The organism is Hoeflea sp. YIM 152468 (assembly GCF_029210485.1).
GTDB lineage: Bacteria > Pseudomonadota > Alphaproteobacteria > Rhizobiales > Rhizobiaceae > Hoeflea.
The window spans coordinates 1-57671 of sequence record NZ_JARGET010000028.1 but is presented as its reverse complement, the minus strand read 5'-3'; the positions used below and the strand labels follow the sequence as shown (position 1 = coordinate 57671).

Sequence of the window (57671 nt, the reverse complement as noted above, 5' to 3'; positions counted from 1 at the left end):
GCGATATCGGCGGGCACCACCTTGCCTTTTACGTCGATGACATTGACGCCGCAGCGGCCTATTTCAAGGAACAGGGCATCCGCACGCTGATGGGGCCTTTTCCGGTCACTGAAGGCCCTGCCGCCGGACAGTCGATCCTCTATTTCTTCGCCCCATGGGGCCTTCAGCTGGAGGCAATCTCCTTTCCCAAGGGCATGGCTTACGAACAAGACGGTGGACCAGCGCTCTGGTCCAACACCGAACCTGCCGATTAACCCAGGCCGGCAGACACGCAGTTGGAGGTAGACGATGGCTGAACGTTCTTTCGCCAAGGAAGTCCAGAAACTCAAGATCGGTGAAGGCGAAACCTTCTCGGGCGAGGGTATTCTGGCGCTGACAAAGGCGCTGCTGGAAGCAGGCGTCGGTTACGTCGGCGGCTATCAGGGTGCGCCGATCAGTCACTTGATGGACGTGCTCGCAGACGCCGAGGAAATCCTCACCGAACTTGGCGTGCGCTATGAGGCCAATGCCTCTGAGGCCGCAGCAGCCGCCATGCTTGCGGCCTCGGTGCACTATCCGATCCGCGGCGCCGTCACCTTCAAAGGCCCGGTCGGCGTCAATGTGGCATCGGATGCGCTCGCCAACCTCTCCTCCGCTGGTGTCACCGGCGGCGCGCTGGTCATCATTGGCGAGGACTACGGCGAAGGCTCCTCGATCATGCAGGAGCGCAGCCATGCCTTCGCCATGAAATCACAGATGTGGCTGCTCGATCCGCGGCCCAACCTGCCCTCCATCGTTCAGTCCGTGCATCAGGGTTTCGAGCTCTCGGAAGCCACCAACACGCCGGTCATGCTGATGGTGCGGATCCGCTCCTGCCACGTCACCGGCAGCTTTCAGGCCAAGGACAACAAGCGCCCGCCCTTTACCGTCAAGGACGCGCTGGCCAATCCGCGCAGCGATTACGCCCGCGTCGTGCTGCCGCCGATGTCCTACCTGCAGGAGCACGACAAGATCGACAACCGCTGGCCGGCGGCGCTCAAACACATACGCGACAATGGCCTCAACGAGATGTTCGGGCCGAAACAGGCTCCCATCGGCATCGTCCTTCAGGGCGGCATGTACAATGGTGTGATCCGGGCATTGCAACGCCTCGGCCTGGCCGACATTCACGGCGAGACCGAAATTCCGCTCTATGTCCTCAATGTCACCTATCCGCTGGTTCCTGACGAATTCTCCGAGTTCTGCCAAGGCAAATCCGCAGTCCTGGTGGTCGAGGAAGGCCAGCCGGAATTCATCGAACAGGCACTTGGGTCGGCCTTGTACAAGGCAGGCAGCTCCGTCAAGCTGCATGGCAAGGACATGCTGCCCATGGCCGGCGAGTACACCGGCCAGGTGATGCTCGACGGCCTCGAGGCATTCATCAGGAAAGCCGCGCCGGAAATGCTGCCCGCCCGGCTGCGCGCGCCCAACTCCGACCAGAAACCGGCGCTGCCCGATCTGTCCAAGACCGTCCCGATGCGCCCGCCGGGCTTCTGCACCGGCTGCCCCGAACGGCCGATCTTCGCTGCCATCAAACTGACCGAAATGGAGCACGGCAAGCACCAGATCGCGGCCGATATCGGCTGCCATCTGTTTGCCACCCTGCCGCCTTTCGAAATCGGCGGATCGACCATGGGCTATGGCCTCGGCCCCGCCTCCAATGCCGCCTTTGACGGCGGTGGCGACAAGCGCTCGATCTCCATTCTCGGCGATGGCGGTTTCTGGCACAACGGTCTGTCCTCCTCCATCGGCAACGCCGTCTACAACCAGTCCGATGGCGTGATCGTCATTGTCGACAACTTCTATTCGGCGGCGACCGGCGGACAGGACATTCTGTCTTCACGCGCGACCAACCCCACCAAAACCACCGGTCAACCGATTGCCGATGCGCTGAAGGGCGTCGGCGTCAAATGGGTGCGCCAGATCGACCGCACCTATGACGTGCCGAAGATGCGCCAGATCCTCAACGAGGCGCTGACCACCGACCATGTCGGCCCCAAGGTCATCGTCGCCTCCTCGGAGTGCATGCTCAACAAGCAGCGGCGCGAAAAGCCCCTGGCCAGCAAGGCGATCAAGGAAGGCCGCCGGGTCGAGAAGCCAAGATTCGGCATCGATGAGGATGTCTGCACCGGCGACCATGCCTGCATCCGGCTGTCGGGCTGCCCGTCACTCTCGCTCAAGCGTCTCGACGATCCCCTGCGCGACGATCCTGTCGCCAGCATCGACCAGAGCTGCGTCGGCTGCGGCAATTGCGGCGAAGTCGCCGATGCCGCTGTACTTTGCCCCTCTTTCTACCGCGCTGATGTGGTGTTCAACCCGAACTGGTTCGAACGCAGCCTCGGCGCTTTCACCAGCCGGATCATCACCTGGCTGCAACATCACCGCTCGCGCGGCCGTATCGAATTCGTCCGGACCTGACCCATGCCAAACAACACCCACAGTGCGCTCAAAGCACAGCCGAATGATCCGGCGCTCGATCAGATCATCAAGCTGGCGATCATGGCAGTTGGTGGCCAGGGCGGTGGCGTGCTGACCAACTGGATCGAGGATTGCGCCCATCGCAATGGCTATGTCGTCCAGGCCACGTCGGTGGCTGGTGTCGCCCAACGCACAGGCGCGACCATCTATTACATGGAAATGGCACCGGCCGGAGAACGCCAGCCGGTGTTCTCGCTGATGCCCGCCGCTGGCGATGTCGATATCCTGGTGGCCGCCGAGATGATGGAGGCTGGACGCGCCATCATGCGCGGCTTCGTCACCCCTGACCGCACCACCCTGATTGCCTCCTCGCACCGGGCGCTCGCCGTTTCGGAGAAGACCGTGCCCGGAGACGGTATCGCCGATTCCGACGAGGTGATCGCCGCCGCTGAAATCGCGGCGCAGCGGTTCATTGCCTTCGACATGGAGAAAATGGCTGTCGACGTCGGGTCAATGATTTCCGCGAGCCTGTTTGGCGCTCTGGCCGGTTCGGGGGCGCTGCCCTTCGCGCGGGAGAGTTTTGAAGCCGCGATCAAGGCGTCGGGCCGTGGCGTCGAGGCCAGCCTGCGCGCTTTTGCGGCGGGTTTTGAAGCCGCCGCCGGCGGCAAGGTCGAGGCACAGCAAAAAAGCAGCAGCAGTACCGGCGACACGCCGGCGGGACCGAAAACCCTCATCGAAAAATGGGCCGCACTTGAAGCACGGGCAGCGGCCTTCCCTGCCCCGGTCCGCGACATGGTGCTGACCGGCCTGCGCGCAGTCGTCGACTTTCAGGATCTTGATTATGGCGAAGACTATCTCGGTCGCCTCGACACCGTGTTGTCCTGCGATGATGCGGCCAAGGGGCATGAACTGACACTCGAGGCGGCAAAATACATCGCCAAGGCGATGGCCTATGACGATGTCTTCCGGGTGGCAGATCTGAAAACCCGCGGCAGCCGCTTCGCCCGGGTCCGCGCCGAGATCGCTCCGGCAAAAGGCGCGCAGATGAAACTCACCGAGTTCATGCATCCCCGCGCCGAAGAAATTGTCGGCATGATGCCCGCCGGCCTCGGCCGGCGTCTGTCCGGAAGCGCACGCACGATGCGGCTGATCGACAAGGTGGTCAACCGCGGACGCAGGCTGCGCACCGACAGGCTGTTGCCATTTGCCCAGCTCTACGTTCTCGGCGGCCTGCGCAAATACCGCCGCGGCACCCTGCGCCATGCGATTGAAACAGACCATCTGGAAACCTGGCTCGAACTGGCGCTGAGCTACAGCAGGATTGACTACGCACTGGGCGTTGAAACCCTGCGCAACCGCCGCCTGGTCAAGGGCTACTCCGACACCCATGCCCGGGGTCTGTCGAAATTCGACCGCGTCATGCAGGGCGTGGCCCTGCTGGCCGGCCGCGATGATGCTGCCCACTGGTGCCGCCTGTTGCGTGAAGCAGCCCTGGCCGACGAGAAGGGCGAGCAGCTTGAAGGCGCCCTCAAGACCGTCCGTTCCTTTGCCGAAAAGCCCGCAACCGCACGCCAGAACTGAATCGGATTGACAAACAGCGCCCACAAGCCATTGAATCGGAAGACCTTTTACCAAATGCATGCCGCGTTCTCAAACAGATACAGCTTCCTTTGCGCAGCCTATCGGATGCGCGGCGCTGGAGGGTCCTGCTGAGGGTGATTGGGGGCAAAAGGCTGGTGCTTGCGGCTCAATGCTCCCCTGGCGCGCATGGTTTCCCTGTCCGGCGGCACGGCCGGATCAGCGGCTGCGGGAAAGGCCCGACGAACCGGGGCTTGTGTTTGGCTCGTATCATCATACATAGAATGGGCAAGCGAGGACGACCTCCCCATACGGAAAACATGTTCGGGACGACCCGACAAGAGCGTTTCAAGGTTTGACCAGACCACGAAACCCTCCCAGATCAGGGGCGTTCCATGCGATCCATCAAAGACAGAATTCGCCATGCATTGAGTTTCGAAATCATCGCACTGATGATCGTCATCCCGTTTGGCGCCTGGGCCTTCGGCCTTGGCGTCCGGGACATGGGTCTGGTTGCGCTGGTCAGCGCCACGATCGCCACCGGCTGGAACTATCTCTACAATCTGCTGTTCGACCACGCACTGTTGCGTCTAGCCGGTCATGCCCGCAAGTCGATCACCCTGCGCGTGCTGCACGCGGTTCTCTTCGAGGCCGGCCTGCTACTGGTTCTGCTGCCGTTCATTGCCTGGTATCTTCGCATGAGCCTGATCGAGGCCTTCCTGCTCGACATCTCGTTCGCGGCTTTCTACCTGGTCTACGCATTTGTCTTCAACTGGATCTACGACGTCGTCTTTCCCATCCCGAACCGGCACGGCCCGGAAGACGGCACCCGGGTGGCGCAGCGCTGAAATAGAACGGCCGCGGATTTCTCCGCGGCCGAATGGTTTTCCTTCAAGCCATGGGATCAGGCGAACCACCAGCGCTCGGCGAACTTGGCGCCATCGGCCTGCAGGTTGGCTGCAACATTTTCATCATGGGTCAGTTCCTTGGAATGAGCATGAATAAATGATGCCCACATGCCGACGATGACGCCGCCATCATCCTGCAGCAGCTTCTGCGCTTCCCAGTACTGGTCCTTGCGCTTGTCGTCGTCGGTTTCCGACCGCGCCATGACAACCAGCTCGTTGAACCTGTCGGCGGATTCACCGGTTTTCCAGGCGGTGTCGTTCCACTCGGTGTCATTGGTATAAGCAGATTTGTACATCCAGTCCTGGGTCGGACGACCGTTCCAGTAACAGGCGCACCAGGGCTTCTTGTTCCACACGTTGGACCAGTAACCATCACTGGGTTCGCGCACCAGTTCGATCTCGATTCCGGCCTCCTTGGCAGATGCCGCGATCAACTGAGCCGCATCGACGGCGCCGGGGAAGGCAGCGTCAGAGACAGAGAGCTGGATAGCACCCGAATGGCCGGACTTCTTGTAGTGTTCGGCAGCCTTTTCGGCATCGAATTCATGCACTGGCAATTCGGTATTGAAGTACGGCATCGACGCATTGATCGGCACGTCATTGCCCGCTTCACCATGACCGAGAAGGATCTTGTCCACCAGTTCCTGACGTTTGATGGCAAATTTGAGCGCCATGCGCAGGTCGTAATTGTCGAACGGAGCCGAATTGACCCGCATCGGGAATGTGTAATGCTGGGTGCCGGTCGTCTTGAGGATTTCAAGCGTCGGGACCCGGCCAAGCAGCGCCACGGTTTTGGGATCAACATTGTCGATAAGATCAACATCACCGTTCATGATGGCATTCTGACGCGCGGTCGTGTCGGCGAGCGTGATCAACTCCACTTCGTCGAAATGCGCACGGCCTTCCTTGAAGTAGTTCGGGTTGCGCTTCATCAGAGTGCGCACACCAGCCTCATAGCTCTCGATGATATAGCCGCCGGTGCCGACCGCGCTGTTGGCATCTTCGATCACGCCATCGACCGAGGGCAGGATCATGATGTGATAATCGGAGGCAATGTAGGGGAAGTCGGCATCGCCACTTTCGAGTTCGAAGATGACGCGGCTGTCGCCGTCCTTCTTGATTTCCTTGATCGAGCCGAGAAGGCCCTTGGCAGCGGATTTGGAATTCTCGTCACGGTGATAGTTGAACGTCGCGATCACGTCGTCGGCCGTCAGGCTTTTGCCGTTATGGAATTCCACGCCCTTGCGCAGATCAAACACCCAGGTTTTTGCACCGTTTGACGGCTCAAGCGCTTGGGCAAGTTCAGGGATCAGCTTGCCGTCATTGCCGATTTCGGTGAGATGATTGCCGCGGGCGTAATTGATGGCCTGCGACATTCCGTTTTCAGCCGTCCCCGGGTCCAGCGCATCCGTGGTCGAGCCGTAGGACGAGCCATAGCGCAGCTTGCCACCTTTCTTGGGCGTTGCAGCCAGCACATCCGTTGCCAGCGTCAGCGCCGACGGCACGGCCAGACCTGCCGCGATGGCTGTCTTGATGAACTGCCTGCGGTCGATCTGACCTTCGCTGAGCCAGCGCGCCTGTTTTTTCAAGTAGGTGTCTCTCATGCTATTCTCCATCTGTTCCCGCATTCTTTTGAGTGTCAGGCCACGTAATCCGCGACGATATGCAAGGCTGGGCCCACCCGATTCTCCTGACAGCGTTTGCCACCACCATGGGCCAAAACCCAGTGATCCGGCACGCTTTATGCGGATTTTGCCCAATTGCGCCCGGCCAAACTACAGCGATTTGTCACGCCAACGCAAATCTGAAACAAAATAAACCCTGCGCACAAACAATGCCTTGCCCCACCCGCGGTCTCCAGTTTATTCGGCCCGCCGGTTTACAAGCACCCCGCTACTGGACAACAATGCTGACCAGTACCAGGCCACAGATGGGCATCGATCAACGGGCTTGGAGGATGGCTACAAGGCCAGCAAACAACGGGGAGGAACGCGCATTTGAATGCCGTACTGTCGACCATATTGAAACGCTTGGGGATGGGCGTAGCCACACTTTTTATCGTTTCAGCCATTATCTTCAGTTCCATTTCAATGCTGCCTGGAGACTTCGGTGAAACGGTTCTCGGGCAGGCCGCAACCAAGGAAACCGTCACCGCCTTCCGCAAGGAACTGGGTCTCGATAAGCCCGCGCCAGTGCGCTATTTCGAATGGGTCGGCTCCGTCCTTCAGGGTGATCTCGGAACATCCTTCTCAGGCCGCAATGCGTCGGGCCAGGACCGCTCCCGCCAGGTCAGCGACCTTGTCATGCCCCGACTCTGGAATACCCTGTTTCTCGCAGGTGTGACTGCCGTTATCGCCGTACCGCTGGCGCTGTTTCTGGGGCTGACTGCCGCGCTCTACCGCAACACCGCCTATGACCGGATTGTCAATGCGACGACGCTCACGACAATTTCGACGCCGGAGTTTTTCGTCGCCTACATACTGATCCTGTTCCTGGCCTCGCTGTGGCCGGTGTTTCCTTCACTCGCCAATATCGACGCCTCCACCGCTCTTGGCGAACGGCTTTACCGGGTGGCGCTGCCTTCGCTGACCCTGACCCTGGTGATTGTCGCGCACATGATGCGCATGACCCGCGCCGCCATCATCAACCTTCTTGCCAGCCCCTACATCGAGATGGCGCGGCTCAAGGGCGCGTCGCGCTCCCAGATCATTCTCAAGCACGCCCTTCCCAATGCCTGGGCGCCTATTGCCACAGTCATCGCCTTTAATCTGGCCTATCTGGTTGTGGGCGTGGTCGTGGTTGAAGTGGTGTTTGTCTATCCTGGAATCGGGCAGTTGATGGTTGACGCCGTGACCAGCCGGGACATCCCCGTCGTTCAGGCCTGCGCGCTGATTTTCGCCGCGACCTACATCCTTTTAAACCTGACCGCCGATATCATCGGCATTGTCACCAACCCGCGATTGCTGCACCCCAGATGAGCGAGCAACCCGTCACCTATTCAGCGTCCGCAGAAGTCGGCGCAGTTCGCAAACGCCGAAGCCGCCTCGAGCGGATCGGCCTGTTGCTCAAATCAGCCCCGGCGACCGCCTGGTTTGGCATGATTGTCGTCTTTTTCTATATCTGTGTGGCCATCTTCGCAGATCTCCTTGCTCCTTATGGCGAGGCCGAAATTCATGCTGCTGCCTTCGCGCCATGGGGCGATGAGTTCTTCTTCGGCACCGACCAGATCGGCCGAGACGTGCTCACCCGGCTGATCTACGGCGCCCGCAACACCATGGGCATTGCACTCGCGACGACGATTCTGTCGTTTCTCATCGGCGGTGGGCTGGGCCTGGTGGCGGCGATCAACCGCCGCTGGCTTGACCAGGCGCTGAGCCGGTTTGTCGATGTTTTGATGGCGATTCCAAGCCTGATCTTTGCGCTGATGCTGCTGTCGATTTTCGGATCGACCATCACCAGCCTGATCATCATCATTGCGGTGCTCGATTCCACCCGGGTGTTCCGCCTCACCCGCGCAGTCGCGGTCAATGTGGCCGTGATGGACTATGTCGAGGCGGCAAAATTGCGCGGCGAGGGTCTCGGCTGGATCATGCGGCGGGAGATCCTGCCCAATATCATGCCGCCGCTGGTGGCCGAATTCGGGCTCCGGTTCTGCTTTGTGTTTCTCACCATCGCGGCGCTGTCTTTCCTGGGCGTCGGCATTCAGCCGCCAACCGCTGACTGGGGGTCGATGGTGCGGGCCAATGCCTCGCTGATCCAGTTCGCCAAATACGACATGACAGCCGCGATCACGCCCTTGCTGCCGGCTGCTGCCATTGCCTTGCTGACCGTCGCAGTGAACTTCATTGTCGACTGGTTCTTGCACAAGACAAGCGGACTTCGCGAATGACCGATACCACGCAATCCAGCCCCGATTTCAGCAATGACATCCTGTTGAAGATGCGCGACATCCGCATCGACGGCTATTCCGACGAGCAATGGCACCCCATCATCAAGGGCGTTGATGTAACGCTTCGCCGTGGCGAGATCATGGGGCTGATCGGTGAATCCGGCGCCGGCAAATCGACGCTCGGCAAGGCGGCCATGGGCTACACCCAGCCGGGCTGCAAGCTGACCAGTGGCTCGATCCTGTTTGACGGTGTCGATCTGGCAAAAGCCAGCGACCGGGACAAGCGGATGCTTTGGGGAACCCGCATCGCCTATGTGGCGCAATCGGCCGCCGCCTCCTTCAATCCGGCGCACCGGCTGATCGACCAGACCGTTGAAGCTGCGACCCGGCGCGGCATCCGCCCCGATGCTGACTCACGCACGGATGCGGTGGAGCTGTACAGGGCCCTGCAATTGCCCGATCCCGAAATCATCGGCAACCGCTATCCGCACCAGGTCTCGGGCGGTCAGTTGCAGCGTGTGATGACCGCCATGGCAATGTCGCCGCGCCCGGATCTGATCATCTTCGACGAGCCCACCACGGCGCTTGATGTCACAACCCAGGTTGAGGTCCTGGCGTCGATGCGCAACATCGTCGAGGAATTCAACACCGCGGCGATCTACATCACCCATGATCTGGCCGTGGTTGCCCAGATGGCTGATTTCATCCAGGTTCTTCGCTACGGCGAAGAGGTGGAGGCGGCACCGACCCGGCAAATGCTGACCAAACCGGAAATGCCCTACACCAAATCGCTGTGGTCGGTCCGGGCTCTGGAAAAGCCCGAGGTCAAGGGCGAGGACATTGTCCTGTCCATTGACAATATCGACGCAGCCTATGGGCCGCAGCAGGTTCTGTTCGATGTCTCGATCAAGCTTCCGCGCGGCCGAACGGTCGCGGTTGTCGGCGAATCCGGGTCCGGCAAATCGACCACAGCGCGGGTGATCACCGGTCTGTTGCCACCCCTTGGTGGCACCGTCACCTTCAACGGCGAGGTACTTCCCGCCGCGCTGAAGGATCGCAGCAAGGAACAGTTGCAACAGATCCAGATGATCTACCAGATGGCCGACACCGCAATGAACCCGCGCCAGACAGTTGAGGAAATCATCGGCCGACCGCTCGAGTTTTATATGGGTCTCAAGGGCAAGCAGCGCGAGGAGCGAATCCTTGAGCTGCTGGACATGATCGAGCTCGACGAGAGTTTTATGGACCGGTTGCCGTCCGAACTTTCCGGCGGTCAGAAGCAGCGCATATGCATTGCCCGCGCGCTGGCGGCCAGACCGGACATCATCATCTGCGACGAAGTCACCTCAGCGCTCGACCAGATCGTGCAGGAGGGCATCCTGCAATTGCTGCTGCGGCTGCAGAAGAAGTACGACATCACCTATCTGTTCATCACCCATGACATCGCCACCGTGAAGGCGATTTCGGACGAGATCGTGGTCATGTTGGAGGGCAAGGTTGTCGAACAGGGCCTCAAGAGCGAGATCCTGTCGCCTCCCTACCCCGACTACACAAAGCTGCTTTTGTCGTCAGTTCCGGACATGGATCCCGACTGGCTGACCAATTTCCTGGAACAGCGCAGCGACTGACCGGTGCAAACCGGGCTGAACTATCCCGGCGCGATGAGCCCGGGCAAATCCGCCACCGAATCAATGACCAGATCGGACAGCGCCGCCAGGGTCTGCCGGGTTCCGGTCCCCGACAACACTCCGATTGCAGCGCCCGCTCCAGCGGCGCGAGCCAGTTCCATATCGTGGCCGTTGTCGCCCACCATGGCGACCTCCGAAGGCTTCAGTCCCAGATGTGCGGCAAAGGCCAGCAACATGCCAGGCTCCGGCTTCGGTCCATGGCCGCTGTCATAGCCGGCGATGAAGCCGATATGGGATTCAAGCCCCAGAACCTCGACGGTTCGTAAAATGCTGGCTTCGCCGTCACTGGACGCGATTCCCACCGACAGCCCGGCATCGGCAAGCGTTTGCATCAGGGCCTTGAGATCGCAGATCGGCCACGGCGATTCTGCCCCCTCGACAAAGGTCTGGTCGAGCCGGCGCATCAGCTCTTCGGTTTCGAACGGGCTTCCATGCGCCACCATGTGCGCCGCGATCTCGCGGGCATTGGCCGCTGCAAACATGCTGTCAGCGCGGGTCTTGCCGGTCACCGGGTCCATGCCGCATGCAAGAAGCAGCACATCGGCGAGCGCCGCGTCGCCGTCGGCTGCGATCAGCGCCCCCTTGCGGTTGATCGCCGCCCATGTCCTGTCGAAATCGACCAGTGTGCCATCCTTGTCGAACAGAATTGCCTTGATCTCGTTGCCGAATTTCCATGCCATGATGTTTTCCCATTTGACACAAGCTGTGCCCCGCGATTGCATGGGCGTCAACCTTTCGAGGATGTCCGCTTGCGCCCCTCCCCCTATGACACTCTGCTTGATGATGAAACCTGGGCCTTTGTCGACACATCGGTCGGCTTCTATCCGGCAGATGCCACAGATCTCGATCCGGCGGGGCAGCGGCGCGTCTATGACCAATTGTGCAAGGCGTTCGACAGCGGCAGGCCCGCAGGCGTCCTGGTCCGTGAGTTCTTCCTTCCCGGCCCGGTCACGGCGATCCCGGTCCGCCAATACCTGCCGGCGGCCGCCAACCCGTCAGCGCTGGTGATGTATCTGCATGGCGGCGGCTTCATCCTCGGCGGGCTCGAAAGCCATGACAGCATCTGCGCCGAAATCTGTGATGCAACTGGCTACGCGGTCATCGCCGTGGACTACCGCCTGGCTCCCGAACACCTGCACCCGGCCCCGTTTGACGATGCGCTTTCGGCGTTCAGCCATCTGGCAGCAACCTGCCGGCTCCCCATTCTGCTGTGCGGTGACAGTGCCGGCGGCAATCTGGCCGCGGCTGTGGCCTGGGCGGCCCGAAGCCAAATGCGAAGCCCAGCGGCACAGGTGCTGATCTACCCCGCCCTTGGCGCAGACCGCTCCAAAGGCAGCTTTGCCAGCCACGCCAGGGCGCCGATGCTGACCACTGCCGACCTGATCTACTATGACGGCCTGCGCTCCGGCGGCCGGCCTGCGCATGACGACCCGTCATTCACACCGCTCGCGGCCTCGGAATTCGCAGGCCTGCCGCCGACCCTCGTCCTTACCGCCGAATGCGATCCGTTGTCCGGCGATGGCCCCGACTATTGTGCCCGCCTGGTCCAGGATGGCAGCAAGGCAATCTGCATTGAGGAACAAGGCCTGGTGCATGGCTATCTGCGCGCCCGCCACTCGGTGAGCCGTGCCCGCGACAGCTTTGCCCGTATGGTTTCAGGCATCAAGGCTCTCGGCGCAGGCGATTGGCCCTATTGAACCGCAGCCGCTGGCAAGGACTCAACCGGCCTGCTTCCACACGGCTCAGGCAAGGGTCCCGGCACGGCCCGCCTGACGGCCGGAGAAAATGCACCCCCCGAGGAAGCTGCCCTCAAGCGCATTGTAGCCGTGATAACCGCCACCGCCAAAGCCGCTGACTTCACCCGCTGCAAACAATCCCTCGATCCGATCGCCCTGCCGATTGAGAACCTGTCCGTTCAGATCGGTTTCGAACCCGCCAAGCGTCTTGCGGGTGATGATGTGCAGTTTGACCGCGATCAGCGGACCGTTGTCGGGGTCGAGGAAGCGGTGTGGTTTGGCCGTGCGCATCAATCTGTCACCCCGGTAATTCCGCGCCGCAGACACCGCCATCAGTTGCGCGTCCTTGGTAAACGGATTGTCGATCTGGCTGTCACGGGCGACGATCTGGGCCCGCAGCTTGTCGAGGTCGATCAGCCCACCGCCCTTGATGTTCATGCCGGCGACCAGATCGTCGAGACTGTCAGCGACAACAAAATCCTCGCCGTGCGTCTTGAACGCCTCCACCGCCGGCGTCGCCTGCTTGTTGAGCAGGCGCTGCTGGATCACCTTGAGCCAGCTTTTCGCAGCAAAGTCCGGATTCTGCTCCGAACCGGACAGCGCCACTTCCTTCTTCAGGATCTTCTGGGTCATCACGAACCAGGAATAGTCATGGCCCGTCGACAGGATCTCGCGCAGCGTCGACAATGTATCGAACCCCGGCAGACAGGGTGGCTTGAGCCGTTTTCCTGTCGCATCGAACCACATCGACGAAGGTCCCGGCAGGATGCGGATGCCGTGATTGGGCCAGATCGGGTTCCAGTTCTTCACACCTTCGGTGTAGTGCCACATCCGGTCGGCATTGATCACCCGTCCCCCGGCGGCTTCGGTGATCGCGATCATCCGGCCATCGACATGGGCGGGCACCCCGGCGATCATCCCGGCCGGCGGCTCCCCCAGCCGGTCACGCGGCCAGACCTTGCGGACCAGGTCGAAATTCCCGCCAATGCCGCCCGACGTCACCAGCACGCTTGCCGCGCGCAGTTCGAAATCACCGGCAACCTCGCGGCTGCTGGGCTGGCCGCGCTCCTTGACGTCGTCGGCAAGGATCTCGCCGGAAACCCCTTTGACGGCCTTGTTCTCGGTGATGATGTGCGAGCAGCGATGCCGGAACTTCAGTTCGATGCGGCCTTTTTTGACATGGGCGCGAACCCGCTGTTCAAACGGCTCCACCGTCCCCGGCCCGACCCCCCATGTCAGATGGAACCGTGGCACCGAATTGCCGTGACCATCGGCAAAGGATCCGCCGCGCTCGGCCCAGCCAACAATCGGAAACCAGCGCATGCCCATCTTGTGAAGCCACGGCCGCATCTCGCCTGCGGCGAAATCGACATAGGCCTCGGCCCATTTTCGCGGCCAGTAATCCTCCTTGCGGTCAAACTGCGCCGATCCCATCCAGTCGCTCAGAGCCAGCTCGCGGCTGTCCTTGATCCCCATCCGCCGCTGTTCCGGCGTATCGACAAGGAACAGCCCGCCAAGCGACCAGAATGCCTGCCCGCCGATAAAATTCTCCGGTTCCTGATCAAGAATGATCACCTGCTTGCCACGGTCGGCCAGTTCTGCGGCCGCCACCAGTCCGGCAAGTCCGCAGCCGACAACGATCACATCGCAACGATCCATTCCGTGCTCTCCTAAACCGTTGCGATCTGCGGAGCATCGACCCTGCGAAGCCACAGGATCAGCGGCGCCGAGACCACATACATCAAGATACCGTAGACCGCCGCCGGCAGCGCGTAGGCGGAAAAGCCGGCCTCGTATCCGCTCAGCATGGCGGCAACCGTGATCCCGAGCGTCGAGTTTTGTATCCCGGTTTCGATCGCAATCGTCTTCACCTGTGCCATCGGCACAGCGGCCAGCCGCGCCACGCCATATCCGATCGCCAGCAACAGGAGGATCAGGCTCACCAGCGAGGGTGCCAGCACCGGAAGATTGGCAACAAAGACATCCCAGTTCGCCACCAGCGCCAGCACGACGATGAACACGAACAACCCGTTGGCCACCTGCGCCACCACGGGCGCAATCCGGTCTGTGAAGGCTGGCGCCAGATGGCGAAGCGTCAATCCGAGTAGAATCGGCACGGTCGTCAACAAGAACAGTTGCACCGCGATGCCGCTGATATTGACCGGGGGCGCTTCCGCACCGCTGAAATGACGGATCGCCAGCGCCAGCAACGGCGGCACGGTGATCATGCTGGCGAGACTGATGACGGCGGTCAGCGAGACCGAAAGCGCCACGTCGCCCCGCGCCAGCCGGGTCAGGATGTTGCTGGTGACCCCGCCCGGACAAAACGCCAGGATCATGAACCCGATTGCCAGTTCGGGCCCAAGTCCGAATGCCAGCACCAGCGCGAAGGTGACAACCGGCAAAATCACCACCTGGTTGACTGCGCCGATGACAAACGCAAACGGTTGCTTTGCCACCCGCGCAAAATCCGCAACCGTCAGCCCCAGCCCCAGCGACAACATGATGAAGGCCAGTCCCAGCGGCAGCACCACCCCGACAATTGTTCCCATGGTTCCCTCCCCTTGCCGGCGGACACATCATCGCCGGTCTGCATTCCATCGCCACCTCGCAAGAGCCGGGCGGCGTTTCCGGAACGGGACCACAATTTTTACCAGTTGTCGATGCCAATGACGGCGGGGTGCGGCACGGCAAGCACGGCAGATCCACGCAACCGCCCGGGTCTTAACCGGCGGTGACGTCAAGCTCGGACAGCGAGGATGTCGGGATGACCCTGGTATCTCAATTGCGCGACGCCTCTGATTTGCAGCCCCAGTGCCCGATAGGCTCGACATGCAGAACCCGTTATTATAGCTGCTGGTGTGACACCGGTCTCCGCGGCGGCCGGCGCGGGTGTTGAACCAGGTCGCCAGATCGGTCAATCATGCCCATGCACCCGATCACTGCAGAAACAGGAAACCCCATGGCCCGGACAATCACCCCCGTCGCAGATCTCGTTGCCGCCGCGCGCGCCCGCATCGAAGAAATCGAAACTGCAGCCGCCATCGCCATGGTCGATGATCCCAATGTGGTCCTTGTCGATTTGCGCGATGTGCGCGAGCGCCAGCGCTCCGGCTTTATTCCCGGCAGTTTCCATTGCCCGCGCGGCATGGTGGAATTCTGGGTTGATCCGCAGAGCCCCTATTTCAAGGAGGTGTTTGGTCAGGACAAGAAATTCGTCTTCCACTGCGCCTCCGGCTGGCGCTCGGCGCTGACGACAGCCACGCTCAACGATATGGGGTTTGAGGCGGCCCACCTGAAGGAAGGGTTTTCCACCTGGCAGGCCCAGGGCGGCCCGGTGGAGTTCCCGCCGGAGCGCTGACGCATTTGCTATCAGCCCTCACCCGGCCTTCTGGCGTTAGTGCAGATCAAAGCCATCCTCGATCTTCCATTTGACCTTGTTGGCGTCAAGGAAATCGATCGAGTGCACAACCATGCTGTCGGGACCGACAAAGCACAGATTGTAGTTCGGCGCCAACGCGCCATATCCCATCCGGTTGATCTGTCCGGAGAAATCCGGCCAGCAGGCATGATTGGTCGACCGCGGCGCCGAATAGGGAATGCCGCAGACCGCGCCGCTCAGCGAGTAGTGGCAATGGCCAAAAAACATGTGTGCGATGGTATCGCGATACTGCATCAGCAGCCCCTGCAGCTCTTTTTCATTGAGGATGCCAATGACGTCGGCGTTGGCGACGTGCACCCGCACCGGATTGTGATGCATGAACAGATAGGCCTTTTGCCCGGCAGCGCGCACTTGATCCAGCACCTGGGTGAGCCAGACCATGCGCTTTTCACAATAAAGCCCACTGTGCCGGCCCTGATCCACCGTATCCATGTAGACAAACACGCCTGCCGAGGTCTGTTCCGTCCACTGGATGAAGCCATTGCTGTCACGGCTGGTAGCGGGAAACAGGCGGACGAAGGTTTCGCGGTGGTCGTGATTGCCGATCATCAAACGCGGCGCGAGCTTGTCCTTGAGTGTGCTGGCCGCAAGAATGCCGGCAAGTTCGCGGTAGCTCTCTTCGCGCCCGAAATGGGTCAGGTCGCCGGTGATGACCACCTTGTCGGCATCATGGTCATGCGCCTCGACATAGGCCAGACAGGCGCGGAAGTTTGCAATCGGATCGAGACCAAGGATCGGATCCGGGTGGATATGAATGTCGGAAATATGAACCAGCTTCATCAACGCTTCCTGTGACAATTGCCGTCTGGTTAAACCGAAGATGCTGCCGTCCCATAACAGCCCCCCGCATTTCGATCATGACAAGACCGCAAACGCAATCTGTTCCTGTGCTGGCGCTGGTGTAGTGAACACCGCGGGTCCGGAAAGCCTGAAGACTGACATTCTCAGTTGTCAGGCCAGAAAGCACCGCACATTCGGCCGAGCGCGGCGTAACCAGCACTGATTTCAGTCCTCCGCTTTGACGCTCAAACCAAGGCGATTGAGCGGCGGCCACCTTAAAGTTGATCGAGATTGATCCCGATGGTGATCGCGCCGATGGGCTCGCCGGTTGCCGGATCGGAGATGGTGATGCTGGCCTGCGACTGCAGCGCCTGGCTGGATTCATCCTTTTCGACGCCATCGACGAAAATCACGCCGGAACCGACGCTGAAGGTCTGTTGCCATTTGGCTTCATCTCCCTGCCAATAATCCGACGTGACATCGCTCTGACCGACATTGAGTCCCCGGGCATCCATCACGAACATTTCTGTGATCATGCCCTGGCTGGCGTCTTTCTTGTCCATCAGAAACTTCGACAGGTCGCGAGCCAGAACTTCCTCTACGAAAGGCTGGTTGGAAGCTGTCGCCTGAGCCCGCCAATGCTTGTCCATCTTGTCGATTGCGGCGTCGTCGAGGCCGCTTGTCCTTGTATTCTGCTCCTTGATCGCATCAATGACGATCGGATCGTTCAACCAGCCTTCAACACTGGTGCTGATGAAGTGCTTGACCTGCGCAACATGTGCGGCTTCAGCCGTAGCTGACACGGGCGCGAAAGCGAGCGCGCTGGAAGCAAGCAGAACCGATGCAAAATGCTTCATTTTCATAAGATCGTCTCCCTTTTTAAAGTGGATAGCGAACATTTGCGATCATCCATGGTTGCGATATGCAGGGTTAAGATTCCACCCAATTGTCAGGGCTTCCGACATCTCGGACAGCCGGCAACCCGTTCCCGGCACCGTTCGCCGAGCTGTCCGTCAGCTCAAGTCCGACGTTTTACACCAAAGCTGTTGTCATCCCTGCCAGACATCCGGGACTCGCGAACCGCAAATGGTGGTGCGGGGGAGATCAGCTCCGCGCCAATCAAAAAGCGAAGGGTCGGGAGCCGGGCAATGACCGCATCGGATGCTGACAGAGACATTCCGGCCGACCCATCAACTGGATCGGTTGGCGGCTATTGCCCGTCTCATATAGTCGACCAGTTGCCCGCCCGCTGTTGCCACCGCCCCCGAATTGTCAATGACCATGTCGGCGTCAATTGCTGATTTGAGCCCTTCAGCCCGCTTTATTCGTTCGGCGATCTCGGCCGCAGATTCCCGCCCCCTGGAACGAAGCCGTTGCGCAAGAATGATCGGATCGACCGCAATTTCCACGGCCACCGCACTGGGAAAGACTGTCTTGATGACGCTCCAGGCGCCGCGCGAACCATTGACCACGCCGATTTTGCCCGCGGCCAGATGTGTTTGAAGGGTGCGCGGCAGACCATACCGCAAACCATTTGCCGACCAGGTCAGGCAGAACCGGCTGTCTTCAACGGCTGCATCAAATTCAACCTCCGTCATGGCAACGTGGTCTTCGTTTCCCGCATCCGCAGCGCGGGTGATCGCCCGCCGCACGAACACAATATCGTCCGACCCGGCGAAGGCGCGCCGCGCGAACTCCATCAACGTATCCTTGCCCGCGCCGCTGGGACCCAGCACCACCACAAGCCGGCCCCGTCCCGCCGCAGCCGTATTCGCCAGATCACCTGCCACCGGCATCATGCCACCCGCTCGCCTTGCCGCCAGACGGACCGGACCACCGGAACGCCACTGTCGCGGCGCACCCGCACCAGATCGGCCCGCTTGCCCGTCACCAGACTGCCGCGATCATCAAGTCCGACCGTCTTGGCCGGTGTTGCGGTGACAAGCCGGAAAGCCGCCGCCAGATCCAGATCTTCGATCTCGTCCGCCAGCACGAAGGGCGCATGGATCAGGCTGAGCGGCACGTAGTCCGAAGACAGCACATCCAGAACGCCTGCGCGGGCAAGATCGGTGGCGGCGATATTGCCCGAATGCGATCCGCCCCGCACGACGTTGGGAGCACCCATCATCACGCTCATTCCTGCCCTGTGCGACGCTTTCGCCGCTGCGATACTGGTCGGAAACTCCGCCAGCTTGACGCCAAGATCGATTGCCTCGGCGACATGGTCGAGCGTCGCATCATCATGGCTGGCAACCGTGATGCCGCGGTCCGCGCAAGCCTCGGCAAGCGCCTTGCGATGGACGTCGGAATACCGTGCCGAAGCCGCCTGCCGACGGGCGACAAAACCGGCGAACGCGTCGTCCGTCAAACCGCGTTTGATCTTGAAATAGAGTGTGTACTGCTCCATCGACTGGAACTGGCGCTGTCCCGGTGCATGATCCATCAGCGAGACAATCCGGACCTGGCTGTCGGCCTGGAAATCGGCGAAATGATCAAGCACATCGGACGCCGACACCTCGCAGCGCAGGTGAACATAATGATCGGCGCGCAGCCGGTCCTGCGCCCTTGCTTCAGCCAGGGCGTCTGAGACTGCGCGCATCTCGCCAATCTTGAAACCGTCGTCAGCGTCCGAGCCAAGCCGCAGGCAGTCAAACACTGTGGTGATGCCGGATGCGGCAATCTGCGCGTCATGCGACTGGATCGCGGATATGGCGTTCCAGCGCACGCCCGGGCGCGGTGAATAATGCATTTCGAGGTGATCGGTGTGCAATTCCACCAGGCCAGGGATGATGTAGTCCCCATCCATGTCGATGCCGCGGGATGTATTGCCTTCATCGATGCCGGCTATGATTCCATCCCTCACCACAAGGCTTCCCGACATCACCCGGTCTTCCAGCACCAGCCGGGCATTGGTGAAAACAGTCTCGCTTGTCATTCAGGCAAACTCTCTCTGCTGGCCGGGCGCCAGCGGTATGCGGCTGTGGATTTCAAATGCCGCGCCAGGTTCGGGTTCCACAAACACGGTCAATGCCGACACCGGGATCGGTCTCGACAACACCGGCGCGAAATGCCGGCTGGCAGCGGCGGCGACCCGCGACAGATCCGGCTCGATGAGGCGCGTGCTCAGGGTCATATGGAAGCGAAAATCGTCTGAAACATAAGGATAGCCCCAGCGCATCAGATTGCGCAGCTGCGATGGCGACAGCGCCTCCGGATTGCGCCGCGCCATGTCCTGCTCCGACAGTGCGGCCCGCAGCGGCTCGAAGGCTTCAACGACCGATTGCGCAAAAGTGGCCAGTTCCGGCGCCGGGTGTTCCGGCACCAGCGCCACAAAGCCCTCAAGCCTGCCCACACTCAGCGACGGGATTTCGAACGCTGGGGCAGCAGCCGCGAACGTTGTGACGGCAGCCGTGAGATCCGCTTCTGACACGCCTTGGGCCAGCCGGAATGGCGCCTTCAGTGTCGCATGGAACCCGTAGCGGCGCGCCGGACCCGTGAGCGAGGCAAGTTCGCTTGCACCAAGCTCTTCGAGGTTCGGATGTTCGACCGGCTTGCCGCTTTCCGCATCTCGTCCAATCCAACTGGCACCAAGTTCAGCAAGTGCGTCCCCCGGACCGGGTGAAAAATACAAGGCATACCGGACCACACCTGTCCCTTCCCAATCAGCAACCCGCACAGGCGCGGGGATTCGTTTCCTTGTTCTAGCCCATATTCAGGGCCAGCAGCAGCTTATAGTCGACGTTTTGCAAAACGGCGGCCGTTTCCAAGCGGGCAATCGAAGCCGATGGATACAACGATTGCGTGACAAATACCGGCATGGTTTGCGGTACAGCTGCAACCTATGCGGTGCAAGCCAGCCACGCCAGCAGAGGATGCCCATTCGTTTATCTGACCGGCGCGATCGACACCAGGTGCGCCAGGCGCGAGATTCTGTGTCGAGTTGACCTCAACGACGAACAGTCTTGCCTGTCACGGCGACCGTCACAAAACTGAAAACTGAATCGGGTCTAAGCCTGCCAGCAAGACAATTGTTCAAGGTTCAGGCGGGGCCCGTGACCAAAAAATACCGGACGATATTCCTTTCAGACATCCACCTCGGCACACCTGATTGTCAGGCCGATATCCTCATCGACTTTCTGCGAGAGCATGATGCACCGACGATCTATCTCGTCGGCGATATTGTCGATTGCTGGCGCATGAAGCGCAAAGGCTTCTACTGGCCGCAATCGCACAATGATGTGGTCCAGAAGCTGCTGCGCAAGGCCCGCAAAGGCACCCGCATCATTTATGTGCCGGGCAATCATGACGAGTTGCTGCGCGACTATCAGGGGGTACATTTCGGTGGCATCGAGGTGCGCCAGCGCGACCTCTTCGAGACCGCCGACGGCAAGCGCCTGCTGGTCATCCACGGTGACGAGTTCGACATGGTGGTGATGAACCACCGCTGGCTCGCGCATCTCGGCGACATTGCCTATGGCCTGGCGATGTGGACCAACAAATGGCACAATCGCAGCCGCAGACTGCTCGGCCTTCGCTACTGGTCGTTCTCGCGCTGGGCCAAGCTCAAGGTCAAGGGCGCCGTCAATTTCATCTCCGATTTCGAGGACGTGCTGGCCAATGAAGCCCGCAAGCATGACGCCGACGGCGTCATTTGCGGCCATATCCATCACGCCGCCAACGAGATGCGCGGCGGCATCCACTACATCAACACCGGTGATTGGGTCGAGAGTTGCACCGCTGTCGTCGAGCATTTTGATGGCCGGATGGAGATCATCGACTGGTCGCGACGGATTTCGGCCAAGGCCGGATCGGTCACCAGGGAAAAATCCCGCAAACAAGTCACCACCGTACACGGCGAAGCGGCATGATCGCCGTCCCCTTCCCACCGGAGCACTCCGAATGAGCATGATTGACACCACAGCGATCGGCGCCCGCATTGACGGCGCTGTCGTGCGCGGCACCGCGCTCTCCTCGACCGGCTTGCTGGAGCGAGCGTTCTCGACGGCTTTCCGCGGTCTGGTTTACCCGCAGATCTGGGAGGATCCGCTGGTCGACATGGAAGCCCTGGCGCTCAGACCCACGGATACGCTGGTCACCATCGCCTCGGGCTCCTGCAACGTTCTGTCCTATCTGAGCGCCGATCCGGCCGAGATCATTGCCGTTGACCTGTCGCCGGCGCATGTGGCGCTGGGCAAGCTCAAACTGGCCGCAGCCACACATCTGCCCGACCACACTTCATTTTCCAACCTGTTTCGCCACGCCAATCTGAAATCCAACATTGCGCTCTATGAGCGCCACATTCGCCCGCACCTTGATTCAAAGACACGCGCCTATTGGGACGGGCGGCAAGCCAATGGCCGTCGTCGTATCAGCCGCTTTAGCCGCGGATTCTACACCACCGGACTGCTCGGCCGGTTCATCTCGGCCGCCCATATCATCGGAAAGGTCTATGGTGTTGACCCGCGCGACTTGCTGCGCATGGACAGCATCGAGAAACAACGAGAGTTCTTTCACACCCGCATGGCGCCTGTGTTCGACAGCCGCAGCTTCAAGGCGCTGACATCGCTGCGCGCCTCGCTGTTCGGGCTTGGCATACCGCCGGCGCAATACGCAGCTTTGGCCGGCGATGGGCCGGATGGCATGGCCGGGGCGCTGAAAGCGCGAACCGAACGGCTGGCGTGCGGTTTTCCGTTGAAGGACAATTACTTTGCCTGGCAGGCTTTTGGGCGCGGTTACCAGGCAGGCGAAACTGCCAGTCTGCCGCCCTATCTCGAAGCCCGCAATTTCCAGGCGATCCGCCGCAATGCGAGCCGCGTGAACATCGTCAATGAGAGCATTACCGTGCTCCTCGCCTCCCGGCCCGCTGCTTCCGTGGACGCCTTCGTGCTGCTGGATGCCCAGGACTGGATGACTGACAGCCAGCTCTGCGAACTCTGGGCCGAGATCACCCGCACCGCGCGCCCCGGCGCGCGCGTCATCTACCGCACTGCCGCCGCAGGCTCTCCATTGCCCGGCCACGTTCCTGACGGCATCCTTGACCAATGGGACTACCGCTCTGAGGAAAGCCTTGAGTTGGGCGCCAAAGACCGGTCTGCGATCTATGGCGGCTTTCATCTGCACGTCAAACGTGAGGCCACCGCGTGAGCACCGCTTCCGCCAATGGCTCTGTGATGGACGACATCTATCGCCGCCAACGCTACCTTTATGATCTGACCCGGCGCTATTATCTGCTCGGCCGCAACGAGCTGATTGCCGCCCTCAAGCCACCACCAAATGGCACTGTGCTGGAAATAGGTTGCGGCACGGCCCGCAACCTGATTCTGACGGCAAAACGCTATCCGGATGCCAGACTCTGCGGCCTCGACATCTCGGCTGAAATGCTCAAATCGGCCGGCGCCATGGTGTCAAGAACCGGCACCGGTGACCGCATCAGCCTTGCCCGGGGGGATGCCACAGCTTTCGATGCGGCAACGCTTTTCGGCATATCCGGATTCGACCGGGTGTTTCTCTCCTACAGCCTGTCGATGATACCGGGCTGGGAAGCCGCTCTTCATCAGGCCGTCCTGGCGGTGAAGCCTGGCGGCGAACTGCATGTCGTGGATTTCGGTCAGCAGGACCGGTTGCCGGGCTGGTTTGGCAAGAGTTTGAAAGCCTGGCTTGCACGCTTTCATGTCACCCCGCGCGAAAACCTCGGACCAGCCATGACAGCCTTGTCAGCCGCGCATCAGGCCGAACTGACACTCTCGCCGATCTATCGTGACTATGCCCGCATCGGAGTTATCCGCTTGCCTCAGGGCCATTACCCGGACCGCTAATGCATGTCGCGCAAAAGTGTGCAGCGGTTTTGCGACAACGACATGCATAAACAAAGTGCCTAAAGCGCGTCACCCGGAACCGGTTTGATGCGACGCGCTTTAGGCTGTCCCCCCGCAATGGGCGTCGACAATCCGCTGCACCATTGGCGCATAGTAGGAAAACGGCTGTGTGGTCAGGTCCGCCTGCTTGCCCGCATCGTCATACAACCGCACGCGGACGATCTCTTCGCAATTGCCATTTTTCTCGAATTCCACCACTTCATCGGCGCTCATCGGACCGCCCTGCAGATTGAGCGAGTGGACTGATGCCGCGGACAGCTTGCCCAGATAGGCGGGATCGGTCGCACACAGATACCGCTTGGCGGCGACGTGGTAGCGCACACAATCGGTGACCAGTGTCGGGAAGAATTGCTCCAGTACGCGCGCGCCCGCTTCCTCGTGATGCCTGTCCTCGACATCGTCCATCGAAAACGTGCCGAACTCCGAGGTGAAATGGCCGATATCGTGCAACAGCGCCGCCACAACGATGATCTCTGCCTCGCCTGCCTGCTCGGCGAAATGCGCGCCTTGCAGCATGTGTTCGGCCATGGTCACCGGCTCTCCGAGATACTCCTCGCCGCCACGGCGGTCGAAAATTCCGGCCAGGAAATCCACGATTGTCTCTGGAGACAAGGTTTGGGAACCGGTATCGCTCATTCCGCCGCCTCCAGGGTTTGCGTTTCCAGCGACGCCAGCGTCGACAACAGGCCATCCTTGTCGGCGTAGCATCCCTGCAACCATCGCGATCCGGCGCCGGAATAGCCCTTGCGGGCATGCAAAACCCGGGTGTTGTCCACCAGGAAGCATTCGCCCGGCGTCAGCTTGAAGGTCACTTCCATGGCAGGATCGTCGATGATTTCGCCAAACCGGCGATAGGCGGCATAATAGGTCTCCATCTGGTCGAACGGCACATCGGTGATCGCAGCCGTCGAGCGGTTGTTGAAGCGCACGCCGATCAACTCGCCATCGGCGGAAAGTTCGATCATCGGACGCCGCGCGCGCAGGCAGACGCCCTTTTCACCGGCATATTCGAACCGGGCGCAATGGCTTGAGAGAACCTCGAACCAGGCCGGATTTTCCGCCTTCAGGCGCAAGGCGGCGGCAAAGCCGTCGACCACCATGTTCTCGCCGCCCTCAGCAGAGTTCTCAAGACAATAAAGGATCTGCACGGTGGGCACCGGATCCCGGTAGGGATTGTCGGTGTGGGCCTGCAATCCCAATCCTGTATAGGCAAGATTGGTCGGATTGACCTCGGTTCGCACCTCGAAATATTTGCCGTAATTGGTTTCCCTGACATACCCGAACAGCGCCGCAACCTTCAACAGCGCTTCCGGTTCCACCGGTCCGCCAGCCATCTTGCCAAATCCGTATGTGCGCATCTGAACCAGCCAGTCGCGCAGGGCCTCGCCGTCAGCCTGTGCCTTATTGAAATCGACGAGCGGAATCCCGGTCATCAGGCCGCTGTCCCATGGCGTGATGTCGGGGCTCAACCAGCCGGCTGCCGGTTCTGCGCCGCTGTCGTAACTGTGCGCCATCAGCCATCCAAGATCATACTCGATGCTCTTGGCTTCGGGTTGGAAATGCAGGCGCAGGGCCGCGCCCTCAAGCCGCGCGTTTTCGACCTTCAGGTCAACCGGGATGTCGCGGAGCGCGATCAACCGCTGGCCGTTTCCGGCCGATCGGGTTTCGGCGTCCCAGGCATTGTCGCGCAGCCAGATGGCGTGAAACCGGGTCCGCGCGCCTGCCTCCGAAATCAGGGTGACAATCTGTCCGTCATCACTCAGTTCTACTGCATACATTGTATTTCATCCCTGTAGCCTTGGCGTTGATGACAGTTATCGCGATCTTTGACATAATCACAATTTAGCATTTCCAACAGTTAGACACGGTTTTGATTATGTCTCTTGGCAAGATTGGCCAGCTTCCGCTGGAATGGGTGCGTGTCTTCGAGGCAGCCGGCCGCACCGGCAGCTTCACCGCTGCGGCCGCCGAAATCGGCTTGACCCAGGCGGCGGTAAGCCAGCGCATCAAAAACCTCGAGCAGCTTGTCGGCGTCAGCCTGTTTTCCCGGCAGCCGCGCGGCGTCATCCTGACCGTGGATGGAGAAGCCTGGCTGCCCTATGTCACCCAGGCCCTGCTGGCGCTCAACCGCAGCGCCGACGAATTGTTCGGCAAGGCACCCGACCGGATCACCCTGTCGGCAAGCGCATCGGTTGCACAGATGTGGATCATTCCCCGCCTCGCAGCCCTGGAGAACAGGCCCAGGTTCCAGATATCGCTGACCACCATGACCATCGAACCGGACTTCGCCAAGGCCAATGCAACCCTCGAAATCCGCTATATACGGCATCCCCGCCCCGAGGGACTGGCCACCCGGCTTTACCGGGAGGCTCTCGTTCCCCTGGCTGCTCCGGCGCTCTTGGAGGCAGGGACGCCCTGGTGGAAACTGCCCCGCATCGCGGTGTCCGGTCCGCGCCCCGGCTGGCAGGAATGGACTGTCCAATCCGGCGATGCCGTTACCGCTGTCCCCAACTACCGGTTTGACAGTTACGTCTCGGCCCACGCCGCCGCAAAGGCTGGGCTTGGCGTAATTCTGGGTTCGATGCCGCTCTCCAGCCAGGATCTGGCCAGCGGCAGCCTGGTGCGTCTGTCGGACAAATCATTGACGCCGGACGCGGGCTACTGGATGACGGCAAGTGAGGACATCCTGGCCCGGAGGCACTGGGTGGAACTTGTCAAAATTCTCTGCGAACCGGATGAACAGACATGAAACCCGAACCCGGTTTCCGGGGCCGGAGAGACACGGCCGCGCCTCACCCGGTTCTGCCGACATTTTGCTGTGCAACCGACACGGTCTTCAGGATGGCAAAGCAGTCGGCTCCCGGCGTGAGCTCCAGTGCCATCGCCGAGCGGCGGGTAATCCGCGCCAGCAACAGGTCTTCACCGGCGCGGAGCTGAACAATCGCGCCCGGCCCGTCACCGAGTCGCACCGCCGTGACCGTGGTTGCAAGGATGTTGAGCGCTGACAGCCCCTCTGGCCGGGTCCGCGACAGGATCACGTCATGGGCCAAAATACGGATACTGACCAGCGCCCCGACAGGAGCTTCAACCCGCGGCAGAAACAGCGGACCCGCTGTCGTTTCAAGCCGTGTCAGCCCGTCCTCTTCCTGCGCCGCGACGGTGGCGCGAAGACTGGCTCCAGCGGTTCTGATCCCCAGCGCAGGCACGCTTTCCGGATCGGAAAGCACCTCCGATGCCGGCCCTGACCGGGTCACGATTCCGTCCTCCATCAGCACCAGCGTCGTTGCCAGCCGCGCCACCTCGGCCATCGAATGGCTGACATAGACGATCGGGATCTCGCTGTGCTCGCACAGCCGCTCGAGATAGGGCAGGATTTCGGCCTTGCGCTCCTCATCAAGCGCCGCCAGCGGTTCGTCCATCAGCAGCAATTGCGGGCTGGCCAGCAGCGCCCGGCCGATCGCCACCCGCTGTTTTTCCCCGCCGGACAGGCTGCCGGGCCGCCGCTCGAGCAGGCCCTCGATCCCCAGCATCGCCACAACACGCTCAAACTCCGCTCTGGTTGCGGCTCCGCCTGGTGCAAACCAGCGGCCGTAGCCAAGATTTTGCTGGACGCTGAGATGGGGAAACAGCCGTCCCTCCTGAAACACATAGCCAAGCCGCCGCTGGTGCACCGGAATCGAGGCGCCGCGCTCGGAATCATAGAGAACCCGGCCCCCGACCGAGATCTGGCCGGCTTCAGGCTTGAACAACCCGGCAATGGCGTTGACCACCGAGGTCTTGCCGGAACCGGAGCGGCCGAACAGCGCGGTTACGCCTGCCGGAGCGGTGAAATCCACATCCAGCACAAAATTTCCGAACCTGTGCAGCAGCCGGACCGAGAAACTCATGATCCCGCTATCCTTCGCGCCACGGCACGGCCGAGCCATTCCGACAGGAACAGCGCCAACAGCGCGATCGCGACCGCGATCAGCACCAGTTGCAGCGCCTGTCCATCACCGCCCGGCACCTGCAGAAAACTGTACACCGCCGACGGCAGTGTTTGCGTCTGACCCGGAATGTTGGAGACGAATGTGATGGTGGCGCCAAATTCTCCCATCGCCTTCGCAAAGGCCAAAATCGCTCCGGCTATGACGCCCGGCAGAATCAGCGGCAAGGTGACGGTGGCAAATATCCAGAGCGGCGATGCGCCCAGTGTCGCTGCCGCCTGTTCCAGTTTCGGATCGACCGCCTCGATGGCGAGGCGTATGGCGCGCACCATCAGCGGAAATGCCATCACCGCCGCCGCCAGTGCGGCCCCGGTCCAGCGAAACGCAAACACCAGCCCAAAGCTCTCTTCCAGGAAGCCGCCAATTGCTCCACGGCGTCCGAATGTCAGCAGCAGCAGATACCCGGTCACCACCGGCGGCAGAATCAACGGCAGATGCACCAGCCCGTTAAGCGCCTGCTTGCCCCAGAACTCATGGCGCGCCAGAGCGTAGGCCACGGCGACACCGGCTGGCAGGCTCAGCACGGTCGCCCAGAACGAAACCTTCAATGACAGGAGAACCGCGCTCCATTGATCAGGCGTGAGCCAGTCAGCCATCGCCCTGCCCGTTCAACGGCCTGAAGCCTTGCGCCCTGAACATATCCGCCGCCGCCGGCCCGCTCAGCGCCTCGAGAAACAGGAGCGCGTCCGGTGCGGACGAAGAGGCGGTCAACGCAGCCGGGTAGATGATCGGCACATGGCTGGTTTGGGCAAACACCGCGATCACGCTGACCGTGTCTTCAGCCACCGCATCACTCGCATAGACAATGCCGAACGGCGCCTCGCCCGACGACACCAGAGCCAGCGCTGCACGCACATTGTCGGTCTGGGCGACCTTTTCCTTCACGGCGTCCCACTGCCCCAGACTGGTCAGTGCCGCCTTGCCGTAGATTCCGGCTGGCACGGACTCGACCAGCGCCATGGCCAGCCGTTGATCCCCGAGCAAACCGGCGAGATCGGCTCCCGCCTCCAGGTCGATCCTGCCTGCGTCGCGGCCATGCGCGATCAGCACCAGGCTGTTGCCGAGCAGGTCAATGCGGGTTTCCGGGCGGATCAGTTCGGCCGATTGGAGATAGTCCATCCAGTCGACCGATGCGGAGATGAAAAGATCGGCTGGCGCGCCCTGTTCGATCTGCCGCGCCAGGCTGGAGCTGCCGGCGTAGGAAACGGTCACGGACCTGCCGGTCCGCCCGCCCCATTCCGTCGCAACCTGATCCAGCGCGGTTTTGAGACTGGCGGCAGCAAACACCAGCACATCATCGGCTTGCGCTGCCACAGGCATCAGCAGGCTTGCCAGCAGCAACGCTCCGGCCAGAGGCCGCGCCAGAAACGGGAACGGGATCGAAAAGTCGGCCATCAAGCTGGCTCCAGACGCGTTATGCTTGCACCGAGATACCAGCGCGACCCGGTCCATGGCAATGGCCCGGTCATGTGCAGGCGCGGCCCGTCTTCCGCGCCAGCTTTGGTACGGGCTGAACGCCGGAAGCGGGCTTGCGCACCGGCTTCCGGCCTCCCACCGTCCCCGCTTCGCCTAGCCGAACATGTCAGCAGTGATGCCGGCATACCAGCCCGCTGACTCCTCGTAATTCGTCTTGCGCACCGCATCCGCTTCGTCCATCTGGCTGACAAAGCCGTGCGTCGAGGCAATTTTGCCCTCGCCGGGCTCATACTGCGCGCCCACCTTGATGCTGTCGTCGGTGTCGATCAGTGACCAGCAGGTGTTGGCGTATCGGGCCGGAAACAGCTTGGAGCCGGTCAGATCGCTGCGAATGGCCATCGCCGCCACCTTGGCCTGGCTGTTGGCGGAGAATGCCGATTTCGGCATGTCTCCGGCGATGGAGGCATCCCCGATAACAAAGACCGCGTCATCAAGGGTCGAGCGCATGCTCGCAGCATCGATCGGGCAATAGCCGCTGTCATCGGTCAATCCGGCCGAGACCGCGATCCCGCCTGCCTTCTGCGCCGGAATGATATTGAGCAAGGCCCCCTTGAAGGTGTCCAGATCGGTCTCGACCACTCCGGCACCGACATCAACCGCACCGATGCCGCCGTGCACATCCGGGCCGTACCATTCGATCATGCCCGGATAGTGCTTCTCCCAGCCTTCCTGAAACACGCCCTGCTTGGAAAATTTGTCCTTCGGATCGAGAATGATCACCTTGGAGTCGGTCAGACCTTTGGTCTTGAGGGCATGGGCCATCATCGACGCCCGCTCGTAAGGGCCTGGCGGACAGCGGTAGGGATTGGGTGGCGCCACGATCAGGATCTGCTGACCGTTCTCGATCTCATCCAGCCTGGCCTTGAGAATCTGGGTCTGAGGCCCGGCCTGCCAGGCATGCGGGGCGGCCTCGGACAACTCTTCCGAATAGCCTTCCACCGAATCCCAGATCAGATCGATGCCGGGCGCAACCACCAGACGGTCATAGGCAATGGAAGCCCCGTCCGCCATCGTCACCGTCTTGGCATCACGATCGACACTGACCGCCATCCCGGTCACCTTGGTGATGCCGTAATTCGATTGCAGCCCGTCATAACTGTGGGTGATGGATTCAAATGTCCGGAACCCACCGACATAGAGATTGGAATAAAAGCAGGTGGTGTAGACATCCGAATTCTCGATCAGCGTGACATCAATGGCGCCGTCGGAATCCTTGGCGATGTAGCGCGCCGCAGTGGCGCCGCCGGCACCGCCGCCAATCACCACCACGCGCGGCTTGCCCTGTGCCCGCAGATAAGTCGGAAGCGTCAGAGCCAACGCACTGGCCCCGGTGAAAAGTCCTAATTGGCGTCTGGTCAATCCAGTCATGGTATCCTCCCGATTGACAGTTTTATGATTCATTGCGGATCAAGCGAACTGAAATAGGCCGCCAACGCTGCGATCTCCTCATTGCCGAGATGTTCCACCCGCAGCTTCATGACCTCGTTGGACCGCACATTGGTCTTGTATTCGAACAGCGACCGGACGAAATACTCCTTCGGCAAACCGACTATCGACGGAATCCCGTCAGCGTGGCCGGTCATCTGGTGGCAGGTAACGCATTCGCCGGACAGATACTCGCCATATTCGGGGTCTCCGTCAATCTTCAGCACAATGTCGGCAAATTCCTGATCCGGTCCCGGGGTCTGCCGGTCGCCGGGTACAGGATCTGCCGCAGGCGCCTGCTGCGTGGCGCTAGCAAGCCAAATGATCAGCGCCCGGCGTTCTCCGGCATCGGCCATGCCGCGAAACGACATCCGGTTGCCCTTGATGAAGTCACGCGGTTTCTCGATATATTGGCTGAGAGTATCCGCGCTCCACACCAGCCCGGATTCACCCGCTGCCCGCATGCTGTCGGAATAGCGGAAACCATCGAGGCTACCTGCTGTGCGACCGAAAAGGCCGTCCAGATGCGGTCCGACCTTGTGCTTCGCCCCCGCTCCGATCTCGTGGCAGGCCGCACATGGTTTGAACAGGTCATCCGAGTGGGCAGAGCCCAAGAGCAAGGATAACACTGCAAAAACAATGGCAGGCACCCGGCACCACACCATCAAGATGCTTGCCTGGTACCTGCGGCTATCTGTCATTTCATCTCTCCTCAAGAGCGCCATCAGGCACTCGACAGTCAGTCGATACCCCCTCCGGCATTTGCATCATCGCCTTCAACGTCCGGCGTCACATCGATGATCTGCGCCCGGGCCGTGATCTTGACCGGCCCCGGCTTGCACTCCGACATGCAGGGCTCCAGCCCCTTGGCATAATGCGGCTCGCTCAACCGGTCGTCGGGGATGAAATTGCCTTCATTCGGCAACCGTACCGAGGTAAAGTTTTGCTTGGAAAGCTCGAACGTCTCGTCGTCAACAATGTCGTTAAGATACAACAGATAAGCGGTCAGCGCATAGACGTCATCATCCGACAGTGACCGGGCATCGCCAAACGGCATGGCGCGGCGGACATAATCGAAAACCGTCGACAGGTAAGGCCAGTAGGAGCCGATGGTCTTGACCGGCCGGTCCTTGAGCAACGTGCCCTGACCACCTGCCAGCACTGGCCAGCGTCCGGCGCCTTCGCCGAAATCACCATGGCAGACAGCACAATTCTCGGCATAGATCGGATCGCCTTCAGCCACGGTGCCCTTGCCCTCCGGCAGTCCGGTCCCGTCAGGGCGAATATCGATGTCCCAGGCTACGATCTCGGCCGGCATTGCCACGCGGCCGAGCCCGAACGCGCCCTTGCTGGCCTCCACCACCATTGTCTCGGGCTCTGCCGCGGGTTCGACTGTTTCCGCCGCAGCCGTCTCCACCGGCTGCTCCTCAACCACCGACCCGGCTTCCGCCGCCTGTGCTGCCGAGAAGGTTTTCAGATAGGCCAGAATATTGGCAAGTTCTTCCTGCTTTTTAAGTCCGGCAAAGGCCATTTTGGTGCCTTTGATCATGTCCTTTGGTTTGGTCAGGAATTCGGTCAGGGATTCCGCGTCCCAAACCAGACCGCCGTCTCCCGCCTCGATCATGGCTTTGGAGTACTTGTATCCTTCCGCGGAACCTGCCTCGCGGCCAAACAGCTCATTCAGCTCCGGACCAACCCGATGCCTGGCGCCTTCGCCCACGGTGTGACAGGCGCTGCATTTCTTGAACACCTTTTCGCCAGCGGCAACATCGCCGTCGGCCAGCGCGGGGCTGGCAAAGACTGCGAACGCCAGTGCGGCAAACGCAGCAGACTTAGGAAACTTCAACATTTTCAACCACCCCGTCGTTGTTGACGTGCCATGTCTGGATGCCATTGTTGTGATAAATCGAGTTGCCGCCACGGGCCGCGCGCAATGCGTTCTTGGTCGGCTGGACCAGGCCCTGATCGTCGATGGCGCGGGACTGCAGCAGCATTTCCGACCCGTCCCAGTTGATGTCGAGATAGAACCGGTGCAGCGCCTTGGGCAGGCTCGGCCCGTCAATCCGCGCCGTTTGCCAGGTGCGGCCGCCATCAATCGTCACGTCGACCCGCTTGATCGTGCCGTTGCCTGACCAGGCCAGTCCGGAAATGACCAAGGGGCCCTTGCCATGGGTGACCGGCGCTTGCGGGCTCGGGCTGGTGATCACCGATTTGACATCCATCACGAATGTGTGCCGCCGGGCCTTTCCGTCAGCCAGCAGATCGGTGTATTTCGAGGTTTCCTCGCGCTGCGCCCACGGCTCGTCGCCGACTTCCAGGCGACGCAGCCATTTGACCCACATATTGCCTTCCCAGCCGGGAACGCACAGCCGGAGCGGATAACCCTGTTCGGTGCGCAGCGCCTCACCGTTCATCTTGAACGCCACCAGACAGTCATCAAGTGCCTTTTCCATCGGGATCGAGCGTGTCATCGCCGACGCATCCGCACCTTCGGCCAGCAGCCACTTGCCATTGGTCTTGACGCCAGCCTCTTCGAGCAGGTAGCGCAACGGCACCCCGGTATAGACCACACAATGGATCATGCCGTGGGTGAACTGGCAGCCATTGAGCTGCGAACCCTTCCATTCCATGCCGCCATTGGCAGCGCATTCGAGGAAGTAGAGCCTGTTTTCCCGTGGGAACCGCTTCAAATCCTCCATGGTGAACACCAGCGGCGTGTCCACCAGCCCGTTGATCATCAACCGGTGATCAGCCGGATCGATCACCGCAGCGCCGCCATGATGGCGCTCGAAACACAAACCGTTGGGCGTAATGATACCGTCAAGCTCGTGCAGCGGCGTGAAGTTGATCGAAGACACCGGATCGGCCGTCAGCCAGGGCACGTTGCGGCGCACGACATTGGCTTCGAACTCCGAAGGCGTGCCGTAAGGCGAGACGTCGACGCCGTCGCCAAGATACCGGTTCCAGTCCTGGATTTCGGTGATCAACGGATCGCCTGCCGCGCGCGCCACCCCGGCACTCGCCGCAACCGCCGCACCGCCCATCAGACCAGCCTTGAGAAAGGCGCGCCGTGACGCAGCCGGGTGTGTCGGTTTGGGTTCAGTCCGGTCTACCATGAGAGCCTCCCGTGGCGCATGTCGAGCATCTGCATCAATGTCTCCGTCGTCATCGCCAAGACCACGCGGCCCCGGCCATTCAAGCCAAAGTGGGATCACAGGACCACGCGCACCGCCGCAGCGTCCGGATCAAGCGAAACCACTGATTTTTTCGTGATGTAGTCTTCCATCAGATCGTAGATGGCAGGTCCTTCGACCCCCTCATTGACCGATGCCCAGCCTCCGACCGTGTAGGTCTTGTCGGCTTCGAGCGGCGCGCCACTCCCGCTGAGGCGCATGTCCGAAATCCGCTGGCCTATGCTGGCTTCCGGTGTACAGGTGTAGGTGAAGCCGCCAACGCGGACCATGTCGCCGCCCTGCTGCAGGAACGGATCCTTGTTGAACAGATTGTCGCAGACATCTTCCATGATGTCCTTGATCTGCGCACCGGTGAACTCCAGCCGGTACACCGCGGGATAGCTCATCGAGGTCTCGGTGTAGAGATCTTCAATGCTGATCTCCGATCCCGGAAGCAGCGTCGTGCCCCAGCGGAAGCCAGGTGACAGGGCGATCTCGGTGTCGCGCTCTTCCATGATTCCCTGACAGATCAGATCGTCCCAGGTGCCGTTGAAATTGCCGCGTCTGTACAACAGGCTGTCGGTCCGGCCGATGATGCGCTGCATCTCGTCTTCGTAAGGAGCGCGGACTTCGGCGATCTTTGCGGCCATCTCCGCGTCGGGCGCAATCACATCGGAAAAGATCGGGATCAGGTTCGAGCTGTAGCCGGCAACCTTGCCATCCTTGACCTCGAGATCGATCCGGCCGAGATATTTGCCGTGTGAGCCCGACGACATCAAAAGCGTGCCCTCGACCTCAAGGGCAACCGGAGTGGCGTCATGGGTGTGGCCGGTGACAATCACATCAAGCCCGGACACCACCGAGGCGATCTTGCGATCAACATCGAAGCCGTTATGCGACAGCATCACCACGATTTCGGCCCCTTCGGCCCGTGCCGTGTCGACATTGGCCTGCAACACCTCGGGACGGATGCCGAAGGACCATTTCGGGAACATCCAGCTGGGATTGGCGATCGGGGTATAGGGCATCGCCTGACCGATGACGGCCACCTTGACGCCACCGCGCTCGAAATAGGCAGTATGCTCGAAGGCCGGCTCGTCCCACTCGGCATCGAATATGTTCGACGCCAGGAATGGATAGCCCATCGCATCGACCAGCTCCAGAAACCGGTCCTCGCCGAAGGTGAATTCCCAATGCCCGGTCATGGCGTCTGGCTTGAGCAGCTTCATGCACGCGACCATGTCCATGCCATTGGTTTTCAGCGAGGTGTAGGACCCCTGCCAGGTGTCTCCGCCATCGAGGAACAAGACCTTGTCCTCGCCGCGCTCAGCGCGGATTGCCTTGACCAGGGTCGCGGTCCGGTCAAGTCCGCCAAGCTGGCCGTAGGTCCGGGCCAGGTCGACATAATCCACCATGGTATGGGCATAGGCAGAGGGGCTGCCCTTCTCGATGTTGAAATAATCGAGGAACTCCTCGGCAACCAGATGCGGCGGCACGCCCGCATAGGCGCCGACGCCGATATTGGTGTCGGGGGGGCGGAAGAACACCGGCTTGAGCTGGGCATGGCAATCGGTGAAGTGCAGCAGCGTGACCTGCCCCTTGGACTCGAATTTGAGAAGGTCATCCTGCGTCAGCTTCTGTTGCGCCAGCGCCCGTGTCGGGTTGGCGCCCAATCCGGCCGCACCCAGCACAAAACCGGCATTCAGCGCATATTGCAGAAAATCTCGCCTGGTATGCATCCCATTCTCCATTTGGGGTGAAAAACGGACAAACGATCCCGCTCCAGCAATTGCCAGAATCCGTATTTTCTCAGTATTTCAATTCGTTAACGCACAACTCTTCAAGTCGTCTTGAGGTCAAGACCGGCGAGTGCGCAGCAACAGCGGCCTGCGGATCCGGTTGATGGCGCCCGCCCATTGCCGTGGTGCCGGAGCCGTAAACACGCCTCCGGCAAGTTCAGAGTCTACTGGCGCACCGACGGCGTTTCGACCGAAAGGCCGGTGCCGCGCCATGTCACATAGGTCTCAAGCGCCATCAGATCGTCCGAAAACGCCTTGGGCTGCTCGGCGCGCGTATCGCGGATACAGCCGCGGAAGCGCTGATGCAGCGATGTCAGGCCGCTCTTGAGCCGGTAGGTCGGGAAGCCATTGACTTGCCCCTGGCTCAAATGGTCGGCGCGGATGAACTTGCCCATGGCCGTTTCATGACAGCTGGCGCAGGCCAGATTGAGCTGGCCGGTGCGGGTGTAATAGACATCCTTGCCCTTTTCCCACCACGACTGCATATCGCCTTCCGTCAGATCAAGCTCCACCGGCATGCCAAGCGACTGATGCTTGATGTAGGCCGTCAGTTCCTGCTGTCCGCCCTTGTTGAAGGCAAGCGCTTCCGCCCCCATCTGCTCCGTGCGGCATTTGTTGATCTGCAGCTCGATGTTGATCGGCTTTTTCGAATCCGCATCCCATTTCGGGAATCGTGCACCCACGCCCTTCATGGTTTCCGCTGCATCATTATGGCAGCTGGCGCAGGACTTGCCTTCCGTGCCTTCGACCGTGTTCCACATCGTTTCGCCGTCCTCGACAGCAATCATGCCGGGATTTTCGATCGTTTCACGCTCGACGTCACGGGTTTCAGCCTCGCGAAAAAGCCAGCCCGACAACACCTCGTCAAAGGGATGCCCTTCGGGCGCCTTTGTCCGGGTGATGATCGGCATGCCGTCGATTTCCAGTGTGTCATCAACGGGCTCGGCCAAAACCGGACCAGAGCCCGCAAAGACGCTCGCCACCATGACTCCCGCTACTAAAAGTCTTTTCATAACAGTCTCCGTCCTCCCGGGATGTGCGGTGCGTGAGCCTCCCCTGCACCGCATCCCTCCCAAAGTTATTTGACTTCGATCGGCGCCTCGGCCTCGTAGACCGATCCGTCATCATCAAGCCAGGTGAACTTGAAAGTCCCGCTGGCCGGCACCTTGGCGTTGAACTCGAAATACGGATTGGCGGAGATCGCCGGATCCAGATCGCATTCAAACACCACCTGCTCATCGAAGGTGCAGGTGAACTTGTTGATGATCTGACGCGGAATGGGATTGCCATCCTTGTCCTTGCGCTGACCGGATTCCATTTCGTGGCTGATCAGAGTCTTGATGGTGATGACCTCACCGGCGGAAGCCGATTTGGGCACCTTGATGCGTGGTTTTGAAGCCATTTTCGTTAATCCTGTCCTGCCTCAGCCGCCGCAGCCGCCGATGGTTACCTTGACCTGCTTCTTGTCCATGAAGAAAGAGCCGTCTTTCATTTTCGCAACCGCGATGACGTTCTGGGTCTTGGCAAGACGCATGCGAGTGGTTGCGAGCGCTTCCCCGCTCATTTCAGTGAAATGAAACGTGGCGACCGCCGGATTGGGGTTGCCGTCCGCCAGGATGATGACCGATTCGACCAGATCATCGCCTTCCATGGCGCTATCCACATTCACCGAGACCGGCACGGTGTTGCCGTTTTCGGCAATTTCCGGCGCAGTCAGGGAGATCTTGCCCTCGGCGGCCGTGGCGCCGCCGGTGAAGTCCATGATCAACTTTTCCGCGTCCTCTGCCGAGGCAAAGGCCGGCGTGATCTGTACGCCGGCGACCGCGAATGCGGCGGCTCCCGCCGTCAGTCCTAAGACATGTCGTCTTGTCAGTTGCATTGGTTTCGAGCTCCTTTGCTCCAGATTAGTCCTTGAGAGTTCCGAGATAGGCCACGACATCCTCGACTTGCTGAGCGGTGAGGATGGTTTTGCCGACAAAAGCCTCGGCCAGATGCTCCCCAACATCCAGCGAATAGAAGCCCGGCATGATGGTCTCGTCGGTGAAGATTTTCTTGGAATTCGTCACGATCGCCCGCAATTGCGCTTCATCCCAGCGGGAGGCAACACCATCGAGCGAGGGGCCGACATCGCCGTGAAACAGCTCGCCCGACATGTCGGAATTGGCATGGCAAGCAAGGCAATTGCCATCTTTGCGGTTCTTGAACGCTTCCGCGCCCGCAACGGGATCCCCTGCCGTTCCGGTCAGCGATGCCACCACCCCGTCATCGGTGAACTCCACCGCCTCGGGCGCGACTTCGCTGGCCATCGCCGCAGTCGACAACGCAAACGCTGCCATCGCCCCCAGTGTAAATTTCATTCGCCTTGTCATTTTGGCGTTCCCTCCTCCGATTGACCGGGCACATGCGGCCCGGATCCGCTCCGATTCCAAGATACTCATACTTTCCCGCACAATCAATGCAAAAATATGATTTCTTGCATGTATACGCAATCACACTTCAGTCCGTGCCAGACTGACCCTTGGCGCGCCGCTCGTTGATGCTGCGCGCATGATACTTCTGAAAGTGCTCGTCGCCCTCGTAGCCCTTTTCGAACACCCACTTGAACATATCGAGAAAAGTCCCCTTTCCGAAGGCCCCGGGCATTGTCGAGACCGCAGCCTGGGCGACGGTCATGCCTTCAGGCGCTTGCTCCGGCAAAAACACCAGCGTCGGGGTAAACACATAGCCCCATTTGCGCGCCGCGGTCTTTTCGGTCAGCACCTCGCCGTCGAGATCGGTCACTTCCTCGTCGCCAAACATGTTGTACTGGACGACCTTGTAATTGGCCTTGATGAACTCGGCGACCTCCGGATCCGAAAGCAGATCCTCATGCATTTTGGTGCAATAGATGCAGCCCCGCTGCTCAAAGATCATCACCAGGCGTTTGCCCTCTTCCCTGGCCGCCTCGATGTCTTCGGCGACGTCACGGAAGGTGAGCGCAAACCAGTCCTGTTTGTGCAGACCATCCTCTCCGATCTCGGCAGACCAGGATTGCACCGACATTGCAGCCAAGGCTGTCAACGCAAGAAAAACACGTCTGATCATGATTTAGACTCCTAGCCAATCGTAGCAAAAGCGGGAAACATCTCAAGCAGCCATTGCGCAATCCGTGACATCTGACCGGTCATGAATAGAATGCCGGTGATCACCAGAAGTACGCCCATAGCCTTCTCGATAACAGCCATATGTTTCTTGATTCGGGTCGAAAACCGGATGAAACGGCTCGCAAAGAACCCGGCGACAACAAAAGGGATGCCGATGCCGAGTGCATACAGGCCAAGCAGCATGGCGCCCTGTCCGGCGCTCTCCTTGGCCGCCGCCATGAACAGGATGGCCGCGAGAATCGGTCCGACACAGGGTGTCCAGCCAAAGGCGAAGGCGAGTCCCATCACATAGGCGCCAACCATACCCGCCGGCTTGCGTGCGACGTTGACCCGCGCCTCGCGATACAGCAGCGCGAAGCGGAACACGCCGAGAAAATGCAACCCCATCAGCAGGATCATGATACCGGCAACAATGGCCAGAACATCGAAGTAGCGGGCCAGCGACTGGCCGATCACGCTTGCGGTTGCACCCAGCGCCACGAACACCGTGGCAAACCCCAGCACAAAGGCGATCGACGCAAGCGCAATTCGCCGCGAAGCCACGTCGTCGGCCTTGGCGTTCTGCACTTCGCTGAAACTCAATCCGGCCAGATAGGCCAGATAGGGCGGCACGATCGGCAGCACGCAGGGCGAAAAGAATGACAGCAATCCCGCCAGAAACGCAGCCCCATATCCGACATCGATCATCTGCCCGTCCTCCTCGGCGCCGCAGCACCACCACCCGGCGGGAAAGCCCCCGCTCGCCTGCACGCCATTGGTGCTTGCATCTTCCGCGCGCCAACTGTCAATTGCACAAAACCAATACCGATTGGTTACAGCGCTTACCCCCGCCAGGCTCCAGCCTGACCAGAATAGGATTGCAAGATATGCAAAATCCAATATATATTGCAATGACTATTTTTAACGGACGGACCAGTGCCATGCTCTCAGGTTTCGCCACCGCACTCGCCCTGTTCATCGGCCTCTCGGCGCCCGCCATGGCGGCGGAAATGATCATGTTCGAACAGCCCGGCTGTGTCTGGTGCATGCGCTTCAACGAAGAGATCGCCCCGGCCTGGCCGAAGACCGAACAAGGCCGCCGCGCGCCCTTGCGCCGGGTCGACATTCACCAACCGCTTCCCGCCGATCTGGCCGGCATTGCCATTGAACGGTTCACGCCGACATTTGTCCTCGTCGATCAGGGCCAGGAGATCGCCCGGCTGCGCGGCTATCCCGGCGATCAGTTCTTCTGGGCGCTGGTGGACGACATGCTGGCAAAGCTGGAACCATGAGCGCCGCTCCGCCGCAAGGACAGGATTTCAACGGGCAGGATCTGGTTGCCCTCGCCGGCCACGCCCGCAAGGCAAGCGACATTCTCAAGGCGCTGTCGCATGAAACCAGATTGCTGATCCTGTGGCTGCTGTCGGAAAGCGAAAAATCCGTCTCCGAACTCGAAGACCTCTTGGAACTGCCGCAGGCCGCGGTGTCGCAGCAATTGGCCCGGCTGCGTCTGGACCACCTCGTCAGTGCCCGCCGCGAAGGCCGTGTGATCCATTATTCGATCGCCAGCACCGACGTCTCTGCCATTGTCGCTTCGCTCTACACGCTGCTTTGTGTTCCAGCCGAGGGCAAGGCCTGACAGCAACCCTGCTTGCATTGATCAGAACCGGTCCATAAGCTGAATATCGCCCCGGAGCTCTCTCCGGCGGACGGAGGAGACGGCCACCATGTTTGATTCGGGATGGATATTGGCGCTATCGGGCTGTCTGGTCGGCGCAATCATCGGATTTGCCGCCCGCAAGAGTCATTTCTGCACCATGGCCGCCCTGGAACGCCACTGGTATGCCGGTGACGACCGGCCATTGCGGGCCTGGGCCCTGGCAGCCTTTACCGCGCTGATCGCCACGCAACTGCTCGCCGCCGCCGGTTTTGCCGATCTGGACCGCTCCTTCTACATCACCGAACCGCTGCCGATTGCCGGCGCCATCATCGGCGGGCTGATGTTCGGGCTTGGCATGGCGCTTGTCGGCACCTGCGGCTTTGGCGCGCTGGTGCGGCTTGGCGGCGGCAATCTGCGCGCGCTGGTGGTGCTCACCGGCCTCGGGCTGGCAGCCCTTGCCGCTCAGCGCGGCGTCACCGGCTATATTCGCACAGAGCTGCTTGATCCGCTGGCGCTGGATCTGAGCGGTTTCGGTGGCCAGTCGGCCGGCGCGCTGCTGACACGCGCCACCGGACTGAATCTGCAAGTGCCGCTGGCGCTGCTGATTGGCGCGGCGGGACTGTGGTGGGTGTTCAAATCCGCAAGCTTCCGCGCCGACCGCAACCGGCTGATCGCAGGCCTCGTCATCGGCCTGTGCATTGCCGCGGGCTGGGTCATCACCGGTCTTTACGCAGCCCACGCCCTGCACCCGGTTCAGATCGAGGCCGGCTCCTTTGTCATGCCGGTCGGCGACACCATCCTGCAGATCATCACCGTCACCGGCGAACTGCCCGATTATGGCGTCGGGCTGATCGTCGGCGTGTTTCTGGGCGCCTCGATCTCGGCCTTCCGCTCCGACGACATGCGCTGGGAGGCCTGCGACGATGCAAGGGAACTCAGCCGCCATCTGCTCGGCGCCTTCCTGATGGGAACCGGCGGTGTGTTCGCGCTCGGCTGCACCATCGGTCAGGGCGTCAGCGCCTTTTCCGTAATGGCGATTTCCGCCCCGATCGTGATGATCTCGATTGCGGCAGGCGCCCGCATGGGCCTGGGCCTGTTGATGGAAGGCAACGCCTTCGGCTTTCTCGCCGACTGGCGGGCGCCGAAGGCTCACCCCTCCGCCACAAAGCGATAAGCGGTTCCGTCCCGCTCGACCCTGCCTTCGCCGGGCTTGGGCAGATGATAGGCGGCAAGCACCGCCTTGTCGGCAGCGAGCCGGTCAAGCAGCCTGAGCCGTGTGGCGATGCCCATCTCCGTGTCCTGATCCGAGCCGGTCGGCCAGGCCGGATGCGTGAACGAGATGGCGAAATGGGTGACCGCATCGCCGGCGATGAGCACCGGGTCGGATCCACCATGCAGCATGAACGACATGTGGCCTGGCGTATGCCCTGCCGTATCGACCGCTTCGACGCCCGGCAGCACTTCCGCGCCCGGTTCGAACAGATTGATCATGTCTTCGAGATAGACAAGACGGTTCTGCGCCCCCACGGCAAAGGTCTTGCGGGCTTCCGGCATCGCATCGACAGTCCCCGGGTCACGCCAGAACTCCCACTCCGCCCGGCCCATGTGAAAGCGCGCATTGGGAAACACGATCTCGTCGAAATCGTCGATCAGACCCCAAAGGTGATCCGGATGGCAATGGGTGAAGACCACATCGGTAATCTCGGCCGGATCGAAACCTGCCGCGTCCATGTTGTCGAGCAGCCTGCCGGCCGACGGCATGAAGTTGGCGCCGGAACCGACGTCGAAGATGATCGTCCGGTCGCCGGATTTCAGAATCGGCACATTGCAATCGGGCAACAGACCATCTGTGGGCAGCCCGTTGGCTTCAAGCAGCGCCTTGAGCTCGTCCTGCGACACATCCGGGTAGGAAAAATCGAGTGGCAGAACCAGATTGCCGTCGCTGACGCTGGTCAGAACCGCATCGCCGATCGCAAGAGCGTTGGCCTTGATGATCCCCATCGGCAGCAGCATCGTGGCCGCCGAAGCCACACCTGCTTGCAAGAGAGTCCGTCGCGTCAGATCAAGCGGTGCCATGCATAGTCTCCCATATAGATTTATCTGAATATTTGCCTGTGTCTTCACAGAGGTCAATGCCTGATTGCGCAAATCGATGCTCCTGGCATCAGGAGCAACCTCATCGGCTTTACAATTCTTGCCGATCGCTTTGGTGACAAATGGGCGCTTTTGCATGGCGGCGTCATCATCGGCGCGGTGTTTGGCAGCGTTCGCGCAGCAAAGCCAGGCAACGGTCTTAAACGCGCCACTATTTTGCTTATTTTGTAATCACCGCCTATTTTGTGGGCGACCATCTGGTTTGGGGTTTGGAAAATCCAGGGCAAACCACGCCCGCTGCCTGGACCCCGCCTTCCCAGCCGGGGCTTGCCTATCATAAGAATATCGCTTCTTATGCGCGTAAGCTGAAGCCGCTGGCCCTTCAAGCAACTGGCACACAGGGAGCTCCACAAACAATGAGTACGCCTTTATTCCTGCTGGTCGCTTTGGCGCTCTGGCTGTCGCTTCTGACGCCATCTCATGCGTCCACGTGGTTGAAAACCGGCAAGCAGACCACTCGGCCCTATGGCCATGTCGAATATTGCACCCGCAAGCCGTTCGACTGTCGCAGCCGCCGCGCCAACTCCAAACTTCAGTCCGCGCGGCTGACCGTGCTGAGCAGCGTCAACCAGTCTGTGAACCGGTCAATCAAGCCCACATCGGACAAAATTGCTTTTGGCCGCAAGGAATTCTGGACGTCGAAAGCCAGATCAGGCGATTGCGAGGATTTCGCTCTCGCCAAACGGGCCAAGCTGATGCGCAAGGGCTTCAATGCGTCGCATTTGCTGCTGACCATGGGATACGCCCGTGGCGAGGCCCATACGGTGCTGGTGGTCAGAACCCGGGATGGCGACTATGTGCTCGACAATCTCGAAAATGAGGTTCAGCCGGTCCAGTCTGCGCGTATGAGCTTCCGCAAGATCCAGTCGCCCGACCATGGCGGGCACTGGCTCAAGATCACCGGCAAGACCGGCAAGCAGCCCCGATAAGGTCTGCTCGTGCACGCCCTGGCCCTCGATCCGGCAGGATCGATTGAAACACCATGGATCCGCTGTAATGTGATCAACATCCTGTATCAGTGGCGATGCCCTGTGCTACGGCTCTACCACGACACCCTGAACCGCATGGAACATGCCGGAGGACATTTCGATCGCGGCTTTCCGTTTTATCCACACCGCTGACATCCACCTCGATTCCCCGCTGAAATCGCTGGCCCTGCGCAACCCCGACCTGGCCGGCCTGATTGGCGCCGCGACCCGGGCTGCGTTCAGTGCGATTGTCGATCTGTGCATCGCCGAGCAGGTGGACGCGCTGCTGATCGCCGGCGATCTCTATGATGGCGATCAGACCTCGATGAAGACCGCACGGTTTCTGGCAGACGAGCTTGGCCGCCTGGCCAGCGCGGAGATCCGCACCTTCATCATCCGCGGCAATCATGATGCGCTGTCCAGGGTCAGCAAGGAACTGGTGCTGCCGGATCTGGTCAAACTGTTTGGCGGAAGACCCGACCATGTGCTGATCGACCGGGCGCCGGGCGAAAAGCCGGTGGCCATCCATGGGCTCAGCTTTGCCAATCCCGCAGCGCCCGACAGCCTGCTGCCGAAATACAGGCCCGCCGTCCCCGACGCGATCAACATCGGCATGATGCACACCAGCCTTGGTGGCGCACCGGGGCACGATCCCTACGCGCCCTGCAGCCCTTCAGACTTGCAGGCCACAGGTTACACCTACTGGGCGCTCGGCCACATTCACAAGCGCACAGTCCTCTCCGGACCCACCACCATCGTCATGCCCGGCATGCCGCAGGGCCGCGACATCAACGAGGACGGTCCGAAATCGGTCACGCTGGTCACAATCGATGATCACGGAACAGTCAACCTCGAGGAACGGCACACCGCTCTTGCCGAATTCACCCGCGTGACCATCGACGCCACCGGACTGACCCAATGGAACCAACTGGCCGAGCGTATAAGCAGTGCGCTGACCAGCTCCCGCAGCGGTTCGGCCGCGGCCGAACTGGTCGTGCGGCTTGGCGTTTCCGGCGAGACATCCCTGGCCTGGCGGATGCGCCGTGATGCCGATCTGCTGATGGCGGAGGCCGAGCAACGCGCCGCCCGGATCGGTTCCCTGTGGGTCGAGAAACTCGAGATCCACGCCGAACCGCCGCACTTGGCAGGCAAGCCGGCCAACGATCCGCTGCACGAACTGACGGCATTGATCGACACCACAATCCTGGGCTCGGAGGCATACGGGGCGGCGCTTTCGGGGATCTCGGACAATCTGCTGTCGCAACTGCCGCCTGACCTTCGAAATCTGTTTGGCACCGATGAGGAACAGAGCCTGCAGAGCCGCATGAGGCTCGCCCGCGAAGGCGCGCAAGACGTGCTGGCCCGGTTGCAGTCGGGACACGGGAGCGACACCGCCTGATGCGCCTCAACCGTCTCGACCTGACCCGCTACGGCAAGTTCACCGACCACGTCATCGACTTCGGGTCTGCACCGAAGGACGGCGCAGATCTGCACATCGTCTACGGTCCCAATGAAGCCGGCAAATCCACCCTGTTCAATGCCTGGCTCGACCTTTTGTTCGGCATCGGTGTTCAGAGCAGCTACAATTTCCTGCATCCCTATCCGACCATGCGCATTGGTGCGGCGATCGACATCGGAGGCGAGGTGCGGGAATTCGCCCGCATCAAGCGGACGCAGAACAGCCTGCTCGATGGCCGCGATCAGCCGATCTCCGAGGCCGCTCTTCTGGCAGGCCTCGGCGGGCTCGACCGCGACAGCTACAAGACGATGTTCTCGCTCGATGACGAAACGCTTGAACAGGGTGGCGAAAGCATATTGGCCAGCCGGGGCGATCTTGGCGAATTGCTGTTTTCCGCCAGCGCCGGGCTTGGAGAGCTGTCGCAGCGCCTTGCCGGCATCCGCAGCGAGGCCGAGGAGTTCTACAAATACCGGGCCCGCTCGGGGCGGCTGGCCGACCTGAAATCCGAGCTTGCGGCCCTGAAGGCCGAACGCGACCGGATCGACACCCTGGCCAGCGATTACGCCCGGCTGACCAGGGCGCTTGACGAGGCCAGCGCCAGCCATGCCGCAACCAGCGCAGAGCGCCGAACCGTCACCGCGCGGCTTGGCGCAATCAACCGCTTGTTCGCTGCCCGGCCGCGATTGGCCGAATGCGACCGGCTGCAGGACCAGCTTGCAGCCTGTCTCGACGTGCCCGACGTGGCGCCCGAATGGCGCGCCCAAATTGCCCGGCTGCGCGATGATGACGCGGCGCTGCAAGCCCGCGACAGTGCGTTGAGCGCAGAAATCGAACGTCTGACCGCGGAACAGCAGACAATCCCTATCGACGACGCGATACTGGCGCTGCGCGGCCATCTGGCCGAGCTCGACCGGTTGCGCACCCGCCATGACGCGGCAAGGGAAGATCTGCCGGAACGCCGCGCTGCGCTGACCCGCATAGACGGGGGCATCGAGCAATTGCTGCTTCGCCTCGGCCGCCCCGGCGAGCCCGACGCGAGCCGCCTGCTGCTGACCACCGCCAGAACCGCAACCCTGCGCGATCTCGTCGACGCCCGTGCAAGCCTTGATATCCGCCTGGCGGCGGCGAAAAAGGAAGCTGCGGACGCGCAAGCCAGTCGTGACGAGGCGCAAGCCCGGTTGGGCACGGCCGGCGGTGGTGGTGAAGCTCTGCCAGACCAGCGCCAGGACCAGATTGCGGCCTTGAACGAGACCCTCGCCAGCCTGCGCAATGACGACCACGGTGTCCGGCGGCAGGCTGCGCTTCGCGCGCTGGTGCCAGCCGGAGAAAAAGCCGATCAGCTTCTGAGCACCCTGGCGCCCTGGACCGGCGATGCCGACCAATTGCAGGCGCTCCGGATCCCGTCGCCCGAGGTGATCCAGAAACTGAAGAACCGGACCGAAGACATTGCCCGCAACCAGGCCGGCGTCGCCGAAGAGGTCGGGCGCAGCAGCCGCGCGATCAAGCGCCACCAAGCCGAAGCTGATGCCGTTGCACATTCGCAGGCTCTGGTGTCCGCGGCTGATGCCGCAGCCCTGCGCACAAGCCGCGATCAAGCCTGGCACAAGCACAGGGCCCGGCTGGATGCAGAGACAGCCACAGATTTCGAAGCTGCGATGCAGGCCTATGATGCCGCTGCCGACACCCGGGCCGCCCATCAGGCTGAGGCCGCCAAACTCGGCGAGATCACCGTGCAGATTGCCATCGCCAGGGCCGAACTGGAAGACGCCACCGCCCGCAAACTCGATATCGAAACCGCCCGGACCGGGCTGCAGGCCGAGATCAGCGGCGTGCTGTCGGCCCTGTCTCCCGATCTTCCCGCCGACATGACGCCCGACGCGCTTGAAGGCTGGCTTCATCGCCGGGACATGGCGCTGGAGGCCGCCCGCGAGCTTCGCCGGCTGCAGCGCGACCTCGAGATCGCCGATGAGGACCGGCAAACCGCGCGGACCCGGCTGCTCGCGGCACTTGCGCCGCTAGACCCTGACACCCCCGACAACGCGGACCTTGCCGATCTCCTCAGCCGCGCCCAGACCCTTGTGACCCGCGAGACCCGGCTTGAGGCCCATCGCCAGGCTCTCAACGAACAGCGGCGTCTGCTCCGCCGCCGTGAACTCGATCTGCGGAGCGCCGAGGCGGAATCCCAGGCCTGGCTGCTGGCATGGAAACAGGCCTGCAGCGGTTGCTGGCTCGGCGACGGCCCACATGCCCCGACCGCTGCGGAACTGCGCGAGGCGCTGCCGCTATTGGGCGATCTTGCGACCGCGCTGCATGATCGCGCCGGCCTTGCCGACCGTGTTGCCAAGATGGAGCGCGACCAGGCCGACTATCTCGCAGCCCTTCGCGCCACCGCCATCGACGCCGGACTTGAAGCCGGTGACCCTTTGCCCGCGGGCCTGGCACGCCAGCTTGCCGAGCGCCTCGCCGCAGCCGAACAGGCCCGCACGCGCCACGACGAGCTGGCACGCCAGATCGAAGAGGCCCAGGCCAGGCAACGCCAGCACGTCGAAGACAGCGATGTGCATGCCGGCAAGAAGGCGCAGATGCTTGAGGCGGTGGGCGCCGAGACCCTGACCGAGGCCGCCCTTCACGTCGAACAGGCGCTGGAGCGCAAGCAGCTCGCCGCCCGGATCGAGGCCATCGGGATCGAAATCCGGGAAGCGCTCGGCGTCGGGTCGCTTGCCGCAGCCCGGGCCGAGATCGAGGCTGCGGACGCCGACCAGCTCGGCACGGAAAAGCAGGCGCTCGAGACCTCGCTGGAAACGCTCGACCTCGAGATCCAGCAGCAGTTTGCCGCCAAGACCCGCGCCGTCGACGCCCTCAACGCCGTCGGCGGCGATGATGCCGTCGCCCGCATCGAGCAGCAGCGCCGCACCGTTCTCCTGGCCATTGCCGATGGCGCCGAGCGCTATCTGCGGCTGTCTGCCGGCATCATTGCCATGGAACAGGCGCTCACCCTCTACCGCGAACGCCACCGCTCCTCGATGATGGCGCGCGCCTCCGACGCGGTGCGCACCATCAGCCGCGGGCGCTACACCGGCCTTGCCTCGATGCCCGACAAGGGACGCGAGCTGCTGATCGCGACACAGAATGACGGCTCCTCCAAACAGGCAGCCGAAATGTCCAAGGGGGCGCGGTTCCAGCTCTATCTGGCCTTGCGGGTCGCAGGCTTTCATGAATTCGCCGAAACCCGGCAAACCGTGCCGTTCATCGCCGACGACATCATGGAAACCTTCGATGATTTCCGCGCCGAGGAGACATTCCGTCTGTTCTCCGGCATGGCCGGCACCGGACAGGTGATCTACCTCACGCATCACCGCCATCTCTGCGACATCGCGCAATCGGTCTGTCCCGAGGTCACGATCCATCAATTGACCGCCTGATGTCCTCTGGCAAGCCGGTTTTTTGCACCTGCGAACTGGCTGTACTTGGCATTGGCGGCCAATCCCTGTATCGAAGCGGTAATCTCGATGCGGACAGTCCTCTTCAGGCAGCTTGACTGCGGGCCGCCTATGCGCTCCGCAGGCAGGCGTTAAGTGCGGGCTTCGCATCATCGAACCATCCTTTCAGCGGACAGGAAGCCGACTCTCCATGATTTCACTCACCAGCTACACCTCGCAATGGACCAGCAACATCCGCGGCGACATTCTGTCGGGTCTCGTCGTCGCGCTGGCGCTGATCCCCGAAGCCATCGCCTTCTCGATCATCGCCGGTGTCGACCCCAAGGTCGGCCTCTATGCCTCGTTCTCGATTGCCGTCATCACCGCCATCGTCGGCGGACGTCCGGGCATGATCTCGGCGGCGACGGCTGCAACCGCGGTTCTGATGGTCACGCTGGTCAAGGAACACGGGCTTGAATATCTGCTCGCCGCCACCGTGCTGGCCGGTCTGATCCAGGTTGCCGCCGGTCTGGCCAAGCTTGGTTACGTCATGCGTTTCGTGTCGAAATCGGTGATGACCGGTTTCGTCAATGCCCTGGCGATCCTGATCTTCATCGCGCAATTGCCCGAACTCATCGGCGTGCCCTGGCTCACCTACGTCATGGTCGCAGCGGGACTGGGGATCATCTACCTGTTTCCGCTGATCACCAAGGCGGTTCCCTCGCCGCTGGTCACCATCATCGTGCTCACCGCCGTCACCCTGTTCTTCGGTTTCGATCTGCGCACCGTTGGCGACATGGGCGCGCTGCCCGATACGTTGCCGATCTTCCTCATCCCCGACATCCCGCTGACGCTGGAAACCCTGTGGATCATCCTGCCCTATTCAGTGGCGGTCGCAGCCGTGGGCCTGCTCGAATCGCTGATGACCCAGACCATCGTCGATGATCTGACCGACACCACCTCGAACCGCAACCAGGAATGCATTGGCCAGGGCATCGCCAACACCGCCACCGGCTTCATCGGCGGCATGGCCGGCTGCGCCATGATCGGCCAGTCGATCATCAACATCAAATCCGGCGGCCGCGGACGGCTTTCCACCTTCATGGCCGGCGTCATGCTGTTGTTCTTCATCGTTGTGCTGGGCGACTGGGTGGCGGAAATCCCGATGGCAGCGCTGGTGGCGATCATGATCATGGTCTCGATCGGCACCTTCTCCTGGTCCTCGATCAAGAACCTGCGCAGCCATCCGCGCTCCTCCTCGGTGGTGATGCTGGCGACCGTGCTGTTTGTCGTCTTCACCCACAATCTGGCCATCGGCGTTCTGGTCGGCGTGCTGCTGTCGGGGCTGTTCTTCGCCTGGAAGATCTCGCAGCTCTTCGGCGTCCGCTCCATCCTGTCCGACGACGGCCGGACCCGGACCTACATCGTCGAAGGCCAGCTGTTCTTCGCCTCCGCCGATGATTTCATGCAGAGCTTCGACTTCCGCGAACTGCTCGAAACCGTCATCATCGACGTCTCGCGCGCCCATATCTGGGATATTTCCAGCGTTGCGGCGCTGGACATGGCGGTGCTCAAGTTCCGCCGCGATGGCGCCACGGTGGAGATCATCGGCATGAATGAAGCATCTGAAACCATTGTTGACCGGCTTGCCATTCACGACAAGCCAGGCGCAATGGATCAACTGACAGCGCATTGAGGAGGATCAGATCATGAGCAACATCCTTTTGGCCCTGGTTGACGGGTCCACCTATTCGAAAAGCGTCTGCGACCACGCAGTCTGGGTCGCAGACCGGATGAACGCCGCGGTCGATCTGCTGCATGTGCTCGACCGCCAGCCCGGCGCCGGACGCTCCGACCTGTCGGGCTCCATTGCCCTTGGCGCCCGCACGGCGCTGTTGAAAGAGCTGTCGGACCTTGACGAGCAGCGCGCGCGCCTGTTGCAGCAAAAGGGCCGCGCCATTCTCGATGACGCCCGCGCCATCATCGAATCTGCCGGCCAGAAGGTCGCCGGCGCCCATCTCCGCCAGGGCGAGATCGTCGAGACGGTGATCGCGCAGGAAGGCCCCGCCAGCATGATCATGGTGGGAAAACGCGGCGAGGAAGCCGATTTCGCCAGCTTGAGACTCGGCGCCCATCTCGAACGCTTCATCCGCGCCAGCCACAAGCCGGTCTTTGTCGCCTCGCGCGCCTTCAAGCCGATCGACACCGTGCTCATCGCCTATGACGGCGCCGCGTCAAGCCGCCGGGTTGTCGATCATGTCGCCCAGAACCCGCTGTTTGCCGGCCTCAAGATCGATCTGGTGACCGTCGGCAGCCGCAACCGCGACACCGAGAAGGCCCTTGAAGACGCCGGATCGATCCTCGCCGGCGCCGGCCTGAGCGTAGACACCACGATTGTGTCCGGGCATCCCGACGAAGTGCTGGGCCAGCGCGTCGAGGACTGCGGCTCCTGCCTCGTCGCCATGGGCGCCTACGGCCACTCGAGAATCCGCAGCTTCGTCCTCGGCTCGACCACGACGGAAATGCTCAGAAGCTGCAAGGCGCCGGTGCTGCTGATGCGGTAAGTGGAGTTGAGGGGGAGTTCGGAGCGCTTAGCTGGCGTTTGTGGCGATATCGCCAAATAGTGACCTTGCGTCCTTGTTTCGGTCGTTCAGCAGTTAACTGCAATTTCCCAACAGCTGCCTCTACAATCTCAGCTACGTTCAGCTTTGGCTATGTTAATCACATCGTCCACGCGGGCGATCAATCTCTCCAGATCTTCTACCTCAGGTACTTCACCAGCGAATTCATCCGAATTGGAGTGGCCTTCCAAAAGCCTGGAGGTATCGTCTTGCAAAGCTACAATCTCGTCCGCTAAGTCGTTGGACCAACTGATTTTGATCAATGCGCCCAACCTAACCTGTTCATCCCATCGACGCACTGTATCTTTGAACAGGTAAAGTATAACCACTTCTTCGATCGTGCGGCGGAGTGCCCCTGCACCACTCCGAACAAAGTCAACCCGATTACCGCCAGTGGCTTGCTTAGCCTGTTGCAGAAACTCCTTCGCCTTGGTGGTCTTGCGATAGATCCTACCATTAGCTGGCGTGTCTTCGATTTTCACACACCCAGGGACACCTTCCAAGCGCTGTACCCAGTGACTCATGACTTCGCAACCAGCAGCCTCGGCTTTGTCAGAGAGCAGCGTGAGGAATACAAGGTCATGCGTAAAGACAATGACTTGTCGCACAGATGCTTCCTCTGCAAGTCTTTTAGCAATTAGTCGCTTTCGCTGATGGTCGAGCGATGTAACTGGATCATCGAGAACGATGGCGGCACTGGTGGGATTTAGATTCACTTCTGTTAGGAAATCCGCTAGTGAAAGCGCCCGCTGTTCCCCCTCACTGAAAATGTCATCTGGCTTGTGCCCCCCCTTGGCTTTAAGACCGCGAAGGGTCTTCCCTGCGCTCCCCCGCGCTTTGAACTCAATTGGCAGTGAGCAATCCAGCTTGACGCACTCGTCCTTAAGCCGGTCTTTGTAGTTGCCTTCAATCAACTTCTCGAAAATAGCCTTTTGGCAATCCGTGACGAAGCGGGTTTTTGGACGAGAGGCACCAGCCTTCTCTGTCCAGGCCATGTCTTCAACGAAAGCAACTACGTCATCAATGTTCTTGCTCAGCACCTGTTTCTGCCGAAGCGCAATGTGTTCTACCTTAAGCTTGGCAAGGATTTCATCAAATTTACCACCACGGAGCGCAACATCCTGCAAACGAATATTCTCCAACGCTTTTGCAAGGGTTTCCTCTTGTGCCACAAGGTCGCCTTCAGGGAGGGAGCCGACCGCACCTTGTTCAAGCGCGGCAACTAGCGCCTTGCGCCGATCGTCAAAAGTCACAGAGGCAGCGTCAACTTCGGCAACTAACGCCGGATCCATCTTTGAAAGATCAGCGCGAATGCGGCTCTCACCAGGCAGCAATGCACAATCGAGCGCCTTGAGTTGAGTCACATAGCGATTGAGTTCCTCATCAGCCACGACGGCTGCCTTTCTAGCTTTATGGTCAAGATAACCCCACATGCGGCTAATCAGTGTAGCGGACGGGGCATCTAAAGGACGATGGCACAGCAAACAGGGGTCGCCGTCCGCTGGATAGGTAACTGCCTCAGCGTGCCCCAACTTTCGGCTTGCGAGCACGAAATTGTCCCAGTCAGTTGAGCCGGTCTGACACAACTGGGGATGGGAGACCGTAGCACTTCCGGCCTGTACGGCTTCCAACAGTGCGGCTCTATGGCCATCGAGGAGTTGGCGTGCTTTGTCGCATGCCGCGTTGCCGAGGGTAGAAGCGAGCTCTCCAACCTTCTTCTGCAGAGTCTCAATATCGGTCTTTGCGGTAGCAAGGGCTCTGAGCGTTTCAACAGGAGATTTGGCAATAAGCTCCTGTTCCTGCCTCGCCAACTCATCTAATCGTTCTTTTTCGGCTTCGCCGAAGGTTGCGAGCAATTTAAGTTCTGCAATGTCCGACTTCGCATTCAACGAAGCAATCTTTGTAGCAACTGGTCCGGGGTCGGCGAAAAGCTGGTCGAACTTATTCAACCGCGTCTTCGCATTGATGTCTGCCTCCAGCTTCTGAGTGATAAGGGATATGACACGGATGGCTTCATCAAATACGTCGAAGCCTGCGGGCTGGAAGCCCAACTCGTTCTCTTTGGCCAAGTGAATCCTGGCGACCGAGGAATCGAAGACGCTTACCCGTTTGAGATCGTCATTCTCGTCTCCATCGGTAAAGTTTATTTCCTCGTCAGACCCGTTACCACGATCAATTTCGAACTGGGCGGTTGCTGGCACGTTGGGCGCATCATCATCGTAGATGTTGCGAATAATTTGAGGACTGGAGCGGCTGAAACAAGCGGATGAGAGGATGCGTGCAAAGCCACTTTTTCCAGCGCCGTTGTGCCCATATATTACCGTTAGCTGAGGGCCGAAGGTCACGCGCGAAAATTCAGGAATGGCATTAACATTCTTGAGCGAATTTATGGTTCTTAGCGTGAGGGGCGTTCCCTCCGCCGCAACGCGACCGGTGACCGAGCTAGGTACATCCGGCAGCTCTTCATCACCGCTATCAAGTTTTCTGTCCCGAAGAAACAATCGATAGGCTTCCTCAATGCGGTCATCGGAAAGCGTACCGTCTCGCACGGCATGGGAGATTATGTAGCGCTGCCAGTCAGCAATGGACTTGCCCCAAGCGTTCAATTCGCTCCAGATCGTGGTCTGTGGCCGCTTTTCAACAGCTGCTCCCAGCGCCGCCAATACGTCATCCCCGTTACCAATCTCATTCATTGCGAGAATCCCCCAAAAGCAATATTTCAGCGGCAAATTGCCACGATCCATTTCACAGAGTGTTTATCATCAAATTGCCGTTTGGAGTGGCACGATACGCGAATACTGCCTTGACCCCAACCTTACGTTGCTTAGCGACCAAGGTTTTTATTCGAAAGCGGCTTTTGATGCCCGCGAGACAGAACTCAACACACCTTTTATAGGCCTTGGGCAACTTTAGTTGACGATTGTTGGGTCATTTACCCACAGTCCACCTTACCGCAAACTTGCTCCGCAAGCAGACAGTCCCCTCTCGCCTCGATTTCAAACGTTTATCAAAGCGCAGCGAATTCGCGCTCCCGGTTCCCGCCCTCTCAGCCCCCGTACACTAGAAACCCCATCAGCCGTTAGTGGTGAAACAACTTGGCCACCGCCTCATCCCTTCGCCAGGATCTTCGGCACCATGTTCGGCCTGAGCCGATACGCATCCGGCATGCCGGAACCCAAGAGCGGGCGCAGATACATTCGGAACGCGTCGGTCACGTCGTGACCGCACGCCGAGATGAAATCGTCGGGCATGGTTCGGGTCTTGCCGGCGACCAGTTCCAGCGGCACCAGCTCGTAATCGACCGAGTAATGGCCGGTGCGCTTGATCGCCACCGATCCGTCGCGATCGCCGAACATGCCGTATTGCACCGCCTTCTCGCCCACTTCGCGGGCCTCGTTCTGGTCGACATCGGACACGCAGCCGACAAAACTGCGCTGGATGTAGCCGAGCGTATCGCCCCGCACCCGGGTGATCTTGAGTTCCTGCTTGACCTTCTGGGTCAAAAGATCGGCCAGCGCACCGCTGCCCGACAATTGCACATTGCCATGCGCGTCGCGTTCCACCTCCTTGGCCAGCGTGGCGATGATCGGCTGGCCGGACCCGTCATGAATGCCTTCGCTGACGGCAACGACACAGCGCCCGAGCCGGTCATGGACCTGCTTGACGTCGCTGAGGAATTTATCGATGTCGAAGCTTCGCTCGGGCATGTAGATCAGATGCGGCCCGTCATCGGAAAATTTCTTGCCCAGCGCTGAAGCCGCGGTGAGAAAGCCGGCATGGCGGCCCATGACCACGCCGATATAGACGCCGGGAAGCGCCGCATTGTCGAGGTTGATGCCCATGAACGCCTGCGCCACATAGCGCGCCGCCGACGGAAAGCCCGGCGTATGGTCGTTCTCGACCAGATCATTGTCGATGGTTTTGGGGATGTGGATGCAGCGCAGATTGTAATCGGCCTTGCGCGCCTCGTCATTGACGATCCGGACCGTGTCCGAGGAATCATTGCCGCCGGTGTAGAAGAAATAGCCGATCTGGTGCGCCCTGAGCACCTTGAAGATTTCCTGGCAGTATTTCAGGTCCGGCTTGTCGCGCGTCGAGCCCAGCGCCGAGGACGGCGTGTTGGCGACCATCTCCAGATTGTGGGTGGTCTCCTGGGTCAGATCGTAAAAATCCTCGTCGAGAATGCCGCGCACACCGTGAACGGCGCCGTAGATCAACTCGACCTTGCGGAATTTGCGCGATTCCAGCACCGCGCCCACCATCGATTGATTGATAACCGCCGTCGGTCCGCCCCCTTGCGCGACCAGCACCTTGCCATGAAACACTGAGATGTCCTCCTCCAGATTGCTATCAATACCGGCACCATTTTTGACCGGCACACAAGAGCTGATCCGCCCTTTGCTGCCATCTTGCCGGGTAAATCCGGCAGTTTTGCAGATGAACCGCGCCTTCGCCGACCCGGCGCCAGACGCCCGGGTGCGAACCAACCGCGCTAGCCCGGCAAGCCCAGCGGCCGTTGCCTGCGCCAGTGATAAAACACTTTCGCCAGCGCTGCCGAGACAATCCGCGCGTCGATGCTGTCGGACCGGCTGGTCAGCATGATCGGCACCCTGCCGCCCAGCGCAATGCCGGCCGACGAAGCGCCGGCCAGATGGATCAGTTGTTTGGCAATCATGTTGCCGCTCTCGAGCGTCGGCGTCACCAGAATGTCGGCATAGCCCGCCACATCGGAGACAAGCCCCTTGGCAGCCACCGCGGCGGGCGAGATCGCATTGTCGAAGGCCAGCGGCCCATCGACCTTGCCGCCGACAATCTGGCCACGGTCATGCATCTTGCAGATCGCCGCCGCCATCAGCGTCGAGGGCAGTTTTCCGGTCACCGTCTCGACCGCCGACAGCAGCGCCACCAAAGGTGTGTCCACCCCCAGCGCAATGGTCAGATCAATGGCGTTCTGGACAATGTCGCTGAGCGCGGCGAGATCGGGCGAAATGTTGATCGCCGCGTCGGTGACGAACAGGGTGCGGTTCTGACCCGGCAGATCGAGCGCGAAGACATGGCTCAGCCGTCGTTCGGTGCGCAACCCCGCACTCTTGTCGAGCACCGCGGCCAAAAGCTCGTCCGTGTGCAGCGCGCCCTTCATCAAGGCGCCGGCGCGCTTGTGATGCACCAGCCCCACGGCAATCTCGGCGGCGGCATGGCTGTGCGGCGCATCGACAATGTCGAGCCCGCCCACGTCAACCCCGGCCTTTTCCGCAGCCGCTTCGATCTTTGCCCGCGGACCGACCAGCACCGGCACGATCATGCCCTCGTCGCGCGCCGCGATGGCACCGCCGAGACTGAGCGCATCGCAAGGATGGACGACAGCGGTGATGAGCGGCTCAAGCGATCTCGCCCGCTCCACCAGTTCGCCGAAACGCACGCCGGGCGCCTTGAGCCACGAGCTCGGCATCCGCGCCAGCGGCCGCTTGATCTTCTCGCGCGATGCCAGCACCTGGGCCGTCCCCGAGACCACCGTCACGCCGGCGGCGTTGAGGCAGGCACAGTCGAGCTCCACGCGGCCGGTCTGCTTGTCGACAGCCGTAACGCGGACCTGCACCGTGACCGTGTCACCGATCCTGACCGGGCGATGGAAGACAAGCGTTTGACCCAGAGGCACACTGCCCGGTCCCGGCAATTGCGTCGCCAGCAGCGTCGAAATCAGCGGCCCCGCCCAGATGCCGTGACCAATGCCTTGCTCAGGATCCGCCCCGTCACCGGCCTCGGGCTCGCATCCCGCCGGCCCGGTCCCCGCCAGGGCTGCCTCAAACAGGGCGAAATCCTTGCGCGTCAGCACCCTGTCGATTTCGGCCCTGTCGCCGGGTTCGAGCTCATCGACGGTGCGGTTTTCCATACTGTTCATTCCAGTCCCCTCAACTTGCCGCCGGCCCGGAGCAAGCGGCGCGCAAACGCCGGCTGACGTGCACCGGCTGCGCAAGAGAGCGAACTTGCCCCAGCCCTGCATCGGATACAAGGCTGAGACAACGGTTCGCCGCGCTTGCGGTGCTGGGATGAAAGCAGGACGACTGCCAGCGCAGCCAGCAGGGTTCAGCCTTGCCGGCGCTGCCGCAGCTGCAGACTGCTCTGCGTCTGGGCATCTCAATCCATGTCCGGGCGAGCCGCCAGCCGGAGAGGCTGAAGCGGCAACCTAGTCACCATCGGCCCGGTTCCATCACGCGCCGGGCGCCAGCCTGCAAGGATCAGCCGGCCGGCAGGGTCGGTGCCGTTCCGGTCTTGCCGGTTACCCGGAGCCAGTTTCCACCGTGCTCAGGTGACTGGATCTTGATGAATTCGAGCCGGCTCGCGGATACAGGCAAGACCGCCTCGGTCAGATTGTCGAGCACGAAATCGCCCATCCGGGTTCGCACCACAAGCACAGTGTGATGCTCCTGTCCGGTGTGGGCCATGGTCAGCAACAGGTCTTCGGGATAAAACCCCTTGCGCAGCAACTGCGCCCGTTTTGCAAGCGCATAGTCTTCACAGTCGCCGGCTGTGGCGCTCACCTTCCACACCTCGTACCGGCCATATTGCTGCGCGTCGGAAACCGGCGCGATGGCACGGTTGACGGCGCTGTTGATCCGAGTGAGGACCGCAAGCCGCGCAGGCGGCAGCTGTCGATGGGTCTTCCTGACGGTGCAGTCCGCCGCTTGCCGTGAACAGTAATCGACATGTCCGTAAGGGCGGCTGGTCACCGTGCCGAGCCGCAGCCAGCTTGCGGCGAAGGCCGGAAGCGGAGCCGTCGAAAGCATCAATGTGGCAAGGGCTGCTGGCAGAAAGGTGGATTTTGACCTGGTCATGATTTCCCTCCTCCCGGTCGGGGTGAATGCCGGTTTCCGCGGAATTTCTCGCTCCGGGAGACGGCAGTCAGACGATGCAGGCGGGGCGCCGGTCAATCCCGGGCGCCCCGCCAGTTTTCATTGATGAGGTGCCAGGCTTACTGGAAGCGCGGTGAGCCATCATTGCCGGCGCGGTCATAGCTGACACCATCCGTGGCCACAGCGCCGATCGAAGCGGTCGGGGTGTAGTCAATACCGCCCTGCG

Annotated in this window: 51 protein-coding genes (1 of these 51 running past the window's edge); 21 read left to right on the top strand and 30 right to left on the bottom strand. The window is 61.1% G+C overall.

The genetic code is table 11. From position 1 onward, the window contains the following. The 4 genes from PZ897_RS14880 to PZ897_RS14865 all read left to right on the top strand — a co-directional run. Positions 1-254 carry the end of a VOC family protein gene (locus PZ897_RS14880; RefSeq protein WP_275753290.1) on the top strand. Its footprint begins 343 nt before the window's first position, so the window shows 254 of its 597 coding nt (coding positions 344-597); its start codon lies off the left edge, out of view; the stop codon is at positions 252-254. 34 nt (positions 255-288) lie between these two features. Then, entirely contained in the window at positions 289-2436 is a 2148-nt protein-coding gene (locus PZ897_RS14875; protein WP_275753289.1) for an indolepyruvate ferredoxin oxidoreductase subunit alpha, read from the top strand. Between the two features lie 3 nt (positions 2437-2439). Next, positions 2440-4017, top strand: a complete 1578-nt coding sequence (locus PZ897_RS14870) for an indolepyruvate oxidoreductase subunit beta family protein (protein ID WP_275753288.1) — start codon at positions 2440-2442, stop codon at positions 4015-4017. Between the two features lie 392 nt (positions 4018-4409). Further along, positions 4410-4862 (top strand): PACE efflux transporter, encoded by a 453-nt coding sequence (locus PZ897_RS14865; protein ID WP_275753287.1) that lies wholly within the window; start codon positions 4410-4412, stop codon positions 4860-4862. Between the two features lie 56 nt (positions 4863-4918). Here the strand turns inward: PZ897_RS14865 and PZ897_RS14860 are convergent, their stop codons facing one another. After that, a complete protein-coding gene (locus PZ897_RS14860) occupies positions 4919-6526 on the bottom strand; it encodes an ABC transporter substrate-binding protein (RefSeq protein ID WP_275753286.1) in 1608 nt (535 codons plus the stop codon). Positions 6527-6919: 393 nt separating this feature from the next. Here PZ897_RS14860 and PZ897_RS14855 point away from each other — a divergent pair, with 393 nt between their 5' ends. Genes PZ897_RS14855 through PZ897_RS14845 form a run of 3 tightly spaced genes read left to right on the top strand, consistent with a single transcriptional unit; the run spans position 6920 to position 10439 of the window. Further along, positions 6920-7900, top strand: a complete 981-nt coding sequence (locus tag PZ897_RS14855; RefSeq protein ID WP_275753285.1) for an ABC transporter permease — start codon at positions 6920-6922, stop codon at positions 7898-7900. Next, the gene (locus PZ897_RS14850) at positions 7897-8811 is read left to right on the top strand and encodes an ABC transporter permease (RefSeq protein ID WP_275753284.1); all 915 of its coding nucleotides are present in this window, start codon (positions 7897-7899) and stop codon (positions 8809-8811) included. The genes PZ897_RS14855 and PZ897_RS14850 overlap by 4 nt, the downstream gene beginning before the upstream one ends. Next, on the top strand, positions 8808-10439 hold the full coding sequence (locus PZ897_RS14845) for an ABC transporter ATP-binding protein (protein WP_275753283.1): 1632 nt from the start codon (positions 8808-8810) through the stop codon (positions 10437-10439). Before PZ897_RS14850 ends, PZ897_RS14845 begins: the two co-directional genes overlap by 4 nt. Positions 10440-10459: 20 nt before the next feature. Here the strand turns inward: PZ897_RS14845 and PZ897_RS14840 are convergent, their stop codons facing one another. Next, positions 10460-11179 carry an HAD family hydrolase gene (locus tag PZ897_RS14840; RefSeq protein WP_275753282.1) on the bottom strand — a complete coding sequence of 240 codons (720 nt, stop codon included), beginning with the start codon at positions 11177-11179 and terminating at the stop codon, positions 10460-10462. 69 nt (positions 11180-11248) lie between these two features. On the opposite strand from PZ897_RS14840, the gene PZ897_RS14835 reads away from it, so the two are divergent. Then, positions 11249-12196 carry an alpha/beta hydrolase gene (locus tag PZ897_RS14835; protein ID WP_275753281.1) on the top strand — a complete coding sequence of 316 codons (948 nt, stop codon included), beginning with the start codon at positions 11249-11251 and terminating at the stop codon, positions 12194-12196. A gap of 45 nt (positions 12197-12241) precedes the next feature. Here the strand turns inward: PZ897_RS14835 and PZ897_RS14830 are convergent, their stop codons facing one another. Both PZ897_RS14830 and PZ897_RS14825 read right to left on the bottom strand, forming a co-directional pair. Next, positions 12242-13894 (bottom strand): FAD-binding dehydrogenase, encoded by a 1653-nt coding sequence (locus PZ897_RS14830; RefSeq protein ID WP_275753280.1) that lies wholly within the window; start codon positions 13892-13894, stop codon positions 12242-12244. Between the two features lie 11 nt (positions 13895-13905). Then, the gene (locus PZ897_RS14825; RefSeq protein WP_275753279.1) at positions 13906-14787 is read right to left on the bottom strand and encodes a bile acid:sodium symporter family protein; all 882 of its coding nucleotides are present in this window, start codon (positions 14785-14787) and stop codon (positions 13906-13908) included. A gap of 410 nt (positions 14788-15197) precedes the next feature. Between PZ897_RS14825 and PZ897_RS14820 the strand changes: the two genes are divergently transcribed. Further along, positions 15198-15596 carry a rhodanese-like domain-containing protein gene (locus tag PZ897_RS14820; protein WP_275753278.1) on the top strand — a complete coding sequence of 133 codons (399 nt, stop codon included), beginning with the start codon at positions 15198-15200 and terminating at the stop codon, positions 15594-15596. 36 nt (positions 15597-15632) lie between these two features. On the opposite strand, the gene PZ897_RS14815 is transcribed toward PZ897_RS14820, so the two are convergent. The 5 genes from PZ897_RS14815 to PZ897_RS14795 form a co-directional block, all read right to left on the bottom strand. Next, the gene (locus PZ897_RS14815) at positions 15633-16457 is read right to left on the bottom strand and encodes a metallophosphoesterase (protein WP_275753277.1); all 825 of its coding nucleotides are present in this window, start codon (positions 16455-16457) and stop codon (positions 15633-15635) included. A 275-nt stretch (positions 16458-16732) separates the two neighbouring features. After that, a complete protein-coding gene (locus PZ897_RS14810; protein WP_275753276.1) occupies positions 16733-17320 on the bottom strand; it encodes a hypothetical protein in 588 nt (195 codons plus the stop codon). Positions 17321-17647: 327 nt separating this feature from the next. Continuing rightward, entirely contained in the window at positions 17648-18256 is a 609-nt protein-coding gene (gene phnN / locus PZ897_RS14805) for a phosphonate metabolism protein/1,5-bisphosphokinase (PRPP-forming) PhnN (RefSeq protein ID WP_275753275.1), read from the bottom strand. Then, on the bottom strand, positions 18253-19392 hold the full coding sequence (locus PZ897_RS14800) for an alpha-D-ribose 1-methylphosphonate 5-triphosphate diphosphatase (protein ID WP_275753274.1): 1140 nt from the start codon (positions 19390-19392) through the stop codon (positions 18253-18255). The genes phnN and PZ897_RS14800 overlap by 4 nt, the downstream gene beginning before the upstream one ends. After that, positions 19393-20103: a DUF1045 domain-containing protein gene (locus tag PZ897_RS14795; RefSeq protein WP_343217464.1), complete on the bottom strand. Its 711-nt coding sequence runs from the start codon at positions 20101-20103 to the stop codon at positions 19393-19395. 406 nt (positions 20104-20509) lie between these two features. Between PZ897_RS14795 and PZ897_RS14790 the strand changes: the two genes are divergently transcribed. Genes PZ897_RS14790 through PZ897_RS14780 form a run of 3 tightly spaced genes read left to right on the top strand, consistent with a single transcriptional unit; the run spans position 20510 to position 23272 of the window. After that, positions 20510-21325 (top strand): UDP-2,3-diacylglucosamine diphosphatase, encoded by an 816-nt coding sequence (locus PZ897_RS14790; RefSeq protein ID WP_275753272.1) that lies wholly within the window; start codon positions 20510-20512, stop codon positions 21323-21325. Positions 21326-21356: 31 nt separating this feature from the next. Next, positions 21357-22601: a DUF3419 family protein gene (locus PZ897_RS14785; RefSeq protein ID WP_275753271.1), complete on the top strand. Its 1245-nt coding sequence runs from the start codon at positions 21357-21359 to the stop codon at positions 22599-22601. Then, complete coding sequence (locus PZ897_RS14780; protein ID WP_275753270.1) at positions 22598-23272, top strand: methyltransferase domain-containing protein; 675 nt, start codon at positions 22598-22600, stop codon at positions 23270-23272. The genes PZ897_RS14785 and PZ897_RS14780 overlap by 4 nt, the downstream gene beginning before the upstream one ends. A 99-nt stretch (positions 23273-23371) precedes the next feature. Here PZ897_RS14780 and PZ897_RS14775 read toward each other — a convergent pair whose 3' ends face one another. Together PZ897_RS14775 and PZ897_RS14770 are read right to left on the bottom strand one after the other, a co-directional pair. Next, positions 23372-23968, bottom strand: a complete 597-nt coding sequence (locus tag PZ897_RS14775; protein WP_275753269.1) for an HD domain-containing protein — start codon at positions 23966-23968, stop codon at positions 23372-23374. Next, entirely contained in the window at positions 23965-25110 is a 1146-nt protein-coding gene (locus PZ897_RS14770) for a TauD/TfdA family dioxygenase (protein WP_275753268.1), read from the bottom strand. Before PZ897_RS14770 ends, PZ897_RS14775 begins: the two co-directional genes overlap by 4 nt. A gap of 98 nt (positions 25111-25208) precedes the next feature. Between PZ897_RS14770 and PZ897_RS14765 the strand changes: the two genes are divergently transcribed. Continuing rightward, positions 25209-26081, top strand: coding sequence for a LysR family transcriptional regulator (locus PZ897_RS14765; RefSeq protein WP_275753354.1), 873 nt, complete (start codon positions 25209-25211; stop codon positions 26079-26081). 43 nt (positions 26082-26124) lie between these two features. Here PZ897_RS14765 and modC read toward each other — a convergent pair whose 3' ends face one another. The 14 genes from modC to PZ897_RS14695 form a co-directional block, all read right to left on the bottom strand. Continuing rightward, positions 26125-27219 (bottom strand): molybdenum ABC transporter ATP-binding protein, encoded by a 1095-nt coding sequence (modC, locus tag PZ897_RS14760; protein ID WP_275753267.1) that lies wholly within the window; start codon positions 27217-27219, stop codon positions 26125-26127. Next, on the bottom strand, positions 27216-27914 hold the full coding sequence (modB, locus tag PZ897_RS14755; RefSeq protein ID WP_275753266.1) for a molybdate ABC transporter permease subunit: 699 nt from the start codon (positions 27912-27914) through the stop codon (positions 27216-27218). The genes modC and modB overlap by 4 nt, the downstream gene beginning before the upstream one ends. Continuing rightward, a complete protein-coding gene (gene modA, locus PZ897_RS14750) occupies positions 27907-28713 on the bottom strand; it encodes a molybdate ABC transporter substrate-binding protein (protein WP_275753265.1) in 807 nt (268 codons plus the stop codon). The genes modB and modA overlap by 8 nt, the downstream gene beginning before the upstream one ends. Before the next feature lie 174 nt (positions 28714-28887). Further along, complete coding sequence (locus PZ897_RS14745) at positions 28888-30162, bottom strand: NAD(P)/FAD-dependent oxidoreductase (RefSeq protein ID WP_275753264.1); 1275 nt, start codon at positions 30160-30162, stop codon at positions 28888-28890. 29 nt (positions 30163-30191) lie between these two features. Continuing rightward, positions 30192-30920: a c-type cytochrome gene (locus PZ897_RS14740; RefSeq protein WP_275753263.1), complete on the bottom strand. Its 729-nt coding sequence runs from the start codon at positions 30918-30920 to the stop codon at positions 30192-30194. Between the two features lie 38 nt (positions 30921-30958). Next, positions 30959-32068: a c-type cytochrome gene (locus PZ897_RS14735; protein WP_275753262.1), complete on the bottom strand. Its 1110-nt coding sequence runs from the start codon at positions 32066-32068 to the stop codon at positions 30959-30961. Further along, positions 32052-33335 (bottom strand): sulfite dehydrogenase, encoded by a 1284-nt coding sequence (gene soxC, locus PZ897_RS14730; protein ID WP_275753261.1) that lies wholly within the window; start codon positions 33333-33335, stop codon positions 32052-32054. The genes PZ897_RS14735 and soxC overlap by 17 nt, the downstream gene beginning before the upstream one ends. 95 nt (positions 33336-33430) lie before the next feature. After that, positions 33431-35131: a thiosulfohydrolase SoxB gene (gene soxB, locus PZ897_RS14725; protein WP_275753260.1), complete on the bottom strand. Its 1701-nt coding sequence runs from the start codon at positions 35129-35131 to the stop codon at positions 33431-33433. A 224-nt stretch (positions 35132-35355) separates the two neighbouring features. After that, the gene (soxA, locus tag PZ897_RS14720) at positions 35356-36177 is read right to left on the bottom strand and encodes a sulfur oxidation c-type cytochrome SoxA (RefSeq protein WP_275753353.1); all 822 of its coding nucleotides are present in this window, start codon (positions 36175-36177) and stop codon (positions 35356-35358) included. A gap of 92 nt (positions 36178-36269) precedes the next feature. Then, a complete protein-coding gene (gene soxZ, locus PZ897_RS14715) occupies positions 36270-36593 on the bottom strand; it encodes a thiosulfate oxidation carrier complex protein SoxZ (RefSeq protein WP_275753259.1) in 324 nt (107 codons plus the stop codon). A gap of 21 nt (positions 36594-36614) precedes the next feature. Next, the gene (gene soxY / locus PZ897_RS14710) at positions 36615-37070 is read right to left on the bottom strand and encodes a thiosulfate oxidation carrier protein SoxY (RefSeq protein WP_275753258.1); all 456 of its coding nucleotides are present in this window, start codon (positions 37068-37070) and stop codon (positions 36615-36617) included. 25 nt (positions 37071-37095) lie between these two features. Continuing rightward, positions 37096-37548: a sulfur oxidation c-type cytochrome SoxX gene (gene soxX / locus PZ897_RS14705; protein WP_275753257.1), complete on the bottom strand. Its 453-nt coding sequence runs from the start codon at positions 37546-37548 to the stop codon at positions 37096-37098. A gap of 139 nt (positions 37549-37687) precedes the next feature. After that, positions 37688-38275, bottom strand: coding sequence for a thioredoxin family protein (locus tag PZ897_RS14700; protein ID WP_275753256.1), 588 nt, complete (start codon positions 38273-38275; stop codon positions 37688-37690). 11 nt (positions 38276-38286) lie between these two features. After that, positions 38287-39021, bottom strand: coding sequence for a cytochrome c biogenesis protein CcdA (locus PZ897_RS14695; protein ID WP_275753255.1), 735 nt, complete (start codon positions 39019-39021; stop codon positions 38287-38289). A 233-nt stretch (positions 39022-39254) separates the two neighbouring features. On the opposite strand from PZ897_RS14695, the gene PZ897_RS14690 reads away from it, so the two are divergent. The 3 genes from PZ897_RS14690 (at position 39255) to PZ897_RS14680 (ending at position 41147) form a co-directional block, all read left to right on the top strand. Then, a complete protein-coding gene (locus PZ897_RS14690; protein ID WP_275753254.1) occupies positions 39255-39605 on the top strand; it encodes a transcriptional regulator in 351 nt (116 codons plus the stop codon). Continuing rightward, complete coding sequence (locus PZ897_RS14685) at positions 39602-39952, top strand: metalloregulator ArsR/SmtB family transcription factor (protein ID WP_275753253.1); 351 nt, start codon at positions 39602-39604, stop codon at positions 39950-39952. Before PZ897_RS14690 ends, PZ897_RS14685 begins: the two co-directional genes overlap by 4 nt. An 88-nt stretch (positions 39953-40040) precedes the next feature. Next, a complete protein-coding gene (locus PZ897_RS14680) occupies positions 40041-41147 on the top strand; it encodes a YeeE/YedE family protein (protein ID WP_275753252.1) in 1107 nt (368 codons plus the stop codon). Here the strand turns inward: PZ897_RS14680 and PZ897_RS14675 are convergent. Next, complete coding sequence (locus PZ897_RS14675; RefSeq protein WP_275753251.1) at positions 41123-42049, bottom strand: MBL fold metallo-hydrolase; 927 nt, start codon at positions 42047-42049, stop codon at positions 41123-41125. The genes PZ897_RS14680 and PZ897_RS14675 overlap by 25 nt on opposite strands. A 434-nt stretch (positions 42050-42483) precedes the next feature. On the opposite strand from PZ897_RS14675, the gene PZ897_RS14670 reads away from it, so the two are divergent. The 5 genes from PZ897_RS14670 (at position 42484) to PZ897_RS14650 (ending at position 50537) form a co-directional block, all read left to right on the top strand. Continuing rightward, complete coding sequence (locus PZ897_RS14670) at positions 42484-43056, top strand: transglutaminase-like cysteine peptidase (protein WP_275753250.1); 573 nt, start codon at positions 42484-42486, stop codon at positions 43054-43056. Between the two features lie 142 nt (positions 43057-43198). Then, positions 43199-44494 carry a DNA repair exonuclease gene (locus PZ897_RS14665; protein WP_275753249.1) on the top strand — a complete coding sequence of 432 codons (1296 nt, stop codon included), beginning with the start codon at positions 43199-43201 and terminating at the stop codon, positions 44492-44494. Continuing rightward, positions 44494-47976 carry an AAA family ATPase gene (locus PZ897_RS14660; RefSeq protein WP_275753248.1) on the top strand — a complete coding sequence of 1161 codons (3483 nt, stop codon included), beginning with the start codon at positions 44494-44496 and terminating at the stop codon, positions 47974-47976. Before PZ897_RS14665 ends, PZ897_RS14660 begins: the two co-directional genes overlap by 1 nt. A 208-nt stretch (positions 47977-48184) precedes the next feature. After that, positions 48185-49669: a SulP family inorganic anion transporter gene (locus PZ897_RS14655; protein ID WP_275753247.1), complete on the top strand. Its 1485-nt coding sequence runs from the start codon at positions 48185-48187 to the stop codon at positions 49667-49669. Positions 49670-49682: 13 nt separating this feature from the next. After that, positions 49683-50537, top strand: coding sequence for a universal stress protein (locus PZ897_RS14650; protein ID WP_275753246.1), 855 nt, complete (start codon positions 49683-49685; stop codon positions 50535-50537). A gap of 128 nt (positions 50538-50665) precedes the next feature. Here PZ897_RS14650 and PZ897_RS14645 read toward each other — a convergent pair whose 3' ends face one another. The 4 genes from PZ897_RS14645 to PZ897_RS14630 all read right to left on the bottom strand — a co-directional run bounded on the left by PZ897_RS14645 (position 50666) and on the right by PZ897_RS14630 (position 57427). Next, positions 50666-53338: an AAA family ATPase gene (locus PZ897_RS14645; RefSeq protein ID WP_275753245.1), complete on the bottom strand. Its 2673-nt coding sequence runs from the start codon at positions 53336-53338 to the stop codon at positions 50666-50668. A gap of 363 nt (positions 53339-53701) precedes the next feature. Continuing rightward, the gene (locus tag PZ897_RS14640) at positions 53702-54919 is read right to left on the bottom strand and encodes a 6-phosphofructokinase (protein WP_275753244.1); all 1218 of its coding nucleotides are present in this window, start codon (positions 54917-54919) and stop codon (positions 53702-53704) included. A 167-nt stretch (positions 54920-55086) separates the two neighbouring features. Next, positions 55087-56493: a bifunctional enoyl-CoA hydratase/phosphate acetyltransferase gene (locus PZ897_RS14635; protein WP_275753243.1), complete on the bottom strand. Its 1407-nt coding sequence runs from the start codon at positions 56491-56493 to the stop codon at positions 55087-55089. 337 nt (positions 56494-56830) lie between these two features. Next, the gene (locus PZ897_RS14630) at positions 56831-57427 is read right to left on the bottom strand and encodes a transglutaminase-like cysteine peptidase (protein ID WP_275753242.1); all 597 of its coding nucleotides are present in this window, start codon (positions 57425-57427) and stop codon (positions 56831-56833) included. Positions 57428-57671 lie beyond the last annotated feature (244 nt).

Coding starts and splice junctions, on each gene's coding strand:
- PZ897_RS14685 (WP_275753253.1), top strand. CDS start 39,602: ATGAGCGCCGCTCCGCCGCAAGGACAGGATTTCAACGGGCAGGATCTG.
- PZ897_RS14670 (WP_275753250.1), top strand. CDS start 42,484: ATGAGTACGCCTTTATTCCTGCTGGTCGCTTTGGCGCTCTGGCTGTCG.
- soxC (WP_275753261.1), bottom strand. CDS start 33,335: ATGGTAGACCGGACTGAACCCAAACCGACACACCCGGCTGCGTCACGG.
- PZ897_RS14660 (WP_275753248.1), top strand. CDS start 44,494: ATGCGCCTCAACCGTCTCGACCTGACCCGCTACGGCAAGTTCACCGAC.
- PZ897_RS14820 (WP_275753278.1), top strand. CDS start 15,198: ATGGCCCGGACAATCACCCCCGTCGCAGATCTCGTTGCCGCCGCGCGC.
- PZ897_RS14690 (WP_275753254.1), top strand. CDS start 39,255: ATGCTCTCAGGTTTCGCCACCGCACTCGCCCTGTTCATCGGCCTCTCG.
- PZ897_RS14850 (WP_275753284.1), top strand. CDS start 7,897: ATGAGCGAGCAACCCGTCACCTATTCAGCGTCCGCAGAAGTCGGCGCA.
- PZ897_RS14845 (WP_275753283.1), top strand. CDS start 8,808: ATGACCGATACCACGCAATCCAGCCCCGATTTCAGCAATGACATCCTG.
- modC (WP_275753267.1), bottom strand. CDS start 27,219: ATGAGTTTCTCGGTCCGGCTGCTGCACAGGTTCGGAAATTTTGTGCTG.
- PZ897_RS14830 (WP_275753280.1), bottom strand. CDS start 13,894: ATGGATCGTTGCGATGTGATCGTTGTCGGCTGCGGACTTGCCGGACTG.
- PZ897_RS14770 (WP_275753268.1), bottom strand. CDS start 25,110: ATGTATGCAGTAGAACTGAGTGATGACGGACAGATTGTCACCCTGATT.
- modB (WP_275753266.1), bottom strand. CDS start 27,914: ATGGCTGACTGGCTCACGCCTGATCAATGGAGCGCGGTTCTCCTGTCA.
- PZ897_RS14860 (WP_275753286.1), bottom strand. CDS start 6,526: ATGAGAGACACCTACTTGAAAAAACAGGCGCGCTGGCTCAGCGAAGGT.
- PZ897_RS14650 (WP_275753246.1), top strand. CDS start 49,683: ATGAGCAACATCCTTTTGGCCCTGGTTGACGGGTCCACCTATTCGAAA.
- PZ897_RS14630 (WP_275753242.1), bottom strand. CDS start 57,427: ATGACCAGGTCAAAATCCACCTTTCTGCCAGCAGCCCTTGCCACATTG.
- PZ897_RS14815 (WP_275753277.1), bottom strand. CDS start 16,457: ATGAAGCTGGTTCATATTTCCGACATTCATATCCACCCGGATCCGATC.
- PZ897_RS14695 (WP_275753255.1), bottom strand. CDS start 39,021: ATGATCGATGTCGGATATGGGGCTGCGTTTCTGGCGGGATTGCTGTCA.
- PZ897_RS14785 (WP_275753271.1), top strand. CDS start 21,357: ATGAGCATGATTGACACCACAGCGATCGGCGCCCGCATTGACGGCGCT.
- soxX (WP_275753257.1), bottom strand. CDS start 37,548: ATGAAATTTACACTGGGGGCGATGGCAGCGTTTGCGTTGTCGACTGCG.
- PZ897_RS14810 (WP_275753276.1), bottom strand. CDS start 17,320: ATGAAAATGAAGCATTTTGCATCGGTTCTGCTTGCTTCCAGCGCGCTC.
- PZ897_RS14800 (WP_275753274.1), bottom strand. CDS start 19,392: ATGACAAGCGAGACTGTTTTCACCAATGCCCGGCTGGTGCTGGAAGAC.
- PZ897_RS14745 (WP_275753264.1), bottom strand. CDS start 30,162: ATGACTGGATTGACCAGACGCCAATTAGGACTTTTCACCGGGGCCAGT.
- soxB (WP_275753260.1), bottom strand. CDS start 35,131: ATGCATACCAGGCGAGATTTTCTGCAATATGCGCTGAATGCCGGTTTT.
- PZ897_RS14865 (WP_275753287.1), top strand. CDS start 4,410: ATGCGATCCATCAAAGACAGAATTCGCCATGCATTGAGTTTCGAAATC.
- soxZ (WP_275753259.1), bottom strand. CDS start 36,593: ATGGCTTCAAAACCACGCATCAAGGTGCCCAAATCGGCTTCCGCCGGT.
- PZ897_RS14875 (WP_275753289.1), top strand. CDS start 289: ATGGCTGAACGTTCTTTCGCCAAGGAAGTCCAGAAACTCAAGATCGGT.
- PZ897_RS14655 (WP_275753247.1), top strand. CDS start 48,185: ATGATTTCACTCACCAGCTACACCTCGCAATGGACCAGCAACATCCGC.
- soxA (WP_275753353.1), bottom strand. CDS start 36,177: ATGGTGGCGAGCGTCTTTGCGGGCTCTGGTCCGGTTTTGGCCGAGCCC.
- PZ897_RS14735 (WP_275753262.1), bottom strand. CDS start 32,068: ATGTTGAAGTTTCCTAAGTCTGCTGCGTTTGCCGCACTGGCGTTCGCA.
- PZ897_RS14870 (WP_275753288.1), top strand. CDS start 2,440: ATGCCAAACAACACCCACAGTGCGCTCAAAGCACAGCCGAATGATCCG.
- PZ897_RS14665 (WP_275753249.1), top strand. CDS start 43,199: ATGCCGGAGGACATTTCGATCGCGGCTTTCCGTTTTATCCACACCGCT.
- PZ897_RS14775 (WP_275753269.1), bottom strand. CDS start 23,968: ATGAGCGATACCGGTTCCCAAACCTTGTCTCCAGAGACAATCGTGGAT.
- PZ897_RS14765 (WP_275753354.1), top strand. CDS start 25,209: ATGTCTCTTGGCAAGATTGGCCAGCTTCCGCTGGAATGGGTGCGTGTC.
- phnN (WP_275753275.1), bottom strand. CDS start 18,256: ATGATGCCGGTGGCAGGTGATCTGGCGAATACGGCTGCGGCGGGACGG.
- PZ897_RS14825 (WP_275753279.1), bottom strand. CDS start 14,787: ATGGGAACAATTGTCGGGGTGGTGCTGCCGCTGGGACTGGCCTTCATC.
- PZ897_RS14680 (WP_275753252.1), top strand. CDS start 40,041: ATGTTTGATTCGGGATGGATATTGGCGCTATCGGGCTGTCTGGTCGGC.
- PZ897_RS14740 (WP_275753263.1), bottom strand. CDS start 30,920: ATGACAGATAGCCGCAGGTACCAGGCAAGCATCTTGATGGTGTGGTGC.
- modA (WP_275753265.1), bottom strand. CDS start 28,713: ATGGCCGACTTTTCGATCCCGTTCCCGTTTCTGGCGCGGCCTCTGGCC.
- PZ897_RS14645 (WP_275753245.1), bottom strand. CDS start 53,338: ATGGATCGTGGCAATTTGCCGCTGAAATATTGCTTTTGGGGGATTCTC.
- soxY (WP_275753258.1), bottom strand. CDS start 37,070: ATGCAACTGACAAGACGACATGTCTTAGGACTGACGGCGGGAGCCGCC.
- PZ897_RS14840 (WP_275753282.1), bottom strand. CDS start 11,179: ATGGCATGGAAATTCGGCAACGAGATCAAGGCAATTCTGTTCGACAAG.
- PZ897_RS14635 (WP_275753243.1), bottom strand. CDS start 56,493: ATGAACAGTATGGAAAACCGCACCGTCGATGAGCTCGAACCCGGCGAC.
- PZ897_RS14700 (WP_275753256.1), bottom strand. CDS start 38,275: ATGATCAGACGTGTTTTTCTTGCGTTGACAGCCTTGGCTGCAATGTCG.
- PZ897_RS14675 (WP_275753251.1), bottom strand. CDS start 42,049: ATGGCACCGCTTGATCTGACGCGACGGACTCTCTTGCAAGCAGGTGTG.